Here is a 57,671-nt window from a genome sequence, read left to right as displayed (position 1 = left end):
TGAAACGCCAAGGTTGATCATTAAAACAGGAAGGTGACCAGCGAGCGGCTTCTAATAAGGCAATCAGATCTGTATTGCTAATAGGCTGGTCGGCTGCAAAGGCGCGCGGGCTCCAACGGCTTGCAATAAGCTTATCAATTTGCACTTGGGTGGTAGCTAGTTTATGTTGCATAGGGATTCCTGTTGTTGAAACACTGATAAAGAATGGTGTGGTGGTGCGGAACTAAATATGTCTGCAAAATAATAATGAAAGGCCCTTTAAGTCGGTTATTTACAAAAAAGTTAGCGTGTCCTATCCAATTTTCGATAACTAATGGCTTCACTTAAATGTGTAATGGATATAGTTTCGGCGTTAGCTAGATCTGCAATGGTGCGTGCCAGTTTTAAAATGCGGTGATAAGCGCGATGTGATAAACCAAACTTTTCCAAAGCCTGTTCCAGTAATTGATGGCCAGCTTCTGGTAAATCGCAAAATACTTTAATATCGGCTGCATTTAATGCGGAATTGGTTTTACCTTGGCGGTTAAATGCTTTTTGCCGAGCAGCAATTACTCGTTGCCGTATTGTAGAACTGCGTTCTTCGCCTTCTGCCGAGCCTTTGCGTAACATGTTCAATGCCACTCGCGGCACGTCCAGATGCATATCCACCCGATCGAGTAGTGGGCCAGATACCCGGGCGCGATAGCGGGCGACCTGTTCGGATGAGCAGTGGCATCGACCAGATGCATCGCCCAAATAGCCACACGGGCAGGGATTCATAGCTGCAATTAATTGAAAGTTGGCCGGAAAGTCGGCCTGACGATTGGCGCGGGAAATAGTAATGTGTCCGGTTTCTAGAGGTTCTCGCAATACCTCCAGCACTTTGCGGTCAAACTCAGGTAGTTCGTCCAAAAATAAAGTGCCATTGTGCGATAAGGAAATTTCTCCGGGTTTAGGATTGCTGCCGCCACCAACCATAGCAGCGGCTGAAGCGGTATGGTGCGGTGCTCTGAATGGCGGTAAGCGCCAGCGTGACAGATCCAGTCCCTTGTCGCTAATGGAGGCAATCGCCGCAGTTTCCTGCGCTTGTTGTTCGCTAAGTTCTGGCAAAATAGTCGGTAAACGTGCTGCCAGCATGGATTTTCCCGTTCCTGGTGGGCCAAGCATCAGTAAGTTATGAGCACCGGCTGCTGCGATTTCCATTGCACGTTTAACGTGGTATTGGCCGTGTACATCGGCAAAATCGATTTCACAAATATCTTCAATTAATTCTGGTTGGGATACTTGCAACTCAATGAGTTGTTGGCCGCAAATATGCGCACATACTTCTAACAAGCTGTTAGCGGGTAATAATTGAGCGTCTTTGATTAAGGCGGCTTCATCGGCATTGCCTATGGGTAAAATTAATTGCCGGTTGGCATTGCGGGTTTGGATGGCTACTGGTAATGCACCTGGTATCATGCGTAATTCACCCCCCAAAGATAATTCACCAATACATTCGTATTCGTCTAAGCGATTTTTGGGAATTTGTTGAGAGGCGGCCAGTATGCCTAAGGCAATGGCCAGATCAAAGCGCCCGCCTTCTTTGGGTAGATCGGCAGGAGCAAGATTGATGGTAACCCTGCCAATAGGGAACTCGAAACGAGAGTTGATGATAGCACCCCGAACTCGGTCCCTGCTTTCTTTAACGGCGGTTTCAGGTAAGCCAACAATATTAAGCGCAGGCAAACCACTACTGACCTGCACTTCCACAGTTACTAGCGGAGCGGCTATACCGGATCGTCCGCGACTGTACACCACTGCCAAAGACATAAGGTTCACAATTAAGTTGGGGTTGTCGCTGTAAAAAACGCTTTGGCATTGTATTTAAACGTAATTGACAGCTAAAAAAGATTTTAGACCTGTATATGCTTGGTAACAAACAGGCTCTGCCAAAAATTCTAACACAAATCTTGTTTAGTCTTGGTATATGGCTGTATAGATTGTTCTATTCAGTGGGTATTACTCTGAAATACAGGGGGTTATCTATATAACAACGCGCGCACTTAAGGTAGTAGTGGGCTGCTAACTCAATTTTAGATGTGTTAATTGCATCAGTTTTAGGCAAAAGATAAGATCTGATTGCATTCGATAGTGATTTTCGGAAAGAGCCTTTGCTTTTCAACGCTGATTCAGCTACGTGTATTCTAATTGAAGGCGCGGTTAGTGCCATTGATAAAGCACAAATGCATTTATCGTAAGGTTGCTTTAATTCCTTGATGGATTAAGCTGAATATGCCGATACCAAAGCCCTAAGTAGTGATTTGAAACTCAATTGAAAAAAGCTCAAAACAACAGCTGTATAAGTATAGAAAGCATTGCTATCTCTCCGGTCATCCAGAGCTTGCCGAAATGTGAAGGCTTATCGGTTAGCGTGACCGGTAGGCCTTTCATGGCTCGACATGCTTATCTAAGCGATGCTGTGCATTTAATCGCTTAGTACGCGCTGTTCCAGATCGGCAAGCTGCTTTTCAAGCGCTTCCAGTCGACTACGGGTTTTAGCCAATACGGCTTTTTGCACTTCAAATTCTTCACGACTGACCAGGTCAAGTTTGGACAGTGTGCTTTGAAGTAGAGCGTGCAGATTTTTTTCCACATCATCTTTAAAGTGAGTGAAGCCAGGTGGGATGGCTTTGGATATTTGTTCGGCTATATTATCTAGGGATTTAGGATCAAACATATGTTTAGTACTCTTGGTCTATAAATGAATTTGGGGTCGGTGTATGTTCGCGGCAGATCTTTTCGGTATCACTGCGATCCAAGGCCTGCTGGGTTAAACCGCACAAGTAATGATGTTCCTCTACAGAAAAATATTGGCAGGAACGACACAAACCAAAGCTCTTGGAATGATTCACTTTTTGCAGTACGCCCAGAGTGGTTTGCAAGGCCTGTCCAATAGTATCAAACTCCTGTCGACTGATCTTGGTTTCAGCCTGTTTGAACATATCCAGAGGCTTTAGTTCATCAATAAGTCGTATTCCTGCTTCAGTCAGTTTGATATGAACTACGCGACCATCCAGGCTATCTGTTTCCTTTTCAAGATAGTGTTTACGTTCCAGAATTTGAATGGTTTGAGAAACGGTACCCTTAGTTAATCCAAGATATTCAGCAACTGCTGCATGAGTGTTGCTGTATTTATTACATTTTGCAAGGTATTCAAGTACTTGGCCATGAATTGGCTGTAAGCCAATAGCTGCGTATTTTTTTCGTTCCTCTGAACGTAATAATGAACTGATGCGCTCGATCAGCTTGAAAGTATCAAGTTCCTGCATTACCTAATTTTAACACAAGCTGAAGCAATGTGCCCGAAAACGGCAAAATCACGCAGTTTTCGGTATACTGTTTTCTACGTCTTAGCGGTTAGGAATACATTATGAGCAAAATATCGGTCAAAAATGCTATTGTCGAATTAGATGGTGATGAAATGACCCGCATAATCTGGCGATTTATTAAGGATAAATTAATCCTGCCTTATGTGGATGTTCAAATCGAATATTATGATCTGGGTATTGAACAGCGTGATCAAACAGATGATGAAGTGACCATTGCTGCCGCAAATGCCATTAAAAAGCACGGTGTTGGCATTAAATGTGCCACGATAACGCCTGATGAAGATAGGGTTAAAGAATTTGGTTTGAAAAAAATGTATAAATCGCCAAACGGAACTATCAGAAATATTTTGGATGGAACCGTGTTTCGTGAACCTATAGTGTGTGCCAATATACCTCGCCTAGTACCTAATTGGACCCAACCTATCTGTATTGGCCGACACGCTTTTGGCGATCAATATCGGGCTACTGATTTTTTGACTAAAGGTCCCGGTAAATTACATATTAGCTTTACACCCGATGATGGAAGTGCTGAACAGGTTTATGAGGTTTATCACTTCGAGGGTGATGGAGTGGCCTTAGCTATGTATAACACTGACGAATCTATAGCGGGTTTTGCACATAGTTGCTTTAATGTGGCCTTAGATAGAGGTTGGCCGCTGTATCTTTCTACCAAAAATACCATACTTAAAAAATACGATGGTCGTTTTAAAGATATTTTTGCTGCTATTTATCAGCAAGACTATCAACAGAAGTTTGAAAACAAAGGTATCAGCTACGAACATAAACTCATTGACGATATGGTGGCTTCTGCACTTAAGTGGAATGGCGCATTTGTGTGGGCATGCAAAAATTACGATGGTGATGTTCAGTCGGATACAGTCGCTCAAGGTTTCGGCTCTTTAGGCTTAATGACTTCTACCTTGATGACTCCCGATGGCAAAATCATGGAAGCTGAAGCTGCACATGGTACGGTTACTCGACATTTTCGCTTACATCAACAAGGTAAAAAAACCTCAACCAATCCAATTGCTTCAATTTTTGCCTGGACACGCGGCTTAGCGTTTCGCGGTAAATTGGATGACAATGCTCAGTTAATCCGTTTTTGTGAAACACTGGAAAAAGTTTGTATTGATAGTGTGGAAAGCGAGCATATGACCAAAGATTTAGCGCTTTGTATTTATGGTGATAACGTTCAAGAGAGTCATTACTTAACGACAGAAGATTTCTTGGAAGTATTACGTGCGAATCTTGAAAAAGTCTGGCATTAATTTCTATTTTTTATGTTTTATTTCAATGTCTTGTGTTTATTTGGTTGAAGGGTTGTATTTCACGGTGCAGTAAACTTTGATCTTTAATATATCAGGACAACTTTAGGAGCAGGCTAGTATTTCGACTATAATTCTGTCCGATTTTCATGGTTTTATAGCATTAACCTAATATGATGTTGTTTTTTGATTAAACAATTTTTTTCTTTTTCTGCTAGCAATGCTTCGGCAAGGAGTTTAACCCAGTGGATGTTGTTTTATTTTTTAAAGCTTTAATTCTAGGTATTGTAGAAGGATTAACAGAGTTTTTACCTGTTTCCAGTACCGGTCATTTGATATTAGCGGGTGATTTACTGGCGTTTAATGACGACAAAGCTAAATTGTTTTGCATTGTCATTCAGGTGGGAGCTATTCTGGCAATTTGCTGGGAATATCGACTAAAAATCACCCAAGTTTTATTGGGGGTTACGCATCAGCGACAAGCGCAAAAATTTGTTATAAATTTGGTGATTGCTTTTTTGCCAGCAGCGATTTTAGGCTTTTTGTTTAGCAAATATATCAAGGCCGTATTATTTAAACCATTACCCGTGGCTTTGGCATTTATTATTGGAGCACTCGTCATTATTTGGGCAGAAAAACGAGAGCATACTGTTCGAGTGCAGGAAGTTGACGATTTAAGTTTTTTGGATGCTTTTAAATTAGGTATTGCGCAAGCCTTTGCTCTGATACCCGGTACTTCACGTTCTGGTGCGACTATTATTGGTGGTTTATTATTTGGTTTGTCACGAAAAGCTGCTACGGAGTTTTCATTTTTTTTGGCGATTCCTACTTTAGTGGCTGCAAGTGCTTACGATTTATACAAACACCGTGATTTGGTTAATTTTTCTGATGATGCGGGTTTATTTGCCGTTGGGTTGGTAACTGCCTTTCTTAGCGCCTTATTGGCAGTTAAAGGTTTATTGCGTTATATCAGTCAGCATAATTTTATAATTTTCGCTTGGTATCGTATTGTATTTGGCTTGGTAGTGCTCGCTACGGCCTATAGTGGATTAGTGCAATGGAGTGTGGATTAAGTTCTGCATCTAATTTCTTCCGTTTTTTTAATTTTTTTAGTTACATAAGGGTAATCTATGGCTTTGCCGCTATTAATGATAGTTCTTGGCTTGATCTTGCTGGTTTGGAGTGCAGATTTGTTTGTGGATGGTGCTGCAGCCATCGCACAAATTTATGGTATGTCACCGTTATTGATAGGCATGGTTGTAATAGGTTTTGGCACTTCTGCCCCTGAATTAAGTGTATCGGCATTGTCAGCCTTGCAAGGTAATCCAGGCATTGCTTTGGGTAATGCCTATGGTTCTAACATCACTAATATCGCCTTAATTTTGGGTGTGGTGGCTTTGATAAATCCTATTGTCGTTCACTCGCAAGTCATCAAAAAAGAATTACCGGTATTGTTGTTGGTGACTTTCTTTGTTCTCGGTTTGCTTTTTGATGGTGAATTATCACGTTTGGATGCCGGATTACATTTGTTGCTATTTGTTGCAGTAATGGGCTGGATGATAAAGCAAAGTTTTAAGGGCAAAAACGATAGCCTTGAGCATGAAATTACAGAAGAATTAAACGAACATCCTATGTCGCGAGATCAGGCCATTATTTACCTATTGGCAGGTTTGGCATTTTTGATTATGAGTTCTCGCCTGTTGGTTTGGGGGGCTGTATCCGTTGCTCATGATTTAGGTGTGAGTGATTTGATTATTGGTTTAACCGTAGTGGCTATTGGTACTTCTCTGCCAGAGTTAGCTTCGTCCATATCAGCAGCCAGAAAGGGTGAAGATGAACTGGCAATTGGTAATATTATTGGTTCTAACTTGTTTAATACTTTAGGCGTGGTTGGGCTGGCCGGATTGATTCAGCCAATGAGTATTCCTGCGGAAATTTTGCATAGAGATTGGCCATTAATGGCCATTTTAACGGCTTCTTTGTTAGTTTTAGGCTATCACAAATCATCAGGTAGTGGTTGTATTAATCGTGTGGAAGGTGGCATTTTAGTGGCTATATATGGTGGATACACGGTTTACCTGATCAATACGATAGTGAGTGCTTAATATGTCTACAGAGAAACGTATAGGTATTCTTGCTTACCGCTGGGGTAACTGGCTACTCTATTCCCCAGGTTTATTGCTTTGCGGTATTTTAATATTGGCTTTTTTAGCTGTGCAATACACAAGCACTCATTTAAGTATCAATACTGATACGGCTGAGCTGATAGCCCCTGATGCACCTTTTCAGATAAATAGACGAAATTTTGAAAAGGAATTTGGTCAAGAATTACATACCCTATTGTTGGTGTTGGAGTCTTCAAGTCCAGAATTGACTAAAGCAGCGGCGCAACGCTTAGCACGAGAATTACGTGCGGATTCCCTGCATTTTACTAAAGTATATCGACCTGACGAAAATCCGTTTTTTCACCGTAATGGCTTATTATATTTGGAAAAAGATAAATTAGAGGATTTTTCCATCACTTTAGCCCAGGCTCAGCCTTTTATTGGTCGTATTTCTCAGGATCCCAGTCTTAACGGTTTTTTTTCTATCTTTGAAGATGCTCTGCACGCAGAAACAAAAACACAGGAAGTACCTATTGATTTGTTTTCATTGATAGACAAAGTTAGTTATTCATTGCATAACACGCTGAATGGAGAAACTGATTTGTTGTCTTGGCAAAAACTGATTGCTGAAAATAACATCACTAAACAGCAGTCCGATAAGGCATTTTTGATTATTTCGCCAAAATTTGATTTTAGCCAAATTTTACCAGTAGAACCGGCAATCAATGCAATTCATCAAGCGATTAAGAAAATACAGGATCCCAATTTACCAGAAGTTAAAGTCTGGATTACCGGTGAAGTAGGTTTAGAACACGATGAAATGGCGGGTATGAGTCAGGGAACTTTCACTGCCAGTGTGTTCTCATTGGTACTGGTGTTAGTCATTCTATTAGTTGCTTATCGTTCCTGGTGGTTAATGGTAGCCACATTGGTTACACTGGCTTTCGGGATGATTTTCTGTGGCTTGTTTGCTTCCATTGCAGTTAAACAATTAAATCTGATTTCGGTAGCCTTTGCAGTGTCAAATATTGGTTTGGGCGTTGAGTATGCCATTCATTTTTGTTTACGTTATCGCGATAATCTGGATTTGCATGGTCGAGATAAAACTAAAGCGATACAGGCGGCACTTTTATCCACCAGTCCATCGCTTATTTTATGTGCGGTGACCACTTCAATAGGTTTGTACGCCTTTATTCCAACAGATTATCAAGGTATTTCTGAGCTTGGTTTATTGGCAGGTACCAGTTTGTTTATTTGCTTGTTTGTTACTTTAACTGTGTTGCCAGTGATACTGAAAATTTTGCCTTTGCCACCCATTCATGATCTGCATGGTGAAATGCCTGGTGCATCCCGGTTTTCCAATATATTAGCGACCTTTACCCTACACTACGCAAAACTCATTACTTTCACAACCGTTGTGATTGCTGTGATTGCTGTGTATTTTGTATTTCAGGTGAAAACGGATTTTAATCCAGTAAATTTGCGAGATCCTCATACTGAATCAGTGATCGCATTTAAAGAGCTGATGCGGGATAAGGATGCTTCTCCCATGACGTTGACAGTTTTGGCTAAAAATGAAGCGGAAGCACGCGCAACTCAGAAAAAGTTATTGCAGTTAAAGACGGTAAACAAAACAATCAGTTTGTTTGATTTTGTTCCTGATCAACAAGAAGAAAAGTTGATGGTAATTGATGAAATGGCACTGACTTCGGGTTTAAGGAGTCAAATGTTTCCGCAATTAAAAGTCGGTTCAGATCCCTTGCCAAGCATTAAACGTATGATTGCTGCTATTGATGACAGTTTACCCAAAAAAACCAATGCAGTAGAAATCAAATCTTTATTGACGTTTAAACATGAATTACAGGATGTTTTGATTGAGCTTGATGCACGTTTACAGCCTGATCGTGGCGTGTTTATTGAAAAAATTCAAACCTCTTTGTTAGGTACTTTGCCGTCCGTGATGAACGAATTGCTCACCAGTTTTAATGCCGAAGAAATCAAGCCCGAAAATATACCTCAAGAAATAAAAGAGCGTTGGTTAAGTAGCAACGGTGCATATCGTATTCAGATTTATCCTAAATATGATTTAAACGATTTAGGAAATTTACAAGCATTTATAACTGATGTGCAATCGGTTTCTTCTGATACGACTGATTTACCAGTGATGTATTGGGAATCCATGAAGGCGGTGATTAGTTCATTTCAAGAAGCCATTATTATTGCTTTGGTTGCAATTGCCATTTTATTGTTATTTATCCGACGTTCTATTGTGGATACATTATTGGTAATGGCTCCTCTGGTTTTGGCCGGATTGTTTACTATGGCTAGTACTGTATTTACAGGGACTCCTATCAATTTTGCTAATATTATTGCTTTGCCCCTATTAATGGGTTTAGGCGTTGATAATGGAATACATATGGTGGAAAAATTGCATCATTCTTTAGCAGAAGATCAAAATATTTACCAATCAAGTACTGCCAGAGGCATGTTTTATGGTGCTTTGACCACTATTTCTAGTTTTGTTGGGTTGGCTTTTTCTCCTCATCAGGGAATTTCAAGCATGGGATTAGTCATTACAATTGGCATTTTCTGGATAATGACGTGTACTTTTGTAGTTCTTCCTGCATTAAGCAAATTGGTTCTTAAGCCAAAACTGAATAATCTGCTATCTTCATCTGAATGAGATTTCATTTTACCGCAACGATTCTTAAATTAACGCGGTTTAAATTTAGCAATTTACTTTATTAGAGGGAGCCATGTTTGTAATCATCGGTTATGTTGTCATCTTGGGTTGTGTGTTGGGTGGATTCATGATGGCGGGTGGGCATCTGGGTGTCTTGATGCAGCCAGTCGAAGTGTTGATTATTGTAGGTTCGGCTTTTGGAGCGTTTCTTGCCAGTAACTCATTAACCACTGTAAAGGCTGCTATAGCAGGTGGAACAGGCACGTTGAAAGGTAGTAGTTATACTAAGGAATATTATTTACAGTTGCTTATTAGTTTCAATGCACTTAGTCAGAAAGCACGTAAAGAAGGGCTATTGTCACTTGAAAAAGTGGTGGATGATCCAGAAGGTAGTTCTATTTTTGGAGAAAAGATTGTACACGATCATCATCTAATGGAATTTATCAGCGATAAATTACGGCTGATTTTGACGGGTGTTGATGTCCATCAGCTTGAAGACATTATGGATGCCGAAATTGAAGTTCACCACGAAGTAGGTCATGCACCTATTAAAGCTGTAGAACGTGTAGGTGATGGTATGCCTGCTTTTGGTATCGTCGCTGCGGTAATGGGGGTGGTTCATACTATGGAATCCGTTGGTATTCCGCCTGCTGAACTGGGTAAACTGATTGCAGCAGCTTTGGTTGGTACCTTTTTGGGGATTTTGGTTTCCTATGGGTTCATTGGTCCGGTCGCTGCAGTTATGTCAGATCGATTGGAAGAAGAAGCGAATGCCTATAAATGTGCGCAGAAAGGGTTACTCAATGTTGCAAAGGGAACCTCTCCGCCTATGACGGTAGAGTTTATGCGTACGGCTATTCCTCATCACACGCGCCCAGGATTTTCTGAGCTGGAAGAACAGTTGAAAGCGGCCAAAGGGTAAGCGACGATGGCTGAGCAACCCATAATATTCAAGAAAGTAATTAAAAAAGCTGGGCATGGTCATCATGGTGGGGCTTGGAAGATTGCCTATGCTGACTTTGTGACGGCAATGATGGCATTTTTCTTGTTGATGTGGCTCTTAGGGACAACCGATGAAAAAACTAAAAAGGGAATATCCGATTATTTTCAGAACCCATGGAGTGTTGCAATTAGTTCGGGTGGCGATGGTACAGGTGATAGAACCCATGTGATTCAAGCGGGTGGTTCGGATATGAAGTCTCAGGACGATGGACAGGTACAAAAGGCTGAAGAGGTACCTGCTCCTCCAGTAGAAGCTAAACCTGAAGATGTGGAAAAATTGGCAGAACAACAGGAAAAGCAAAAACTGGAAAAACTGCAGAGCAAAATCGAAGAAATGTTGGATGCCAATCCTGCTTTGGCTGCATTTCGAGATCAAATCAAACTTGAGTCTACGCCAGAAGGTTTGAAAATTCAGATTATTGATGCCAAAAATCGGCCTATGTTTAAATTGGCAAGTTCAGGCATAGAAGATTATGCGTCTGCAATTCTTAGGGCCTTAGCGCCGGTGATCAATGAATTGCCCAATAAAGTCAGTCTAAATGGGCATACTGATGACTTACCTTTTCCGACTAATAAATCGGGATATTCGAATTGGGAGCTTTCTACTGATCGTGCCAATGTGGCCAGACACGAATTGAATCTAGGTGGCTTGGCCGAAGAAAAAGTTTTAAGAGTAGTCGGGTTAGCTTCTAGCATTCCTTATAATATGCAAAACCCTTCTGATCCGATAAATAGAAGGATTTCAATTATCGTTATGAATAAAAAAACCGAGAATCAAGTATTGCATGATGGTGTTGGCGATCAAGCGACTGGGGTTGATCCATTACCGACAATAGCACCCCATATACAAGAAAATCTGAAAATTACCTCTCCTGGCGCAACGAAATAAGGTGATATTAGTTTGTAGACTTGTCCAATCAAAATACATAAACATTGCCTTACTTTAAATGTTTTTTATTAGACAAGGCTTTGATAAATAACTTGAGATAAGTGATTTTTATTTTATGTACCAGTTACGATTACTGATCTGTATAGGCTGAAAAGTGGCTAAATGTCTTTACTAAAAGCATTGCTTATCCAGATTGTTGCTGGGTTTGTCGTATTTGTTATTAATAGTTATCTGGTAAAGGGGTATCTTAATCTCTGGTTTCTGATTTTTTTTCAAGCGATAGTCTCCGCTAGTTTTTCATTCTTGCTTCGCCAGGCTAGCTGGTGGTGGTTAATCAATCTGCTGTTTTTACCTAGTTTATTGCTAATGATGGCAATAAATCTACCTGCTTGGCTATATTTTGTTGTTTTTGTATTGTTGGTTTTGGTATTTTGGGGAACAGTTAAAGGAGATGTGCCACTTTTTTTATCCTCTTCAGGTGTTGCAGATGAGATACTTGCTCTAGTTAAACGTGAAAATGCGGGTAATTTTGTAGATATAGGCGCTGGAGTAGGTACGGTTATTTTGCCTATAGCGCAACATCTGCCCTGTTTGCATGTTGTGGGGTTGGAGCGAGCCCCCATTCCCTGGCTAATTGCATTTTGTCGTTGTCGGCAGTATACAAATGTTGATGTGCGTCTGGGTAGTTTATGGGATGCGGATTTGACAGAATATGCGGTAGTTTTTGCTTTCTTATCGCCATTGGTGATGGTTAGGGTGGGTGAAAAGATTATTAGGGAAATGCAGGCGGGCCGTTTATTCATTTCTGCCGAATTTCCAGTACCACTCTGGTCGCCTGAGTTTGTGGTTGAAATTGCTGACAGCAGAAAAACGCGTCTGTATTGTTATCGCATTCCGAAAAGTCTTAACACTCTGACTACACAAAACTTTGTGCATAGCTAGTCATAACAATAAAGTTTATTTTGTTTTCTGTAGGTGAATGGATTTTTAGTGTAATTAAAGATATGCTAGGCCCGCCTGAAAACTTAAAAACAAAAGTGTTTTCAGAAAAAAGACTATGAAACAGAGATAGGCTATTTCAGTTAGTTATACACATTAACAATAATATTAAAAAGGTGCAAACATGAAAAAATTACTGAATTATACGTTGATCGGTATTCTCGCATTCATTCCAATTGTAGTGATAGTACAAATTGTGTTGTTTGTTAAGGATATGCTGACCGATTTGTTCCGATTTGTTTACGGTTATTCTGACAACTATTTTGTTACTTTTTTATTATTTGCTGCTAGTTTTGCCGTTATTACTTATGTTGGACATCGCGTTAGCCAGGGTCGGTTTTCAATTATTGCGGCATTTGAGAATTTGATTGAACGAATTCCGTTATTAAGTACTGTCTATAGAGTAACCAAAAAATTGGTCAATATGATTGCCGGTCATGAGCTTCATGAGCCGCGTGAAGTGGTCTATCTGGAATATCCTAAAGAAGGTATTTGGGTACCCGCTTACGTTACCAATAAACTCGAAAATCAGTATGTCTTATTTGTACCCACATCGCCAAACCCTACATCTGGTTTTGCGGTGATTGTTCATGAGTCAAAAGTTATTAAATCTGAAATGAGTATTGAACAGGTGACCAGTTTTATTATTAGTGTGGGCGCTGATTTTGAGAAAGTAAATGAAATAAACAAATTGCCCCATTAAGCTAGGATAGTTTCGTTTACGGTTAATAATGGCTCTGAAAATAATAAACAGGTCTGGGGGGGCTTTACCTTCCAGTAAGTTAAGCCAGAAGCTAAGAATGTGATGAAATTAAAACAATGAGCTAATTTCATCACATTCAGCGCGACTTAGATCAAAATTAAAAATAGCTAAATCTTCGCGCATATGCGTAGCTGATGAGGTTCCGGTTAAAGGTACTATATTGATTTGGTTCAGATAACGGAAAAATATTTGGGCACTGCTCATTTTATTTCTGGTTGCCAGTTTTTGTAGAATGCTATTTGCCAGAATATGAGGGTTTGCTGTTAGTGTCCAAAAGCTTTGATAAATAATATTGTGTTGATGACAAAAGTCACGAATGATTTTGTCATATTGTGATTCTTTATAAAACCGATTTTGAATGATGGCTGGTTTAATTTGTACAGTGTTATACAATAATTCAAGTTGTTTGGGATCGTAGCAATTACTAATGCCCAATTGTCTGACATGTCCATCCAATACCAGTCGTTCCATTGCTTGCCAAACCTCTTGTAATTGATTCTGAATCGGTAAAGGTGAATGCAGGACTAAGCAGTCTAGATAATGTGTTTGTAGGTTTTGTAGAGAGCTATGAAATGATTGCTGTACTTGTTCATGCAAAGGGGCGTGCTTATCATAAGGAATATGTAAAGGGTCTTGACCATTTAAAGGGGTAAATTTAGTTTGCAAATAAAGTTCGCTTCGCTGCAATCCGCTCTGTAGGCTGGCTGCTATTCCCTGGCCAACGCCTGCTTCTTGGTAGTGCTTTGGCTGACAAGCGGTATCGATGCCTCGAAAGCCTAAATTGATTGCCTGTTCCACAAGTGCTGCCGTACGTTCTTTTTTCCAGGCTGTACCATATATAATTTGTGGTACCTTTACAGCATAAGCAGATGTGAAGTAAATGTTTTTATGCATAAACATACCCGTATGAAAAATAATGATGTCGTATGAGCCGTAAATAGTATCTCATTATTTCTGCTAATGAGTATTGACCACAAAGTTAATTTATAGACCGAAAACCATTATGAAAAAACTATTACTGACATTGCTTGCTGTTATTCTGATTATTGAAGAATGGTTATGGGATATTTTATTAGCTGCTGGGCATTATCTGGTAGAGCTGTTAAGGCTACAAAATTTTGAGCGCTGGTTAAGTCAAGTTTCACCTAATATTGCGTTGTTTGCTTTTATGATTCCTATTTTGATTGTGACGCCTATCAATTTGGCTGCATTTTGGCTGTTGTTACATGGAATGCTATTAGAGGGTATTTTATTGGAGGTGTTAGCAAAATTATTAGGTACCTTGCTTGTTGCGCGGGTTTTTACCATAACAAAAACTCAGCTACTCACGTTTTCTGGCATAGCTCTGGTCTACACTACTATTAGTGGATGGTTGCATTGGGCGCATGCAAAAATTGTAGAGACTCCTATTTATATTTATTCAAAACAATTAAAGCTACGGGTAAAGGCTAGAGTCAGCGCCTTTTTGCGTAAAAGCTGATATTCGTCAATAGTCATCTTTTAATGATTGAATGTTGTTTTTTCCTGCCAGTTTTTATCATGCTGAAGAGTTAGTAGCTCTTATCAACTCTGCTTATCGCGGTGCGGTGAGTAAGCAGGGCTGGACATCGGAGGCTGATCTTCTTGATGGACGTCGAACCGATAAAAATGAAATACTGCGGCTTTTAACGGATGAAGACTCATTGTTGATCTGTGGACAGCTTGATGGTCAATTAGTGGCTTCAGTGCTCTTATTGCATGTTGATCAACAGGCACAAATCAGTATGCTTGCTGTTTCGCCACACTATCAGCGTCAAGGTATTGGCAAAAAGTTATTGCAACAGGCAGAATTAATTGCTCAGCAAACTTGGTCCGTAAATCGTTTCGTTATGTATGTGATTTCATCTAGAACGGAGCTGATTGCCTTTTATGAACGAAGATCTTACCAGCGTACTGGCGTTTTAATCGCATTTCCCGAAAAGCCGGATTTATGGGTGTCTAAAGTGCCGGATTTGCGCTTAGAGCGTTTAGAAAAACAGAGCGATACCCATAGTGCAAATAACTTCGCTCCATGACTGGATACAAGACAATATATTAAAGAGTAAAAACTACCAATCAAGCATGGCTTCGTCCCAATCGATATGTTTTGTAATTAGCCCGTCTTCACCAAAGAAATCTTCTTCTGTCATGAGAGTGTCTTTATGCTTTTGTTGGAATAATGCATAGTTGATGCCGCGTATAAAGGCCTCTTTAAAAAGATCTTCCATGTGTTTTGGTTTAAAGTGTTCAAGTATGGCATCTTTCAATTCTTCAGTTGTCGCGTTTAAAAAGTCAGATGCTGATGTATCACCTGTGCCCAGTAAGCTGGAATACACGTCGGTCAATGCTTTATGTTCGTTCATATCAATTGCTGTGTTGGTAGTTAAAAATAATTAGATCATCTAATCGCGGCGGTATGCTTAACTTCGATAGGACGATATAGCGGCTAAGCATGAAAAATGGAAATAAGAAGTGAATAACAACTTATGGTACACATTAAAATGTTGTTTTTTAGTTTTCTGCAATCTTTATGTGCGTAAATTTTATGCTACGCTATACTTAATCAGGCTATAGTATTTTCGTTGTATTGGAACTTAAGCCCGTAGCTAGGATTTAGGTCATAAACCAACAAATACCCAAAACTTAGACGACTAAAATTATTAACAGGTGTCTTGCGTCAAGTTCTTCTGGCATACATCGAATTAAACCTGAAAGCGATAGCTATAAGCTATGTTTTATTAAAAGCTAAACTGGCCGTGCTATGTGTATTATTAGCTCTGTACAAATACTTTTAAGATGTAACTAATCTAAATAGTACACTAAAAAATAGTGTTTTGATAACTTCTGTTTCAAGCTAAATTGTTAGCACTAACTTACAAATATGGTCTTTGGTTTTTTAAAACGGCTGTTTTTTTCTTCTCAGTCTAAGAGTCAGGTGCAGGAAAGTGTATCTGAATTTAATCCTATTTATCAAGAAAAGCCACAGCAAAAGCCACAGCCATTTGTTCACGCTAGTAAGGATATAAAGATACAAGCCGATTGCGATTATTTATCTTTGGCAACTAGTTTTAACGATTTTTTGCTGGGAGAACATTCTGAAAATAATCAACCTCCAAATGAAATAGAAATTTATATTATCAAAAGTCTTGAGGCAATGTTGGCGGGAGATATTCCAGACTCCGTAGTTCCGCGCTTACCTGATGTTGCTATGTCATTGTTGAAAGAATTAACCGATATTAATATTTCCTCAAGCACGATTATGTCTTATATTAATCGCGATCCGGCTCTTGCATCAGAAGTTTTGAATATGGCGAATAGTTCTTTATTTAGGCACAGTACTGATGAAAAGATAGTTAATCTGAATAAGGCTCTAATTTTGTTAGGCCTGGATAATTTAAAAACTATAGTCAGTTCGGTTTTAATGAAGCGACTTGTGCTGATTGCGCCTATCTATTTTCGTATGTTTGGACAGCATTTATGGCAGCATTCACAAGACTGTGCTGAAGCTTGTCGTGCGCTAGCAAAGTTTTATGGTCAATGTGATCCAAATAATGCTTACTTGGTAGGTTTGATGCATGATATTGGAAAATTGGCAATTTTTGGCTTATTAACCAAAGCCTTAGGTCAGCATCTCGATTATCAGCCAAGAGGTTCAGTATTTTCAGCAATTGTTAGGGATCATTCGCAGTTGTTGTCGGCTAAAATAGCCCGAAAATGGAGTTTGCCGGAGTATTTGTTAATTGCGCTTGCAGAGCAATCTGGAGAGCCCCAAGACAGTACTATGTATGGATTTATTTTAAATCAAGCTAATATTCTGTCAGAGTTTAAGGCGGTGGCTGAAAAAGGAGTAAAAATGGGTGAAAGTTTTGATTCACTGTTGGTAAAATACAGTATTCCTTTGCCTTTGTTTAAAGAAGTGTTTCCTATTGAGTATAAGGCATTGGCCGAAGTCGACTGAGGCTTGGGAGTTTTTAAAGCTTAACCTTTAAATGAGAGCTTCCCAAAAAGCTATTGTAAAACTGTTTGGCAGTTCTGCCATTTTTAGAGGCGTTTTGATGAGCAAAATCTAGAGCAGCTTTGTGAAGATGTTCACGATTTTCCTGGTAATCGGGAAAGTAACTATCCACAATTTCCAGATAGGTGTCAGTATTTTGTGGGTAAAATGAAAGGCGTAAGCCGAATCGATCTGAAAGCGAGATTTTTTCTTCGATACTGTCAGAATAATGTATTTCACCGTCAATCAATTGGGTCTCAAGATTATCCCTCATATGTTCTGGCAGTAAATGTCTACGATTAGATGTGGCGTAAAACAGCACATTTTCTGGAGGTAGTTCGATTGAACCTTCTAATACGCTTTTAAGTGGTTTATATAGACTGTCGCCAGCTTCAAAAGATAGATCATCACAGTAAATAATAAATCTCTGTGGTTGTTCTCTAATTTCGTCAACAATTTCAGGTAGATAAATTAGGTCTTGTTTGTCGACTTCAACAAGGCGCAAATCTCTATCTTTATATTCATTTAATAGAGCCTTTACTAGCGATGATTTGCCTGTGCCTCTTGCGCCCCAAAGCAATGCGTTATTAGCGGGTAAGGCAGATAAGAATCGCTCTGTGTTGCTTGCTAATAACTTTTTTTGTGCGTCTATACCTAATAGTTGTTCTAGGCGTATTGTGTCCAGATGTTTAACTGGGCGCAGATATTGTTTGTTCTGTCGCCAGATCGCCGCATAGGTATAATTCCAATTGATCATAAAAGTACTTAATTATTGAGTAAGTTGATCATTCAATTCAGAAGCTGTTTAAAAACTGCTGCGTCTGTTACTGTTCGGTGCAGACATGTGAAGTTTTTAAAAAGTTTCTATGCTTCGCCAAGGCGAAGAATGGTAATGGCGATTTTGGTAGTCCCTGCTTGGATGAAGCCGAGTTGTTTGGCTGCTTGTCTGGATAAGTCCAGTAAGCGTTTATTTGCATGATGAACTCTGGAGTTAATGCGTACATCAACACTGTGATTGTTGCGCAGATTAACAACATGCAGTAATGTGCCGAATGGGAGCGATGCATGCGCTGCAGTTAAAGCAAATTTATTGTAAGGTTCTCCGCTGGCAGTGCGTTGACCGTGGTACTTGTCGTTAAAATAAGAAGCTATCCCCGTTTGGCTATCTGCTAGCTGGTATTTTTTAGTTTCGGCTTTAGCCAGTACGCAAAAAGATACTAGAGAAATCGCTAGAAAAGTGTTAGTTAAGTATTTGTTTTTTCTCATCATTTAGTCCCCTCATTAATGTAATGTTTTGGTCGATGAGTTTTCAGGTTAACCCACATAATTTTAATTGGCAAGAAAAAAATATTTCAAACATAGAATAATAAATATGTCAACTTTTTATTTTAAGCCGCCACAGGCCACGGAATTCGGGGGCTTTACGCAATTAACGTACCAATTTTTTCAAGTTTAACTCACTAATTTTTTTTCACATATGTGGAAAATTTATCCATTTTTTGATAAAAAACGGCAATATTATGAAACTACTCACTTTTAGCCATGAAAATCGCGTCAAAATAGGCGCGATTCTGAATGAAAATGTAGTCACTGCCACTGGCAATATCGACTGTGGTGATAATATGCTGCAATTTTTAGCAGCAGGGCAACGTGGGATGCTTGCTATGCAGAATTTGATCGATTCTGGTCGACATCAATTGGCGTTGGCCGATGTCAAGATACTTTCTCCAGTGCTTCGTCCCGGTAAGTTTTTAGGCTTGGGATTAAATTATCCTGATCACATTAGCGAAACTGGTTTTCAAAAACCAGAATATCCGACTATTTTTACCAAACAAAGTACTTGCGTCATTGGTACTGAGGAGGCGATACATTGTCCGTCAGTGTCCGAAAAACTCGATTATGAAGGTGAGCTAGCCGTTGTAATTGGCCAACGATGTCGGCATGTTAATGTGGAAGATGCGCATCAAGTTATTGCTGGTTACACCATCTGTAATGATGTAACCGTACGTGACTGGCAGCAACGTTCGCCCACTTGGACTTTAGGTAAGTCATTTGATACTCATGGACCACTAGGCCCATACTTGGTGACGGTAGATGAAATAGTTGATCCGCATAACCTTACCCTTAAAACCTGGGTCGACGGCGAGTTACGGCAAAATGCAAATACCAGTGAAATGATTTTCAATTGTTATGAAACGATCGCTTATCTTACTCAAGTGATGACTTTGGAGCCTGGAGACGTAATCAGCACAGGCACCCCAAGTGGAGTGGGAGTTAAAATGAAACCACGTGGCTATTTAAGGCCTGGTCAGGTCGTACGAATTGAGATTGAGGGTATTGGCGTGCTAACTAATCCGGTAATTGCTGAGCCGGATAACTTTGTAGCAATGAGCAATTGAGAACGAAATGCAAAAAATTATCTTGTAGAAGTAATCGATCAAATTGCTGCGCTTTATAGCTTGGGTAATTAATTGAGGGTGTTATGAAATAAGAGCCAATTGAAAACAAGTTTTCGATCAGTTGAGTATAAATTTTTTTATAGGCATTGATTGCTAATGCTATAGAACTTGAAAAATACTGATCAGACTTGTTTTTTTCATGATTGTAAAGAAGCTTATAGTTCAACGCGAATACCCAGTTCAATAACGCGTTCAACAGGAATTTTGAAGTACTCTATTGCGCTGCTGGAATTATGGGTGAGAAATCTGAATAGCGGACGACGCCATTTTGGCATTGGGCTTTGGCGACGGAAAGAAAGCCGTTCACTGCCGATAAAAAACGAAACGGTTTTTTGGTCTATAGTCAAACCTTCATGGCTGCATAATTGCAATGCTCGACGTACATCTTGTTCTTCCTGAAAGCCAAAATAGAGTTTTACTCGATAAAAGTTACGCTTTTCCCCAAAAGCGCGAACTTTCACGCGATGTGCTTCGTCCACATAAGGCTCTTCTTTGGTGACAATAGTGAGCACAATGACTTTTTCGTGCAAAACATGATTGTGTTCAAGATTGTGTAGTAAGACTAAAGGTACACCATGTAAGCTTCTGGCTAAATAAATAGCAGTGCCTTGTACGGATACTAAGGGATGTCCATTCAGCTTTTCGTCCAATTCCTCGAATAGCACTCGTTTTTCTTCTAGATGCCTTGCTAGCAGTTCTCGGCCTTTAATCCATGTGGTCATCACCAAAAATAATACAGCACCTACAACTAATGGTAGCCAGCCGCCAGTGGGGATTTTTAGGCAATTAGGTAGTAGAAATGTCAGGTCAATTATTAGAAAAAAGGATAAAAAACCGATGCTGGTGATTTTATTCCATTGCCACAGAGCCTGAATGACTATAAATGCTAAAATGGTTGTCGTCATCATGGTGCCTGTAACAGCTATGCCGTATGCTGAAGCCAGTGCAGAAGACGATTGAAAGGTTAATACCAGAATAAAGACGGCCACCATCAATATCCAATTGACAGCGGGAACATAAACTTGTCCCATTTCATCGCCAGAGGTATGTCTAATATTCATGCGCGGACAATAGCTTAATTGTATGGCTTGTCGAGTAATGGAAAATGCACCCGAAATTACAGCCTGAGAAGCAATAACCGTTGCCATGGTGGATAAAATTAATAGAGGATAAAGTGCCCAGTCTGGAGCGAGTAGGTAAAATGGGTTTTCTATTGCAGCTGGGTTGTTAATTAACAATGCTCCTTGTCCAAAATAATTAAGTAACAATGCTGGAAAAACAAAACTGAACCATGCTGCGCGTATTGGTTTTAGGCCAAAATGCCCCATATCTGCATATAAAGCTTCGGCACCTGTAATCGACAGCACCACAGCACCCATGATTATCATCCCTTTCCAGCCTAATTGGAGTAGCATTTCTACACCATAAAATGGGTTAATGGCTTGCAAAACTTCTGGAGCTTTATAGATGTTGATTACGCCCAGCACGGCTAGCGTAGCAAACCAAAATACCATGACAGGTGAAAATATACGCCCTACTTTACTGGTGCCTTTAGCTTGCATGACAAATAAGCCAAACAAAACCAGAATGGTAAACGGCAAGATATATTTATCCAGATTGGGTGCCATGATTTCCAGGCCTTCCACGGCGCTCAAGACCGAAATGGCCGGAGTGATGATACTGTCACCATAGAATAGTGACGCTCCGAGCAAACCTATAAAAATAATAAATTTTTGTTTATGTTTATTGTTTCGGGAACCATTTAATGCTAATGCCATCAAAGCCATAATTCCACCCTCACCTTTATTATCGGCACGCATGATGAAAATTGCATATTTTGTGGTAACCACTAGAGTTAAAGACCAGAAAATCAGCGATAAAACGCCGATGACATGTGGTGCTGTTGTAGTTAGTCCGTCATGAAACACTTCTTTAACAGCATAAAGTGGGCTGGTGCCTATGTCTCCAAATACAACGCCAATGGCACCTAAGGTAAGTGAGGTAAATTGTTCCTTGGAGTAACTGGTTAGTTTTTGGTTCATGGAAAGATAAGCCTGAGTGTGCCAATTTAAGCTGTAATTATGCCACAAATAATCATTACAACACTTTATCGAATTGTGAATAGTAATAGGACTTAGTTTAAGTCTATGGTGGTATTGAATTCTATGTATTGGATGATAGGGGGGGGTGTTAATAATGGTGAATATATTAAGTTTTATTTGTAAGTACTGACATATGAGAGTAATTATTCTACAATGCTTAATTTTAAGCATAGTAAATTCACATAAATTCAAGCTGAAGCCGTAATGATAAATGTGTTCATGGTTGTTATGTGCGCACCAATATTGGCCGGTGTTGTTCCTTCCTAGGCAAAAGCGCCGCGCGAAAAAATCAGAGCTGAAATGTCCATTTTATTAAGTCTTTACCTAAAATCTAGTTAAGACTGGTGCGAGAATTGCCAGATTTTATGCTGTTTGGTTATCTACTTATATGTAAAACTTTAGAGAAACTTATTGGATCTCTGTGGCATCCTTTTTATGGAGGAATATTGTCGAGGTTAAGCGGGGCAAGTGTTGGGTTAGTGAACGCAACAGGGCATAGAAAAAGTTGAGGTTAAATCGTGGTTTTGCTCATAAATTATTGACACAGCAGTAATAGCTGCTTTTAAAAAGGCGATTTTATCAAAATAAACCAGGTGAAATTGCCGTGGATAGTTCGGTGACAGTACCGATTAATTTTCAGTTTGATGACTAGAGTCAGGAGAGATGAATGCCTTCCTTTGTTGCCCAAGATGTTGTTATTGATATTACTTTATATACCTTGTTGTTTTTTTCACTGATAACATGGACTTTAATTTTTTTTAAAATGTGGCAGTTTGCCAAGAACAATTATTACAATAAGCAATTCAATGCAGCTTTTTGGGATGCACCTGATTTAAATGCTGCTGAAGCCTTACCGGCAGACAAAGCCAAAGGCCCCAAAGCACGAATCGCCGCTTGCGGCTTCACTTGGTTGGCAGCTATGCGTCAACCAGAATCTTCTGTTCGTTTGAAGTTTCGCGGTTCTCCGGCAGAATTATTGGAGCAGGCGTTACGCAAGCAAACACAGGAAGAGCAACGAAAAATGGAAAGTGGCTTAACTATGTTAGCCAGTATAGGGAGTACTGCTCCATTTGTAGGTTTGTTTGGTACTGTGGTCGGGATTATGCATGCCATGCACCATATTAGTGAAAGTGGTTCTGCAAGTTTGGATGTGGTGGCCGGGCCGATAGGTGACGCATTGATTGCAACAGCAATTGGTATTGCTGTTGCTGTGCCTGCTGTATTAGCCTATAACTTTTTTCTGCGTAGAGCTAAGCATTTGAGAGCCTCGCTGGAAAATTTTGTGGCAGGATTTTTGCATGTTGCTTTTGGTGATGTCACAAATAAGGAGTAGGAAATATGGGATTTAAAACCAATAGCGATGATGATGAAGCCGTTAGCGAAATTAATGTCACACCGCTTGTCGATGTAATGTTGGTTTTGGTGATTATTCTATTAGTAACCGCACCTTTGTTAACACAATCAGTGAATGTGGCCTTACCTAAAACAGCCACCACTACCCCTGATACCCAAAAGCAGCCATTTCAGTTAGGTATTGATGCGCAAGGCGGAATTACGCTAAATAAAAATCCAATTCCTGATTTAAATAGCTTGGAAGAAAGGCTGAAAATTGAACTGGCTAAAAATCCAGAGATGGTGGTCCATATTTATGCTGATCAAGCCATCAATTACGGTAAAGTAGCGGAGTTAATGGCTACAGTACAACATGCTGGAATTTCCAAGCTAGCATTTGTGTCAGTGGAAAAATGAAAAAGCGGTTAATATTGGTAGCTTTTAATATTTAGAAAAATTGCTTGGATGGGTATCTAGGCTCTGTATTTGACTTGTACATTTTGCGATGACAGAAGTCGCCTTAATCTGATTAAAAGTTCATCAGTTGGGTGTACTCGCCACTCATCGCCCAGTTGTAGAGTCGTTTTTGCTTGTCTGCCCTGATACTCAATGCTAATTGGACATTGTCCACCACAATAGGGTTTGAGAATAGTGGCTAATTCTGTGGTAAATGGTCGTTCTTGTGCCCATTTGTCATCATTTAATTCTAGTACTATGCTTCTGGCAAAAAGGTCTCGGGCTTGTTCCATGCTGTAGAGTTTTTCCGCCGTCATGCGTAAATTATTGCTAAAATCATCAATACTGAGAGAACCTTCGGCAATCAATATACTATCTTTGCTGAGCAAGTTTCGATACTTTTCATAGATACCACTAAAAGCTGCGACTTCTAAACGGCCGGTGCGATCATCAAGAGTGGCAAAGCCCATCATTTTGCCCTGTTTGGTTTGGCGGGTACGCATTTCAACAATCAAACCTGCAACCCTGCCTTCCATTTTGTTTTTTGAGCGTTCGGCATCCGCTAATAGACTGGCGAGATTACCGTTGGTAATATGTTTTAGTTCCGGTAGGTATTCAGCAATCGGATGTCCTGTTAGAAATAAGCCCAAGGTTTGTTTTTCAGCGTCCAGTTTTTCTTTTTCTGTCCATGGGTCAACCGGGTTTGTGTAGGCGTTCGTTTCGTTATAGCTACTTTCTATTTGCTCAGTGAGACCGAATAGATCATTCTGCCCAGCTAGAGCCATTTTGCCATGCTGTTCGGCTACTTTAAGTGCAGTGGTTAGCTCAGCCATATGAGCTGCACGATTAGGATTGATAGAGTCCAGCGCTCCTGCCTTAATTAAGGCCTCTAATACTCGGCGATTGACTTTGCGTAGATCAACGCGTTTGCATAAGTCGTATAAACCAGAGTAAGAGCCGTTGTTGTTACGTTCTTTTAGTAGATCCTCAATAGCTGATTCACCAACTCCTTTTATTGCTCCTATGCCATATACAATCTGATTTTTGTCGTTAATGGTAAATCGATAATCAGAACTATTGATGTCAGGAGGACAGATGTCTAATTTCATTTCCCGGCATTCGTCTATCAGTACCACTACTTTGTCGGTGTTGTCCAGATCAGAGGACATTACTGCGGCCATAAAAGCAGCTGGGTAATGTGCTTTTAGCCATGCAGTTTGGTAGGCGACTAAAGCATAGGCGGCGGAATGGGATTTATTGAAACCATAGCCAGCAAACTTTTCCATTAAATCAAATATATAGGTTGCGATCGATTCATCAATATTATTTTTGATAGCGCCTTCGGTAAAAATTTCCCGTTGTTTTGCCATTTCTTCGGGTTTTTTCTTACCCATGGCTCTTCGTAGCATATCCGCGCCACCTAGAGTGTATCCTGCCATCTCCCTGGCAATTTGCATTACTTGTTCTTGATAGAGAATGACACCATTAGTGGGTTTAAGGATGGGGATTAGTAGCGGGTGAGCATATTCTGCTTTAGCGCCGTGTTTAACATTTATATAATCGTCCACCATGCCGGATTCTAGTGGGCCTGGGCGAAACAGAGCAACTAATGCAATAATGTCGTCAAAACAATCTGGTTTTAACTTTTTGATCAGCTCTTTCATGCCTCGCGATTCGAGCTGAAAAACAGCGGTGGTCTGTGCGTGTTTTAAAAGCTCATAACTAGGCAGGTCATCTCGCGGAATTTGACTAATATCGATAGCTGTTTCGCCACGCAGCTGTCTTAGCTTGTTAATGGTTTGTAGCGCCCAATCAATGATGGTGAGGGTACGTAAACCTAGAAAGTCGAATTTAACCAGACCTACTGCTTCAACATCGTCTTTATCAAATTGAGTGACTAAATTTCCACCGCCCTGTTCGCAATACAGAGGGCTAAAATCGGTCAGTTTGGTGGGAGAGATAACTACGCCGCCTGCATGTTTACCTGCATTTCGGGAAATGCCTTCCAGGGAACGTGCCATGTCGATCAAAGTTTTGACTTCTTCTTCGCTATCGTAGAGTGCTTTTAGTTCGGCGCTGTCATTTAGGGCTTTTTCCAGTGTCATGCCAATTTCAAAAGGAATCAGTTTAGCCAGTCGGTCAACAAATCCATAAGCAAACGATAATACCCTGCCAACGTCGCGAATGACGGCTTTTGCGGCCATAGATCCGTAAGTAATGATTTGGGATACTCGGTCGCGACCATAATGATTAGCAACATATTCGATCACTTCATCGCGTCGTTCCATGCAAAAGTCGATATCAAAATCCGGCATGGATACACGTTCAGGATTCAGAAAGCGCTCAAATAACAAATCGAATTCAATGGGGTCTAAGTCGGTTATTTTTAGAGCATAAGCAACCAGCGATCCCGCGCCAGAGCCTCGACCTGGACCCACTGGAATGGCATTGTTTTTTGCCCACTGGATAAAATCGGCTACGATCATGAAATATCCAGGAAAACCCATTTGCGTGATGACGTTTAATTCTATTTCCAAGCGTTCATCATAAACCGTGCGACGTTCTAAAAAGCTGCCAGTACCAATAGGTGGGTATTGTTTTAGACGTTCTTCCAAACCTTGTCGAGAGACTTCCTTAAAATAACTATCCAAGGTTTTGCCAGAAGGAACCGGGAAATCAGGTAGGTAGTTTTCGCCTAGTATAAGTTCCACGTTACAGCGTTTGGCAATTTCTACGGTATTGGTAAGTGCTTCTGGAATGTCGGCAAATAATTCAGCCATTTCCTCAGCACTACGTAAGTATTGTTGCTTGGTATAGTTTTTAGGGCGACGACTATCATCTAAAACTCGACCTTGATGAATACAGACTCTGACTTCATGCGCTTCAAAATCACTCTTTTTGATAAAGCGAACATCATTAGTCGCTACAACAGGCAAATCAAGTTCTGAAGCCAAGTCTACTACTTGTTTAATATAGCGTTCTTCATTGGATTTACCGACTCTTTGTAGCTCAAGGTAAAAACTATTTTTAAACAATGTTGCCCAATATTTCGCGTAGTCTTTTGCAAGTTCATCATTTTCGGCAATTAACGCTTTACCAATGTCTCCTTCTAGTGCTCCTGATAATGCGATTAAGCCATCATGATTATTTTCTATCCAGCTTTTTTGCAGCATCGGTATCCCTTGATGCTGACCGTTTTGATAACCTTGTGAAATTAATTCAGTGAGTGTGACATAGCCTTTTTTATTTCGAGCAAGTAATGTCAGTTTGTGCGGTACGCTGGGTTCATCTTCGTTAAAAATTAATACATCTGCGCCAACGATAGGTTTAATGCCAGAGTTTTGTGCAGATTTATAAAACTTGACCAAAGAGAACATATTACTCTGTTCAGTGATCGCAGCAGCGGGCATAGCAAAATCAGCCAGCTTTTTAACTAGAGGTTTTATTTTGACAATCCCATCAATCAAAGAAAATTCAGTATGGATTCTAAGATGAATAAATGTCGGTAGCATGGGTGATTTTAGGTGAGGTATTTTTTTACCGGGGCAAAAGATTTTCGATGTTGCGCGGTTACGCCCAGTTGCTGAAGTTTTAAAATGTGCATTGGGGTGGGATAGCCTTTATGCACCGAAAAATCATAATTTGCATAAAGTCTGTCCAGCGTTTGCATTTCTGCATCTCGAGCAACTTTAGCCAAAATGGATGCCGCAGAAATTTCAGGCACTAATAAATCACCTTGCACAATAGCTTGGCCTGGGCAATTCAATTTTGGTAATCGATTACCATCAACCAAGACATAATCTGGCGGATATTCCAGTTGCGAAACAGCTCGTTGCATGGCTAAAAGTGTTGCTTGTAGAATATTGATGTTATCAATTTCGCTAGCTTCAGCACGCGCTATGCTCCAGCAAAGAGCAGACTCCTGAATTTGCTTAGCCAGTTGCTCGCGTTTTTTTTCGCTGAGTTTCTTTGAATCAGTTAGACCATTAATTGGCTTTTGTGGGTTAAGAATCACAGCGGCAGCAAATACAGGACCCACTATGCATCCTCTGCCAACCTCGTCAATGCCAGCAATACGTTGTGTTGCTATCGGAGGATACCTCGGGTGACATTACGCAGAAAACTGACCATGTTGGACAATTCGTTACTTTCGCCCGCCATGTCTTCCATTTCTTCAATGGCATCCTCAAGACGTAAATTGTTTTTGTAAAGAATTTTGTATGCTTTACGAATTTGTCGGATAACTTCCGGTGGCACACCATTTCGTTCCATTCCTACAGAATTGATGCCATGAGGTCGGGTGGGCCTGCCTCCTACCATCACAAACGGTGGAATATCTTGGGTAATTGCGCTACCCATGGCCGAAAAGCTATATTCACCAATTTGGGTAAATTGGTGCACCAAGGTAAAGCCACCGAGGATGGCGTGATCACCAACATGCACATGTCCCGCAATCGATGCACCATTAGCCATAATAACATGATCGCCAATTTCGCAATCATGTGCGACATGTGTATATGCCATGAATAGATTATCGTTACCGATAAAAGTTAATCCTTTATCTTGCTGAGTACCTCGATGCATAGTGCAAAATTCTCGGATAACATTACGGTCACCGATTTCCAGGCGGGTGATTTCGTCAGCATATTTTTTGTCTTGAGGGTCTTCACCAATGGAAGTGAATTGATAAATACTATTTTCTTTGCCAATAATGGTTGGACCTTTAATGACTACATGAGGGCCAATTTCGGTTCCAGAATCGATTTGCACATCGGGACCAATAATTGAAAAAGGTCCGACCTTTACGTCATCGGCCAAATCTGCATTAATGTGTACCACTGCTCTAGGGTCTATCATTTAATCCACCGCTGCAGCGCACATGATTTGAGCGCTGGCTGCCAATTCACCTTCGACTTCCGCTCGGCAGTCGAAAGACCAAATATTACGTTTGTTTTTCAGGTAGGTAATATTCAGCATTAATCGATCACCCGGTACAACTGGTTTTTTAAAACGGGCGTTATCAATGCCTGCCAAATAATAAGTCATGCCTTTGCCTAATGAATCGTCACTCATTGCTGCAAGCAAGCCTGTAGCCTGTGCTAAAGCTTCTAAAATTAAAACACCTGGAAAAATAGGCAAGTGTGGAAAGTGGCCTTGGAAAAAAGGTTCGTTAAAGGTGACATTTTTTACGGCTAACAAACGAACGCGAGGTTCATATTCAATTACCTTATCCACCAATAAAAATGGGTAGCGGTGTGGCAGGAATTCCTGGATTTGTAATATATCGAGTGTTCCGGTCATAGTGCTAGGAAGAAATGTAATGGAGGAAAACAGAGCGTTTTCCTCGTATTTAATGCAATTTATACATTTCTTGAGGTAAGCCGCTCAAGAAATTTTGTTCGAAGATCATACCTTATTCCAACTGAATTGCTTCATAAAGTCATCGGCAATGCTGATGATTAATACGTGAATAAACTCTGGTTGTCGAAAGGATAAACTGTATTACTGAGGAATGGTTTCCAGTTTTTGCAGCACCCGATTGGTAACATCAATTTGCTCATTAGCATAAAGAACATCGGTAATTAATAAGTCAAAAGATTCTTCTTTAGCCAGTGATTTTACGACTTCAAAAAGGTGTTTTTGCAGATTGCCCATTTCTTCATTTCTACGCAAATTGACGTCTTCACTGTATTCTTGTTGAGCTCTTGCTGCGTCACGTCTTTTCTCCAGTACATCTTTTTCGAGTTTGCGACGTTCCTCTTCACTCATGATGGCTGAATCTTTGCTAAGTTTATCTTCTAAAGTTTGCAGTTCCTTAGCCTGAGATTTCAGAGTTTTTACGCGTGAGGAAAATTCGTTTTCCAAGCGAGTTTTAGCTTTTGCCGCTTGCGGTGACTTTTCCATAACCTTGCCAAGGTCAACATAACCAATCTTTAATTCTGCATGGCTAAAGCCAGCCATTAACATCAGCATAAAAAACAACGAAATTCTAATTTTCATGGTTATAACCATCTCCGGCTAAGTTTTTTGGGGGAATTGATAAAATACAATAATAAATTATAAGGTAAAAAACATTTAAACTAAACTAAAATCCTGAGCCAAAGGTAAATTGGAAGGCTTGTGTCAAGTCATTGGCCTGTGGATTTAAGGGATGTGCAATACTGACTGCAAGGGCTCCGAATGGAGATAACCATTCACCAGACAAGCCAGCTGAATAGCGGAAGTTGTTGTTTAATCCACCCAAGCTCAAACTGTTGGCCAATGTACCGCCATCTAAAAAGGTTCCCACTCGGACCGATTTTAGCTCACTTAAAAACGGCAGAGGGAAGAATAATTCCGCTTTACCTATGGCTTTGGTTGAACCACCAAAAGGTCTGTTGTTTGAGTCTCTGGTACCCAGAGTGTTTTGCATAAAGCCTCGAACATCATTGGTTCCACCTGCGTAATAGTTTTCAAAGAAGGGTAGTTCTGAGGTTTTACCATAGCCGCCACCATGATCCACTTCGCCCAACAAGCGGAAAGTGAAGTCGTTGGATAAAGGGAAAAAATGCTGGTGTTTATAAGTGACTTTGAAGTATTCCAGCCCGCTGCCAGGTACTGTTGCAAGTCCTGAGATACGTTGCTGACCACCACGATGTGAGAAAGTGGGCCGATCCAGAGTGTCGTGAGTCCAACCTGCTGAGACATCTAAAACGGCAAAATGGTTACCATTTTTAGCAATATAGTTAAGAATTTGGGTCGAGGATATAGATGTTGATGATATGTTTGTGTTTTTAACTTCCACATCAAAGCCTAACCGATTAAACTCGTTTAGCGGAATACCAAAGTTCATACTGGCATTTTCAACTCGAGTATTGTAACTAGCCAAGTTGGCGGCATAAGCATTACGCGTGGTGTAACCCAGGTTATAACCCAGAGATACACCATCTAGAGTGTAATAAGGATCACTAAAGCCCAAGTTGTAACGCGTCATGATTGAACTATTATTAAAGGCTAAATCGACCCTTTTGCCGGTACCAAAAATATTATCCTGAGAAATATTGGCATTGAAAATAATGCCTTGCACCTGTGAATAACCAACACCCGCTTGTAAGTTGCCAGATGCTTTTTCCTTGACAGTGTAATTGACATCAATCTGGTCTGCGGCACCCGCAACAGGGGGCGTTTCTACGCCAACTTCTTCAAAATAACCTAATCTTTCCAGACGGGTTTTCGAACGCTCAATTTTATTACTGGCTGCCCAGCTGGATTCCATTTGCCGCATTTCTCTGCGTACCACTTCATCACGGGTTTTAGTATTGCCTTTGACGTTTATACGTCTTACATAAACACGCTTCCCTGGATCAACAAAAAATGTCATGGTTACGGTTTTTTGTTGTTCATTAATGTCGGGTACCATGTTGACATTAGCAAAAGTATATCCTTCGTTTCCGAGTCTATCAGAAATGGCTTTTGATGTTTCTGTCGCGTTTTTACGTGAAAAAATCTCGCCAGGCCCTACTTTCACTAGTTTTGTCAATTCTTCTGGAGCAACAATCAATTCGCCATTTAGTTTCACTTTATCCAAAGTGTAAACCTCGCCTTCTTTGACGTTGATGGTTATATAGATTTCTTTTTTATCCGCAGTGATATCCACCTGTGTTGATTCAATGGAAAAATTAATATAACCACGATCCAAATAATAGGAGCGTAACTTTTCAAGGTCTGCAGATAGTTTTTGTTTGGAGTATTGGTCGTCTTTACTATAAAAAGATAAAAAATTGGTTGGACTTTGTTCAAAGTCTTTTTTAAGTTTGTCGTTAGGAAAGGCGTTATTGCCAACTATATTGATCTGTTTAATTTTTGCGACTTTTCCTTCGGAAATATCAATACGAATGGCGACACGATTGCGGGACAATTCGGTGACTTCTGTTTTGATCTTAAGGCCATATTTTCCATGGCTAAAATATTGACGCCGTAACTCTTGTTCAACTTTATCAAGAACCTGTTTGTTGTAGACTTTGCCTTCTGTTAAGCCAATTTTTTTCAAGGCTTCGGTGAGGTCTTCCTTTTTAATGTCCTTATTGCCCTCTATAGCAATTTTAGCTACAGAAGGGCGCTCTACAACATTAACCACTAAGACATTACCTTCTTTTTCAAGGCTGATATCTTTAAAAAAGCCAGTATTGAATAGAGCTCTAATTGCAACTGCCTGCTTCTCTTCTGGAAATTCGTCGCCAATATTTACTGGCAAATAGTTGTAAACAGTACCTGCAGAAATTCTTTGTAACCCTCTGACTTGAATGTCTTCAACGACAAAACTGTCTGCGGCAAATGCAGTTTTGGCTATCAGGTAACTCAACAATAAAATATGAAAAACCGTATTTCTTTTCACGCGGTCAACCAACAAAGGCAATAAATAACTAAATTGTATCATGTGGTGGGCGTTCAGATGAGGTTACGTTTTATTTGGCTGTTAGATTTTTGACAACTCAATGCTATTTTGAATAAAAATTACGTCTAATATCAAATCACTTCTATGTAAGGGTAATTAAATAAAATCAGTTTTCGTCAACCATAGCATTGCTTAATCTCAGTCCTTACAACATTTTACAGATAATTTATGGCTTGATGCTTGTATGTTTTTGTGATTATATTCATAGAAAAATCAACTGATAAAGCACATGCATCTCCTTATTTTTCTGCTACTGATTTCATTTACGCCCATTTGTTGGGCTGAAAATGATATTGCTGAAAGAAAATTATGTCCTGCTGAAATTGCAGCAAAATTGGTTTCATTACAAGGTAATTTGTTTTTTGATTTAGAGGGTCAGGGGCATTGGCAACCCGCAAAGTTGAATGACGATCTTTGCGAAGGGTGGCGGGTGCGATTAGATAATAGCCGAGCCTCAATACTATTACCTGACAATATACTATTGCGTTTGGATGCAGGTACAGTGTTGACATTAAACGGCATAGCAGCTGATAAACCCACCCTGTTAAATTTGTTAAAAGGCTTTGTGCATTTTATCAGCCGCACACCTAGGCATATGCAGATTACTACGCCAGTTGCCAATGCTGGCCCCGAAGGCACAGAATTCGCATTAAGCGCGGAACAGGATGCTACCTCGCTATGGGTATTTGAAGGTGCAGTCAGATTTTTTAATACCCTAGGAAGTGTTCGGCTTAAGCCAGGAGAAGCGGCTATTGCCGAATTAGGACAAATGCCCAGAGCGCAAATTGACATTAAACCATTAGATGCTGTCAATTGGGCACTCTATTATCCGTCCTTGTTGCCTGTTAGCAATGAGGAACAAACCGGTATAAAACAGGAAATACAGTTTGCTATAGCCGATTTTCGGCATGGCAAAACTGACAATGCGCTAACGCGCTTAAATGCAGTATTGCCTGAACAACGCGAGACTTACTTTTTCAAAGTACGTGGAGCCATGCTACTGAGTTTGGGTAGAGTTGAGCCAGCACTAGACGATATCAAGAAAGTACAGAGCAAAAATCCAAATGATGCGGAAGCCTTAGCTTTACTTTCGGTGTTAGCATTAACTCAAAACCATAAAGAGCAAGCTTATGTTCTTGCAAATCAAGCTACTAATATAGATCCAGATTCTGCGGCAGCATTTTCTGCCTTGTCCTATGCTGAGCAAAGCCGATTTGAGTTGGAAAATGCTTTGCATGCAGCTGATCAAGCGGTAAAAAGTGCTCCACAAGATGCCTTGGTCTGGGCGCGCAAAGCGGAATTAGAACTTTCTTTAGGATTGACGGCTAATACGAACCAGGCGGCAGAGCAGGCATATAAACTTGATCCTGATTTAGAGCGTACCCAAACCGTACAAGGTTTCGCATATTTGTTACATAGCAATACGGCCGCTGCATTACAGGCTTTTGGTAAAGCTGTAAATCTAGATTCCGCCTCGCCGTTGGCGCGTTTGGGTTTAGGTTTGGCACGAATTCGTAATGGAGAGCTTGCCACAGGTCGTCAGGATTTGGAAATTGCCGCTGGCCTTGATCCGGCTAATGCCATGATACGCAGCTATTTGGGTAAAGCCTATTATGAAGAAAAACGCAACGAGCTGGCACAAGATCAACTGGATTTAGCCAAGCAACGTGATCCAAAAGATCCCACCGCTTTTCTATATGATGCTATTCTGAAATTAACCACTAATCGACCTGTTGCTGCGTTAAGCGATATATCGGAAGCCATTGATTTGAATGATAATAGGGCTGTTTACCGTTCAAGTTTGTCTCTCGATAAGGATTTGGCGGCACGTAGCGCTGCGCAAGGGCGTATTTACGACGAATTAGGTTATCAGCAGTTAGGTTTGTTACAGGGATGGAAATCGCTCAATGTAGATTCAAACAATTATTCGGCACATCGCTTATTGGCCGATGATTATGCCGCCTTACCCAGGCACGAGATTGCAAAAGTCAGCGAGTTGCTACAATCGCAGTTACTGCAGCCGGTCAACATCACTCCCATTCAGCCAAATTTGGCAGAAAGCAGTTTGTTTGTATTAAACAGTTTAGGCCCAGGTTCTATGGGCTTTAATGAGTTTAATCCGTTGTTTGAATATAACCGGATGTCCTTACAAGCTTCAGGTATTTACGGGGGTAATAACACGCTGGGTGATAATGTGCAGTTGTCGGGTATTCATGACAATCTATCTTATAGTTTTGGGCAGTTTAATTACGGTACCGATGGGTTTAGGGAAAACAATTTTTTTAAGCGGAATCTGTATAATGCATTTTTGCAAGATAAAATCAGTGATAAATTAAATTTGCAGTTTGAGTATCGGCATGAGGTAACAACAAATGGAGATTTGGCCTTAAATTTTGATAAAAGTAATTTCGATAATACCTTAAATCAAAGCAAAAATATCGACAGCTATCGGCTGGGAGGGCGCTATGAGTTTAGCCCTAATTCTTCATTGATAGGGTCAGCTATTTATCAGAAAATTGATTTAATAAACAACAATACAAGCACTATTAGCGCACTACCTTTTTTTCTGGAACAAACTTTTAATACTAATGCACTCAGTAGAAATGGGTTTATTACTGAATTGCAGCATAACTATAGCAATTCAAAAGTAAGTATCTTGAGTGGATTTGGTCATATCGATCATCAAGCAATTAATACACTAAATCAACCAGGATTTATTAGTATACCTTTTCAAGAGCAACTTCTAAGTACACCCCAATCATCAATTTATGGCTTACGAAGAACCAATTTTTACAATTATTCGAAATTTTATTTATCTGACAATTTATCAACTACTTTAGGTTTAAGTGCTGATTTTTATAAAAATGATGTTGTACAGCTAAAACCGCTCAATCCGAAATTTGGCATTGTCTGGAATCCAACATCTTCTACCACTTTACGTACGGCTATTTTTCGAGTGCTAAGTGTTACCAATTCTTTTAATCAAACTATAGAACCTACGCAGGTTGCTGGCTTTAACCAGTTTTTTGATGATGCAATTGGTACGGTGTCATGGCGCTATGGTGTCGGCATAGATCACAAGTTTTCTAACCAGTTGGCTTCAGGTGTTGAATACTCACAACGCAATCTTTATGTTTCAGATGGGGGAGTTTATAGGGCTGAACATACCGGTAGAGCTTATTTAAATTATATGCCTAAAGATTGGGTGGCTCTTGGATTGGAATATTTTTATGAAAAAATTGATCAGCCAGGATTGGGTTACAGTAGAGATAATGCTTATATCTATGGTTTGTTTAATGATGTTGAAACGCATAGAATTCCGTTGACAATAAGTTTATTTGATTCGTCAGGATTAACGTTAAAGTTTAAAAACTCTTTAGTGTTTCAATCTGGGTTTTTTCAAAATCCAACTGCTCTGACTTCATTGTCTAGCAATTCCAGTTTCGTTGTTTCAGATATGAATATTAACTATCGATTGCCAGCAAGATATGGAATGTTAAGTCTAGGTGCTAACAATATATTTAATGAAACTTCTAATTATCAGAATACCGACTATAATAACGTAACTATAGTGCCAGGCCGGGTATTATATTCGAGAGTTACCTTAGCTTTTTAATGTAGGTATACATGGGTATGTGTGTTAGTAATATTTAAAGGTAGTATTAACTATGTTTTTAAGTATTCTAATGTTAACAAGTTAAGATATATATTTTTACAGCTAAATTTAGCAAGGTATTGATTATTATGAATTTAACAACATTAAAAAGTCTCATGACTAATAATAAATTGTTAGCATATGGTATAGGTATTGTAGTTTTTTTGAGCATTATTCTTTTTGCAGAGAATTCCTCCACGCCAACTGAAACTATATGTTCAACGTATTCAATTGACGGTGGATATTCTTGTATGCAAACATTTGTTTATCCACCTCCTGGCGGTACTTCCAGCATATGTTATGTCAATGCATGCCCACCAGCACAACCTCCAGTTGTGCATCCCGGACAATATATTTGCAGCACAAGCGCTAAAAAGACTTGTCCCTAATTTAAAGAAATAGTAGTAGATAAAAAAGGATAAATTTTCTCTTCTACTATTTAAAACGGTAAGTAGCTTTTTGGGTCAATCTTCTTAGCATAAGCTAAACATCACTAATTTTTTTGATTTATGTCTTGATGAGAGTATGTTTTTGTGATTAGATTCACAGAAAAAATAACTCAAAAGCGTATGTATCTCCTTGTTGTTTTGCTGCTGGTTTTGTTTTCGTCCATTTGTTCGGCGGGAGATGATATTGCCGAAAGAAAATTATGCTCAGAACAGAATGCAGCAAAAGTGGTTTCCTTACAAGGCGATTTATTTTTTGATGGGAATGGCCAGGGCCAATGGCAGCCCGCACAATTGAATGACATCCTCTGCGAGGGCGGGCGTGTGCGATTAGATAGCCATAGTCGTGCGTCGATTCTATTGCCTGATAAGATACTACTACGTCTGGATGCAGGTACCGTGTTGTCATTAAATGGCATAGCCGTCAATAAACCCACAGCGCTGGATTTGCTAAAAGGTTTTGTGCATTTTATTAGCCGCACACCTAGGCATATGTTGATTACTACGCCAATTGCCAGCGCAGGGCCTGAAGGCACAGAATTTGCATTACATGCAGATCAGGGCGCAACTTCATTATGGGTGTATGAAGGTGCAGTCAGATTGTTTAATAACTTAGGTGATCTCCAGCTTAAAGCTGGAGAAACAGCTATTGCAGAATTAGGCCAAATTCCAAGAGTACAAATCGATATCAAGCCTAATGATGCTGTTAACTGGGCACTCTATTACCCGTCTTTGTTGCCATATAACGCTGCTGCGGATATAGACGGAGGCAATAATCAGGATTTACAGTTAGCGTTAGCTGATTTTCGGCATGGCAAAATTGATAAGGCTCTTGCTCGCTTAAATGCGGTATCACCTGAGCAGCGAGAATTTTATTATTTCAAAGTACGTGGAGCTATGCTACTCAGTTTGGGGAGGATTGAACTGGCGTTAGAGGATATCAAGCTGGTTCAGAGCAAAAAACCTAATGATGCTGAAGCTTTGGCCTTACTCTCCGTATTGGCATTAACACAAAATCATAAAGAGCAAGCCTATGATTTGGCGAATCAAGCCATTTCTGCCGATCCAAGCTCTGCGGCTGCATTTTCTGCATTGTCCTATGCCGAGCAAAGTCGATTCGAGTTGGAAAATGCTTTGCATGCAGCTGATCAAGCGGTAAAAAATGCTCCACGCGATGCCTTGGTCTGGGCACGTAAAGCAGAGTTGGAGCTTTCGCTAGGATTGACAGTTGATACAGATCAGGCTGCAGAACAGGCATTTAAACTAGATCCTGATTTGGAACGTACCCAAACCGTACTAGGTTTCTCATATCTTTTACATGGCAATACGGCTCCTGCATTCCAAGCTTTTAGTAAAGCTGTAAACCTGGATTCTGCCTCGCCGTTAGCGCGTTTGGGTTTGGGTTTAGCGCGAATTCGTAATGGTGAGCTTGCAGAAGGTCGTCAGGATTTGGAAATTGCCGCTGGCCTTGATCCAGCAAATGCCATGATACGCAGTTATCTAGGCAAAGCCTATTATGAAGAAAAACGCAACGAACTGGCGCAAAACGAACTGGATTTAGCCAAGCAACGTGATCCCAAGGACCCCACCGCTTTTCTATATAACGCTATTCTAAAATTAACCACTAATCGACCTGTTTCTGCGTTAAGCGATATATCAAAAGCTATTGATTTGAATGATAATCGTGCTGTTTACCGTTCAAGCTTGTCTCTTGATAAGGATTTGGCCGCACGTAGCGCTGCGCAAGGGCGTATTTACGACGAATTAGGCTATCAGCAATTAGGTTTGTTACAGGGTTGGAAATCGCTTAATGCCGATTCTAATAATTATTCGGCGCATCGTTTGCTGGCGGATGATTATGCGGCCTTGCCTAGACACGAAATTGCCAGAGTTAGTGAGTTATTGCAATCGCAGTTGCTGCAACCAATCAATATTACCCCCATACAGCCCAATTTGGCAGAAAGTAGTTTGTTTGTGTTAAACAGCTTAGGACCGGGTTCTTTGGGTTTTAATGAATTTAATCCTTTGTTTGAATATAATCGCATGTCGCTACAGGCTTCGGGTATTTACGGGGGTAATAACACGATTGGTGATAATGCCCAGTTGTCGGGTATTCATGACAATCTGTCATTTAGTTTGGGACAGTTTAATTATGGTACTGATGGCTTTCGGGAAAATAACTTTTTTAAGCGTAATATGTATAACGCATTTTTGCAAAATAAAGTGAGTGATAAATTAAATCTGCAGTTTGAGTATCGGCATGAAGTGACCGGTAATGGTGATTTAGGTCTTAATTTTGATCGAAGTAATTTTGATAAAAATTATAGTCAGAATACAAGTGTCGATAGTTACAGAGTAGGCGGTCATTATGAGTTTAATCCTAAATCTTCGTTAATTACATCAGCAATTTATCAATCTGTCGATGTTCATCAAAGTGATCTCAGTACAAAAATGACATTAAACACAGACCCTGATACTGGAATTATTGATAGCAATGCAACAACAAAAACAAATTTAAATAATTACAATCGTAGAGGGTTTATTTCAGAATTACAACACAATTTCATTGATTCTAAATTTAACATTATTAATGGAGTTGGGTATCTTGACCAAGATTCTATTAAATACAATTCTTCATTAACTTCATCGGTAGATTTTTTTACTTTTGATGGTATATCTATTGGTGATAGTAGTTCAGTTACATCTTCATTTAAGGTCCACGAAAGTCGTCTAAAAAGAGCTAATTTTTATAATTACTCAAAAATTTATTTACCTGAAAAATTTACGTTAACTCTGGGTTTTAGTGTAGATTGGTATAACAATTTACCTACGGATCAAACCGAAGATAAGCTTTCACTGTTAAATCCAAAGTTTGGTTTAATGTGGTCACCTAATAATGCAACCACTTTTCGTACTGCATTCTTTCGAGCATCAAGTATCGCACGAAATTTTAGTCAGACTATTGAACCAACTCAAGTTGCTGGGTTTAATCAATTTTTCGATGATATTCTTGGAACTATTTCTTGGCGTTCTGGATTTGGAGTTGATCATAAGTTTTCGAATAATTTTTCATCAGGTTTAGAATTTTCTAAAAGAAACCTTGATATACCGCAACTATTTTATGGTTTATATAGGTCTGAACAGATTGGTAGAGCCTATTTTAATTTTATACCACATGATCAATTTTCGCTTGGGCTTGAATATTTTTATGAGAAAATTAATCAGACAGGATTAAGTATTTCAAGTACCAATGCCTATGCTAATCTTGGTATGTTCAATAGCGTTGAAACACATAGAATACCTTTAACAGTAAGTTTTTTTGATACATCTGGATTTTCTATTAAAATTAAAAACTCCTTTGTACATCAATCTGGTGAGTTTCAAAACCAGAGCACTAATAATACAACTAATGGTGTTTCGGATTTTTTTGTTTCTGATTTGAATTTAAGTTACAGAATTCCTAAAAGACATGGCATGATTAGCATTGGTGTTAATAATTTATTTAGTGATAAATTTAACTACCAGAATACCGATTATAATGATGTTACTATAGCACCGGGTCGAGTCATTTTCTCTAGGATAACCTTGGCATTTTAATATTTTTTTAAAAAATACTGTCGAAATTGAATGTTGTATTTTTTTATAAAACTGTATTATGAAAATCGAAAATAATTTGATTGTATTTGGAAAAAAATTGATATTTAAATATAAAATACGTTTATCCTAAAATTGTGATATAAATATGATGTTCATATTTTGTTGTGTTTTATAATATAAGTTGCGTTTAAAATATGTAAGGGTTTAGTGTTTATATGTGGTTGAAAAGAGGTGCAATGAGTTAGATTGTTGGCTTTGCTATTTCACGGGGCTACTATTATTTAACAGCTGTAGATTATTCATTAATTATAATAATAATTCAGCTGTGTGTTTTTTCTTCAATTAAAGTGAAAATTATGATCTTAAAAAAATTACAATATCTAATACAAAATTTAATACATAATCATCCTTACTCTATAAATACCATTACTATAATGATTAGCATTTTTAGTACTTATTATTTTATTTTAGGGAATCCGCTCAATCCAGAAAACACAAAAGTAGTTTTAAGTCTAAAGGCTCCGTCAAAATTTACGATTTGTGATCAATATTCTAATTTTATTGATGGTTCAACGTCTTATACTTGTGATATGACTATAAATACTATAACTTGGCCAACACCACAAATACCAGTCGTTAGTAGTGTTAAAACTAGTATTAATGGACATTGCCCACCTTCACCAACGTGTACCATAACGCATAAGTACTAGTTATTGGTAAAACATTAAGAAACAAAAATATAATTCTGATCTTACCTGATTACGTACAAAATTCAGCAACATTAATTACCTAAGATAAGCAGAGAGACTTAAAGTGATAACAAACCTGAATGTACTACGAAGCTTGCCATGCAAGAGCTATACGGGCCTATCGGCGCCCTTTGCCGTAAGGCTCCGCAGAAAATCTTAATGGCTGATAACCCTTGTACTTTGATGGGCTGAAGTTTATGGGCCATCATATAAGCTTATGATGTTTAGAGGTATTAAAAATTGCAAATCGACATATGCTTAGTATATATCCAATATACATTAGCACCTATCTCTAAGGTTGAATTGCAAGGTTTTTGAGGTTCCCATGTGTTTTGTCCACAAAATATTTACATGACACTCTTTTTCCAACGTACCATTCTCATTAGTCTAATCACGGGTATTTTAGGTATTGGCATTTTTGATTTTACCAGCCTAGAATCTACTTTAGGTTTAGATACTCTATTCAAAATTCGTGGTGCACGCCCCTCTCCAACCGAAGTCGTTATTGTAGCGATGGATGATGTTGAGTCCGAAAATGCTTTAAACGTTAATGATCACTATGTAAATTGGCGTAGTTTTCATGGCAAACTAATTCAAGAGTTACAGCGTCAGCAAGTAGCGTTAATTGTCTTCGATTTGCATTTTATAGTCTCCGCACCTACAACTGATCCAGCACTTGCAACGGCTATTCAAGAAGCGGGTAACGTTCTGTTAGGCGATTGTGTTCAGAAACTTTGGCTTGGCGGCAAGGATGACTTTGACGGCAGAAAATGTTCTGATAATAGTGAATTTAGAAAACCTTTTGCGCAGATGTTGGGTGAAACAGGTCAACATGTTTCTGATCAGTTGTTTGCCATGCGTATTATTCCACCTACTTCAATGCTGGCTGATTCAGCATTAGCTCATGCACCCTATTATGTGGACAACGATGCTGGAAATCCCGTTATTCGTAATGTCTGGAACATTTATGATAATCTTGCAGAGGCACCTAGTTTACCGGTGCTTACTTGGCTCTATTATCTAAATCATAACGCTGCATTATCAGCTTTAATACCGTCTGATAAACCTTATGCCACTTGGTTAAGTGAGCGTATCAGAAATTGTGGATATTATTTAGATAATGTTATAAATATTGCGACTGATAAAAATAAGCTAGAGTCTCATATTGATCGCGTGCTTTGTCAGCACAATAATATGTATCTTGATTTTTATGGGCCTGCACGCACTTTACGCATGGAATCGTATCTTGATGTATACAATAGTAATGTAAACAATTTGCAAGGCAAAGTTGTCTTTGTTGGCAAGGCGAAACGCTTTGCGGCGGCCAATAATGATGACCTTGATTATTTCCAGACACCTTACTCTGATACCACTAACGGCAATATGTCTGGAGTAGAAATTATGGCAACTCAGTTTGCTAATTTATACACAGATCGTTTTATTCGACCGTTGCCTGGCATGTGGCATTATGTTTTGCTGGTTGGTTATGGTTTTTTGCTGACAGCCTTGTTTACGCAATTAGGCTGGTTTAGAGGTGTGATAATCAGCCTGTCACTGATTGGTATTTATGTGGGTGTTGCTATTTGGTGTTTCAGTCGTTATGGCTGGTGGTTGCCAATAATAGTGCCATTTTTGCAATTAGTGTTTATTTCAGCATGGGATTTATTGGCTTGGCTACCGTTTTCAACGGCGAAAAAGACGGTACGTAGCGTATGTTTAATCACGGATATTGAGCGTTATACCGATATTGCTGAACAACTAAGCACAGAACGCATGCATGACTTACGCGCTACTTTTTTTAACACGCTGGGTGAATCGGTCATTGCTCATTCTGGAAAAATTAATGATATTACCGGTGATGCGATGATGGCAGTATGGTTTGATATGCCTATTCAAAAGTTACGCTTATCCGCTTGTTTAGCTGCATTGGAAATCCTTCGAGCAGTTGAGAGGTTCAATGCTACCAGTAATGTATGTTTACCTGTTCGTATTGGATTGTTTGAGGGTGATATCAAATTGGGACCGATATATGCGGGTGGACACAGGTTTTTCGGCGCGGTTGGTAACACACCAAACATTACCTCTCGTATAGAAAGTGTTAATAAGGTTTTGGGGACGCGAATTTTAGCAACCAAAGCTATTGTGTCCAATACAGACACTATTTATTATCGTACGGTCGGAAAGTTTTGTGTGGTGGGGCGCGAACAACCACTTGATTTAGTCGAGATAATCACTATGCAACAAGAGGTTAGTGATATTCAGAGCGCAATATGCCAGCAATTTTCTAAAGGTTTGATTGCTTTTCAAGCGGGTAATTGGCAAGATGCCGTTTTCTGCTTCCAAAACTTGTTGGATAAGTTCGGTGAAGATGGGCCAAGCAGATTTTATTTAAAATTGGCACTCAGTTATCTTAAACATCCCCCCCTGGAATGGGGATATGTGAAATTAGATGAAAAATAGTTCCCCTGTTAAAACGCTATTCAATTTAATAGGGCAACTTAGTTACGTTGTAAGATAGACTAAAACTTTATAGGTAGTTTTTTCTTAATTTGGAGAGCTTTACCTTGTTTACAGATATAACCGCCTTCGATTAAGCCGCTCATAAATTTATTGATGGTTTCTCTTTGTGAGCCCACCATTCTGGCTAGCTCTTCGTCAGTTGGTTTATTATGAATAATAAAAATATCGTCTTCTTTAATGGCAAGATCCTGTAAAACTCTTATAGTTCGTTCATATGCACTTTCCAATGCCATTTGTTTTACTTTTTCAGTTAAAAATCGGATTTTTTCTGAAAAGACGCTTAGCATAGAAATAGCCACGTCGGGATGTGTGTTTAGCCAATTAATAAAATCCGACTTTGAAATCATGGCGCATATGGATTGCTCCAATGCTTGTACTGTAGCTGAGCGGAATGGTTCGTTGGCGAGTAAGGCTAATTCGCCAAAATGTGATCCGGCTTCCTGAATGAGTAGTGTCAGTTCTTTACTTTTATCATCACTACTAAAAACCCTTACTCTGCCAGAAAGAATTATATAAAGCGAGGTGGTTTCGTCGCCTTCGGTAATAATGATGGCCTGTTTTCGAAATTTTACTTCTTTAGCTTTTGATGCTAAAGACAGTAGAGCCTCTTCGGAACTATTAGACAGAAAAGAGATTTTTTTTAGGATTGAAAATAATTCTTGATGCATTGTCGATGCTTTCCCAATTGATAATACGTTTGTTTATCTGAGTTGTTTTAGGTTAAAACATATCATTCGAGAATGATTATTTAAAAAATATACACACTTGTTAAGCTTAACTGTTGTATCAATTCACTAAATGTAATGATACGACGATAATGTATATATAGATAGTGTGGTTTTTTAATTTCGATTGGAATTATGTAAATCAGCTAAGTAACGATGTTTCAGATCACATATCATACACAACATAGTGAATAGTTTAGATGAAAAATCACGATAGAACGAGGTGTCGAAAAGTATTTTGCAATCGTAAAATACAATTATCCTTGAATTGGCAGTTGTATGCTTCCTGAGTGAGTAAAAACTTTAATTAAGTCGTAACCCATTGTCTAAAGGATAAGGCTCTCTACACACGATGAAACCGTTTTGCGCGTGATCACCGTGGACATGTGAGTATAGCGCTTGGTAAATAAGCTGAAACGGCTTTATCGGACACATCAAACTACTAATTTTAGGATTATAACTGTGAGTCTATTATGTTGGAGAATGAGTTTTGAACGAGAGTCTTGAGGTACGAATTGATAAATGGTTATGGGCTGCCCGGTTTTTTAAAACTCGTCAGCTAGCTGCAGAAGCAGTTAGTGGCGGAAAGGTAAATATCAACGGACAGCGTTGTAAGCCTGGAAAAGAGATTAAAATTGGCGATTTAGTAAAAGTGGGTAAAGATCAATACATTTGGGAAATACGCGTCCTTGCTGTAACTAAACAACGGCGAACCTCTAAGGAAGCGGTGTTGCTATATAATGAAGAACAAGATAGTGTCAGAAAACGAATGCAATTAATAGAACTTCATAAACAACAGCAGGCCTTATTGCCTCCTGGTGAACGGGAACATAAACCCAATAAAAAACAGCGTCGTCAAATTCATCGATTTAAACAGGATACTTTATGACGGCAAAAAAATCGTAAATCAGGTTGCTTGCAAGGAGTTTATCAAGTGTGTGTGGTGTATATCGCACTAGACTGGTATATTTAATAGTATTAATACGGGCGGAAATTAGAAGGTGGTAGGGCAATGGTAATCACAAAAAAACAAAAAATTGTTGCCACTATAGTAGTTACTACGTTTGTCTTTTATGCTGGTCTGGGGTTTTATTTTCTGCCACTACTCGTAGTCAAAAAATTACCAGAAATACTATTGGAACAAACTGGACAAACAGCAGAGTTGCAAGCATTTAAATTTAATCCATTTAGTTTTGAACTGGAAATGGATGGCTTTTCCTTAGCCAGCCCAGCAGGAAATAGCCTAGTTAGCTTTGAAGTATTTGCCATTAATTTTAATGTTTTGGATACGCTTTGGCATCAGGCTGCAACATTCGATAGTATTATTTTAAGTAAGCCAATTATTAATATAAAACGAGAAGCAGATAGGCGCTTTAATTTTAGCGGTATGTTTCCCAAATCAGAATCGCAACCTGAATCAAATGAAAAATCAGTTCCCCCTTCGTTAAACATACATCATTTAGCTATAGAAACTGCTGAAATTAGCTGGATGGATGTCTCCAAGGGATTTCCTCAAAACGCTGAATTAAAACCCATTAATTTTGAAGTTAACGAATTAACAACCGAGATTAATGGAAAAGGCAATTTTGACTTGGGATTTGAGCTGGCTTCTGGCGGTCGTTTGCAGTGGCACGGAGACTTAAGTTTAGAGCCCTTGTCATCAACTGGTTTGATTAGTTTGGAACAATTGAAACTAGAGCCCATCTGGAAAGGGTTTTTGCAAGACTTAATACCTATTGTCATATCTGAAGGTAGTTTAACTGCGCACGTTGATTATCAAACCAAACAGGTTGATGGTAAACCCGAACTGCTAATCAGTAACGGTGTCATTGATGTCAATAAATTGGTAGTTACCGAAAAAAATGGTAATGCACCTTTGTTGACTATACCTACTTTAGCTGTGCGTGAAATCACGTTGGATTTAGATAAGAAAAAAATCAGAGCCGCTGTCTTGGAAAGTAAAGATGCGCAAATTAAAGCCGCCTTAGAGGCTGATGGCAGACTTAATTATCAGCGTTTGTTTGTTAATGATCAGTCTTCCGTTACTAGTCCGCCAACTGCAAAAACGGCTAGTACACAAGTGACTACTCGACAACCAGAATGGCAAATTAGTTTAGACGAAGTGGCGCTAAATAATTACCAGTTTTTGTTTACCGATCTGACACGTAAAACTCCGCAATTGACGCAATTGAGTAACACTAATTTCAAATTACAGAAATTGACTGTTCCTCAGATTGAAAAATTGCCCATGCAGTTCAGCGCATTATTGAACAATGACGGAAAATTAAAATTAGATGGGGATTTACAGCTATCCCCATTTAATGCAGTTTTGTCAGTTGATGTTCAAAATATTAAACTGCCTTTTCTACAGACATATGTGGATGATTATTTAAATTTGGAACTAGTGGATGGCGAATTTAATACGAGTGGGAATTTGCAAATAAATGCAGATGATGCGTTTCAACTATTGTTTAAAGGGGATGCAGATATTGCAAATCTGTTAACTCGGGATAAATTAAATCATAAGGATTTTCTAAAATGGTCAGATTTAAGTTTGCAACAAATTGATATCGATCTGGCACAGCAAACATTTTCTTTGGGAAAAGTGTTATTTGATCATCCCTATTTACGCGTTACCATTCAAAAAGATAGAACGACCAATTTCAATGACATTGTGGTTACGCAGCCTGTTGCAAAATCAACCCCCACCAAGCCCAAGTCATCCGACACTCCTAAAACCAATACAATACAAACTAGCCCTATCATCAATATTGGAAAAATTGAACTTGAGGCCGGTTATTCGGATTTTTCAGATTATTCGTTGATTATGCCATTTGTGACTGAAATGGATGAGCTGAATGGAGTGGTCGATGGTTTTGCTTCGAATCAGAATAAGCCCTTAAGTATTAACCTAAAAGGTAAGGTTTATCATTTAGCCTTAGTAAATATAAAGGGTAAATATCAGTTACAAAGTGGAGATTCCAATATAACCCTTAAATTTGATCATATGCCTTTGCCATTAATTACACCTTATATGGCCGATTTTGCGGGATACAAAATCGAGAAAGGTCAGATGGCGTTGGATTTGCAATATACAATTAATCAAGGGCAATTGGATGCGAAAAATAAAATTTTTATTGACCAGCTTACTCTGGGCGATCAGGTCGAAAATCCACACGCAACCTCGCTGCCTTTGAATTTGGCAATTGCTTTGTTAAAAGATGCCGATGGCAAAATTAATCTCGATTTTCCTGTGACTGGCAGTTTAAATGATCCGCAGTTTAGTATCGGTTCTTTAATAGCAGATGTGTTTAGTAATCTGATCACTAAGTTAGTGAGTTCACCTTTTAGAGCGTTGGGTGGGTTGTTAAGCGAGGATCAGGATTATAGTAGCGTCAAATTCCCTGCAGGCAGTGCCGAAATTCAGGCTGCAGAAATGCAGAAACTTGATCAATTGAGTAAAGCTTTACAAAATAAACCCGGGTTGTCATTAGATATTAAAGGGAAGTCCTATCCGTCTTTGGATTGGCCTGTGATACGTTCAGATGCATTAAAAGAAATTTTGAAAAAAATGAAGTCTGGAGAATTGCGTGATAAAGGCACAAATATTCGTTCAGAGTATATTGAATTATCTGATGAAGAATATAAGCGATTGTTGGAGAAGTTTTTTCATGAAGTGTATCCGCAAGAGCTTGATCATTCCTTGTTTGGTAAGCCGCGCATTAAAACACTGCCAGATGTCGATTTTTATGAAGTAGCCAAACAAAAACTGGAAGATAAGTTACAGCCTGAACCGGAAAGGCTTAACAATTTGGCCATTGCCAGAGCGAATGCAATTTCTAAATATTTATTGGACAAAGACGGTATTGATTTAAATCGTCAATATATTCTGGCTCCTGAAATTAATGCTGCAGATACTACTGACATTGTTTCAGTTTTATCATTAAACGTAGCCCATTGATGGGTGCATAAGGCTATACTATAGGCTAGAAAAATATCACAACTTTTCGTAAAGTTGTTAGAGTAACCACTTTTAATGGGATATGTTGGCAGCATTTGCAATTATTTCTTTTTGATGTGGTCCAATTTCTTAATAATGTTTTTCCAGAACTCAATTAAATGGAGCTAAAAATGTATAACAAGTTTTATCGGTTTCTGACTATCTTAAGTGTATTTGGTCTCGGTTTAGTTTGGGCTAGTCCAAGTCTGGCGGATGCTATGACTTCCTGTACCATGACCTATAAGTTAAGTGGTTTCTCATTAGCTTATAAGCAATATGATGGGACCGGTAATGTTAGATGTAGCAATGGTCAACAGGCGCAAGTGATTTTAGCATCCAAGAGTATAGGTTTTACTATTGGTAAATCTGAAATTGAAGGTACGGGTGTGTTCTCTGATGTTAAAAACCTTAATGAAATCTATGGTAGCTTTCTTGCTTTGGAAGGACATGCGGGTGCAACCACATCAGTAGACGGACAAGTCTTGACACGCGGTGAGATTTCGTTAGTTTTATCAGGAAAGGGTCGTGGTATTGATATTGGAGTAAGCTTGGGTGCATTGACCATATCGCCCAAATAACTTTAATGGGTTTTAATGTACCTAATTTAAGTGAAACTGTATAACAAACGTTCACATTTGGAAAACTGGCTTTTATATGATTTTACCTAACTCAAGCCGAAGTCGGCTAAAACTATTCAAAAATATTCAATGACATCCAACAAAAGTCAGGATTCTGATTTCAAAACTCTACAAGACCCTTTTGCTCAGCGCGAAGCTGAAAAATACGAACATCCTATCCCAAGCCGGGAATTAATTTTGTTACTTATCGAACAGTTTGGGAAGCCTTTAAGACGCCAACAAATTGCGCAACAATTTTCGCTTGAGTCTGCAGACGAACTTGAAGCATTGCGCCGACGGCTTAGAGCCATGGAGAGAGACGGTCAGTTGGTATTTAACAGTCGGCAAAAGTATTGTTTGGGCGATGGTCATAAAACAATTGCAGGTCGAGTTCTTGGGCATCCTGATGGTTTCGGTTTTTTAAAGCCTGATGATGGTTCTGACGATTTGTTTATTTCTCCTCGGGAAATGAAATCGTTGATGCACAATGATAGAGTAAAAGTTAGAGTGTCTGGGATAGATCGTAAAGGTCGTCGTGAAGCAGTGCTGGATGAAGTGTTGGAACGCAACACGCATCAGGTTGTTGGGCGTTTTTATTTAGAAGGTCGTGTGGCTTATGTAGTGCCCGATAACAAAAAAATTAACCACGAAGTTTTGATCGCCAAAGAAGATATTGGTGGCGCAAAAAATGGTCAAATAGTAGTGGTAGAAATTATTCAGCAAGCTACTTCTCATTGTCAACCTTTGGGCAAAGTGACAGAGGTGTTGGGTTTGCATATGGCACCAGGCATGGAAATTGAGATGGCTATCCGCTCCCATGAGTTGCCCAATAGTTGGCCTGACGCTTTGTTAGCCGAAATAAAGGGCTTAAAACCCGAAGTACCTGAAACCGCCAAGCAAAATCGTCAAGATATTCGAAATTTGCCACTGGTAACCATAGACGGTGAAGATGCTCGGGATTTTGACGATGCGGTTTATGCACAAAAAACCGAAAAAGGCTGGAAATTGTTAGTCGCTATAGCCGATGTTTCCCATTATGTACAAGTCGGTAGCGCGCTAGATACCGAAGCAAAAAGCCGCAGCACTTCGGTTTATTTTCCTGAAAAAGTAATTCCGATGTTACCGGAAATATTGTCAAATGGATTATGTTCTCTGAATCCGGCTGTTGATCGTTTATGTATGGTTTGTGAATTATTGATAAACGAAGACGGTATAGTTATTCGATCGCGTTTTTTTGAGGCAGTTATGCGCTCCCATGCACGATTGACTTACACTCATGTCGCGCAGATGGTGGTAGATGGTGATCAAGAGCTGACAAAAAAGCATGCAGCGTTAATGCCGCATTTGCAAAACCTCTATGATTTGTACAAATCCATGCGCTATCAGCGCGAATTACGTGGTGCGATGGATTTTGATACTCAGGAAACTCGCATTGTGTTTGGTGCAAACAGAAAGATCGAGCAAATTGTTCCGGTTGTCCGCAATGATGCGCACAAATTGATTGAAGAGTTCATGATTACTGCAAATACAGCGGCAGCTAAATTTTTGAATCGTAAAAAAATGCCACGTTTATTGCGTATTCACGATGGTCCTGGAACTGAAAAATTGTTGACGCTTAAAACTTTTTTGGGTGAACTGGGTCTGCATTTAGGCGGTGGCAATAACCCTAGACCGTTGGACTATATGCATTTATTAGAGTCTGTTAAACAGCGTAAAGATGCGCATTTAATTCAGACAGTCTTGTTGCGCTCAATGTCGCAGGCGGTTTATAGTCCAGATAATAAGGGGCATTTTGGTTTGGCTTTGGATGCTTATGCTCACTTTACGTCTCCAATCCGCCGTTATCCAGATTTATTAGTGCATCGCGCCATACGCCATTGTTTAGCAGATAAGTCTGTAGAAAGCTTTCAGTATAATTTTAACGACATGGTCATACTGGGTGAACATTGTTCAGCTAACGAGCGTCGGGCTGATGAAGCCACGCGTGACGTGGTAAATTGGTTGAAATGTGAATACATGATGGATAAGATCGGCCAGGAATTTGCCGGTATTATTTCTGCAGTAACCGGGTTTGGTTTTTTTGTCGAGTTGCAGTCGATTTTTGTTGAAGGCTTAGTACATATTGCCTCCTTGCATCAAGATTACTTCAATTTTGATGCGACTAGTCACCAGCTATTTGGGGAGCGTACCGGTGTCCGCTATCGTTTAGGAGATACGGTACGTGTAAAAGTAGTGCGGGTAAATCTCGATGATAAAAAAATTGATTTTGAGTTGCTGCAAGCTGCCAAAAAGACGACTAAATCAAAAATTGTTGAAAAAAAACCTGATAAAGCAGTAGGGAAAGCACCTAGAAAAAATAAGTCATCCAAGTCCACATCCCCCGCAGTTAGCAAGCCCAAGCCTAAGAGACGTCGTAAAATATGAGTACACAGTTATTTGGTATCCATGCCGTACAGGCGGCTTTAGACTATTCACCACAAAAAATTCAACGTGCTTTATTTGACGAACAACGGCAGGATGCGCGCTTAAAGGAAGTGATAGACTCACTAAAAGCTTTAGGTATCAGCCTTGAGAAAACAGATCGTAAAAAATTGGATAAGCTGGCAGACGGTAAAAATCATCAAGGTATCGTTATTAGCGTGGAATTACCTGCCATGCGCAGTGAAGAGCAATTGAAATCCGATGTGGAAGCCTTAACCACTACACCTTTCTATCTGATACTCGATCAAGTACAGGATCCACATAATTTAGGTGCGTGTTTGCGAACGGCTGATGCAGTGGGGGTGCAAGGTATTATTGTAACTAAAGATAATGCGGCAAGTATTACGCCCACAGTGTGTAAAGTTGCCAGTGGTGCGGCAGAAACGGTACCTGTGTATCAGGTAACTAATTTAGCCAGAGTATTACGTTGGTTAAAAGAACAAAATATTTGGATTTTAGGCACAGCTGGTGATGCCTCACAAACTTTGTATGAGATGAAATTGGATATGCCACTGGCTATTGTGATGGGCGCTGAGGGAACAGGTATGCGCCATTTAACCCGCCAGCATTGTGATTTTCTGGTAAAAATACCTATGGCTGGACAAGTGGAAAGTCTTAATGTTTCTGTGGCGGCTGGCGTATTGCTTTATGAAGTATTCAGGCAAAAAGCCAGTTAGCTTCAAAACGCTTCATATTAGCTTACTATTTGCTGGATGGGGAGTGATTACAACGAGCTACGCTGATATAAATGCACCCCTAATGGCCTATATGTGCCGTAATTGTCACGATCCTGCTGGAATGTCAACACCTGTTGTTCCGGCGTTGGATAAATTAACTGCACAGCAATTTCAGAAAATGCTGATGGACTTTAAATACGATAAGCAGACTGCGGCGACAATTATGCCTCGTATTGCCAAAGGATATACTGATCAAGAATTGCAGGCTTTAGCAGACTATTTGAGCAAGCATTAATATGGATTTTCGTTCACGAAGACGCTTTTTGCAATTGACCGGAATTGCCGGCGCGGGATTCTTGAATGGATGTCGATTGCTGAGTAAAAATAATATCAATGCGCAAGTCGTAGTGGTAGGGGGTGGTTTTGCAGGAGCAACTGCCGCTAAATATATACGTCTGTTAGATGCTAATATTAAGGTGATCTTGATAGAGCCAAAAGCGCAATATATCACTTGTCCGGGTAGTAACTGGTTATTTGCAGATCTGCTGAAAATTGAAAATCTGACGGTTAATTATCAGGCTTTAAGTCAGCAATACGGCATCACCGTGATATGTGACGCTGTTGCTCGTATCGATTGTGAGCAGAAACGGTTGCTATTGGAAAATCAACAAAGTTTAGCTTATGATCGGCTGGTATTAGCTCCGGGTATTGATTTTCGTTGGGATACCTTAGAAGGCTATGATCAGGCAACTGCCCAGGTTTTTCCACACGCTTGGCAGGCTGGACCGCAAACTTTGCAGTTACAACAACAAATGCAAGCCATGCGTAATGGTGATGTGGCGCTGATTTGTGTGCCTGCAGAACCTTATCGTTGTCCACCCGGACCATATGAACGAGCCAGTATGATGGCCTATTGGTTACAGCAGCATAAACCCAAATCCAAATTGCTGATTCTGGATGCCAAAACCGGATTCTCAAAGCAAAAACTGTTTGAAGCGGGCTGGGCAAAATCATTTGGTTACGGTACCAGTAATAGTATTATCGAATGGCATTCACTTGCCGATAATCCCCTCCAGCACCTGGATGTTAAAACTAAAACGCTATCAACTTATTTTGGGGATAAAATTCAGGCACAAGTGCTCAATATTATTCCGCCCCAACAAGCGGGCAGTATTGCCCGGCAAACAGGCTTAACTGATGCCAGTGGTTGGTGTCCGGTCAACCCCTTGACCAGTCAATCACGAATTCAAGAGCACATCCATATCATTGGTGATGCTGCCAATTATGCGCCGATTCCAAAATCTGCATTTGCGGCTAATTCAGAGGCAAAAACCTGTGCCATGACAGTGGTAAGTTTACTAAACCAGCAACCCTTGCCCGATGCACATTGGTTGAATACCTGTTATAGCCTGATTACACCTCAATATGGAATTTCTGTGGCAGGTGTCTATAAGCTTAATGCTGAGCATACCATTGAGGCTGTTAAAGGAGCAGGCGGTCTGAGTAGTCTAAAAGACCCAGAATCCTCCCGCCTGGAAGCTGCTTATGCGCAAAGTGTCTATCAAACCTTGCTAAAAGATAGTTTTAGTTAAAACGCAATGCAAAATCAGCAGAACTGAGTAAAGAAAATTGCTTAGAAATTCGATTTTAAAATAGGTATCAGACATAAAAAAGCCCCGACACCAAATGTGCCGAGGCTTTTCTCATAGCAAAAACAGCTAATGGATAGCTATTACATCATGCCGCCCATACCACCCATGCCGCCCATATCCGGCATAGCAGGTGCTTTACTATCAGCAGGTGAATCAGCGATCATCACTTCAGTAGTAATCATCAAGCCAGCAATAGATGCCGCGTTTTGCAGTGCAGAACGTGTCACTTTGGCTGGATCAAGAATACCCATTGCAATCATGTCGCCATATTCGCCAGTGGCAGCATTGTAACCATAGTTGCCAGTGCCTTTTTTCACTTCGTTTAATACTACAGAAGCTTCTTCGCCAGCGTTGGTGACGATTTGACGTAAAGGCTCTTCCATGGCACGACGCAGGATATTGATGCCTACAGACTGGTCATGGTTTTTGCCTTCGATGCCTTCCAGAGCGGACAGTGCACGAATTAAAGCGGTACCTCCGCCGGCAACCACGCCTTCTTCAACCGCAGCGCGAGTTGAATGTAATGCATCTTCAACGCGGGCTTTTTTCTCTTTCATTTCAACTTCAGTTGCCGCGCCTACTTTAATAACCGCTACGCCACCAGCCAATTTAGCCAAGCGTTCTTGCAATTTTTCGCGGTCATAATCAGAAGTTGCATCTTCGGCTTGAGCACGAATTTGAGCAACACGACCTTTAATTTGATCTTCGTTGCCAGCACCATCAATGATGGTGGTGTTTTCTTTGTTAATTTGTACGCGTTTAGCAGTACCCAATTGGTCCAGCTCTGCTTTTTCCAAAGATAAGCCCACTTCTTCAGAAATAACAACGCCGCCAGTCAGGATAGCGATGTCTTCCAACATGGCTTTACGACGATCACCAAAACCAGGTGCTTTAACCGCAGCAACTTTAACGATACCGCGCATATTGTTAACAACCAATGTTGCTAAGGCTTCGCCTTCTACATCTTCAGCAACAATCAGTAAAGAACGACCAGATTTTGCAACGCCTTCCAAAATGGGTAACAATTCACGAATATTAGAGATTTTTTTGTCGTACAACAGAACAAAAGGATCGTCCAGTTCTACGCTCATACTTTCTTGTTTGTTGATAAAGTAAGGAGACAGGTAGCCACGGTCAAACTGCATGCCTTCTACTACATCCAGATCATTTTCCAGGCCAGTGCCTTCTTCAACTGTAATAACACCTTCTTTACCGACTTTTTCCATTGCTTCAGCAATGATGGCGCCGACTGAATTATCAGAGTTTGCAGAGATTGTGCCTACTTGAGCAATTGCATTAGTGTCTACACAAGGAGTTGCTGCTTTTTCAATGGCTGCTACTACTAATGTTACAGCTTGGTCGATGCCGCGTTTCAGATCCATAGGATTCATGCCGGCAGCAACAGATTTTAAACCTTCATTCACGATAGATTGAGCCAGAACGGTTGCAGTAGTGGTACCATCCCCGGCTACGTCAGAAGTTTTAGATGCAACTTCTTTAACCATTTGTGCACCCATGTTTTCGAATTTGTCTTTTAATTCGATTTCTTTAGCAACGGAAACACCGTCTTTAGTAATGGTAGGTGCGCCAAAGCTTTTGTCCAGTACTGCATTACGACCTTTAGGGCCCAAAGTTACTTTTACGGCATTGGCCAGAATGTTAACGCCTTGAGCCATTAGTGCGCGGGCTTCGCCGCCGAATTTTACGTCTTTTGCTGCCATTTCTTATATCCTGAAAATTTAGATTTGTGAAAAAGAGAATTTGAATAAAGCCTTGGATTAACCCAAAATGCCAATAATGTCTTCTTCGCGCATGACGATGTATTGTTCGCCATCGACTTTTACTTCACTGCCTGAGTATTTACCGAATAACACTTTGTCACCGACTTTAACTTCTAAAGCACGTACTTGGCCATTGTCCAAAAGTTTACCTGAACCTACTGCTTGTACTACGCCTTCGCTAGGCTTTTCTGCAGCAGAACCTGGCAGTACAATGCCGCCAGCTGTTTTGGTTTCTTCTTCAACACGTTTTACGACAACGCGGTCATGTAACGGACGAATATTCATGAATGTCTCCTTTATGTTCAGTTGTAAATCAAAAGTTAAAAATTTTATTAGCACTCTCTGCTATAGAGTGCTAATAATATCCCGCTTTTGCACTCTGTCAAGCTCTTTGGCATTATCTATGTCTCTAAGCTGCCAATATTAAAAAATATGAACGATCAACAGTTACTCCGGTATAGCCGACAAATAATGCTGCCGCAAATTGATATTGCTGGGCAGCAAAAATTACTTACGACTAAGGTGCTAATCATAGGTGCTGGCGGTCTAGGTTGCCCAGCAGCCATGTATTTAGCAGCTTCCGGAATAGGACAAATAAGCGTTTATGATGACGATCAGGTTGATTTAAGTAATTTACAACGCCAAATTGCTCACCACACTCCCGATATAGGGCTTGATAAAGTCATTTCAACCCTTAACACGTTGAAAAAAATAAATCCTGAGGTCAGAGTACTGGCACACAAGATGAGATTAGAGGGTGAGCGCTTGTTGGCAGAAGTTACTCAAGCAGATGTGGTACTGGATTGTAGTGATAATTTTACCACTCGATTTGCTGTCAATAAGGCTTGCGTAGCGACTAAAACACCGCTGGTTTCCGGAGCAGCTATTCGTTTTGAAGGGCAGATCAGTGTTTTTACCCCCGGCATGAATAATAGTCCTTGTTACCATTGTTTGTACCAGAGTGAAGGCGAAGAGTTACAAAACTGTGCGCATAATGGTGTGGTTGCGCCAATTACTGGCATTGTTGGTAGTATTCAGGCTTTGGAGGCAATGAAGCTTATTATCGGTATCGGTGAGTCATTAACCGGACGTCTATTATTACTAGATGGTTTGAGAATGGAATGGCAAACGATGCGGTTTAAGAAAAACCCATTGTGCCCTTGTTGCGGTGACGGTGAATTATTTGCAGAGTAGAGCTAAGGCTTAACAAGCCGGATTTCCGGCTTGTTAAGTCGCTGACTATTTTTTAGAAATTTGTGCTTTAATTTTGGAAATCACTTTTTCAGCTAAAGCTAAAACAGGCGATTCACTGTCACCGTGTGGTTCTATATCGCCAAAGGGTTCACCATTTTTTGCGACATACCTGTAAATGAAATAGCCTAGTGGTGCAAAAGCTATAGTTGCAATGACGAGCATCCAGAATCCGAGTATCAAGATTTCACTCATTTTACCCCCTCCAATTATATTATTATTATTTGAAATATAAGGTTATAGACCTTATGTGCTGACTATAACCTTATATTTATTATGGAACAAGTCTAAAGTTTTTTCATTTAGAAATGGTTGGTGCAACGTTCAATGTTTGAAGCAGTAATCTTCGGTACTATTGAGACAGAGTTCGCAGCAGATTTTTATAATCCTCAGCCATTTTGACATCTTCATCCTTCAATTCCGCAATGCGTTTACAGGCATTTATGACGGTGGTGTGGTCTCTTCCACCAAAAGCATCGCCAATTTCTGGATAGCTATGTGATGTTAATTCTCGCGCTAAACACATGGCAACTTGGCGTGGTCGGGTAATAGACTGTTTGCGATTTTTTGCTGACAAATCAGCTATGCGAATTTTAAAATATTCAGCTACAGTTTTTTGAATATTATCAATGCTGACTAATTTATCCTGCAAACTGATTAAATCATGCAATGCTTCCTTGGTAAACTCCAGAGTAATTTCTCGGCCGGTAAATTGAGAATTGGCGATTACCCTACGTAACGCACCTTCCAGATCTCTAACATTGGAGGGAATGCGTTTAGCGATAAAAAAAGCAATATCCTGATTCAGGTTAACACCTACATGCTGGGCTTTTTTGATAAGAATTGCGGTTCGAGTCTCTAGGTCAGGTGGTTCAATGGCGACAGGTAAACCCCAACCAAAACGGGACTTTAGTCGGTCTTCCAATCCGTTAATTTCTTTTGGATATTTGTCGCAGGTCAAAACCACTTGATGTTTTTGATCTAGCAGATTGTTAAAGGTATGGAAAAACTCTTCTTGAGATCGCTCTTTTCCCGCTAAAAACTGGATATCGTCCATTAATAGTATGTCGATACTGCGATAATATTCTTTAAAGTTATTAATGCTGTTTTGCTGTAAAGCTTTAACCATATCTTGTACAAACTTTTCAGAATGTAGATATACGATGTTGGCGTCAGGATTTTTAAGTAATACTGCATTGCCAATCGCGTGCATTAAATGGGTTTTGCCTAAACCGGAACTACCATAAATAAATAGCGGGTTGTATACCTTGCCAATGTTATCAGAAACGGTAACTGATGCTGCACGTGCCAATTGATTGGATTTTCCTTCTACAAAGCTTTCGAACGTAAATGCCTTATTTAAAAAATTAGGTTGATTCTTTTTTTGTGTCGCGCTTTTTATCAAGGTGGGGGTTTTTAAAACCGCTGTTTTTTTGCTGCCTATTTCAAATTGTACCGACAGGGTGGCATTTGAAAACTCATTGACGGCATCTTCGATGATGGCAAAAAAATGTTGTTTAATATGATCAATTATAAAGCGGTTTGGTGCAAGCAACTTCAATTGACTGCCCGATTCCACTGCTTGTAGTGGTCGTATCCAGGTGCTGAAATCGTTACTCGGGATTTCATGTTCAAGTTTCGACAGGCAGTTATTCCAAATACTACTCAT

General features: G+C 39.8%; 45 protein-coding genes (1 of these 45 running past the window's edge). 25 read left to right on the top strand and 20 right to left on the bottom strand.

What is annotated here, in order from left to right; genetic code table 11:
- The 4 genes from ABH008_RS00225 to ABH008_RS00210 form a co-directional block, all read right to left on the bottom strand.
- Positions 1 to 172, bottom strand: the 5' portion of a protein-coding gene (locus ABH008_RS00225) for a nitroreductase family protein (RefSeq protein WP_347987865.1). Its footprint begins 437 nt before the window's first position; only the first 172 of its 609 coding nucleotides appear in the window; its start codon is at positions 170 to 172; its stop codon lies off the left edge, out of view.
- Between the two features lie 110 nt (positions 173 to 282).
- Positions 283 to 1,791 (bottom strand): YifB family Mg chelatase-like AAA ATPase, encoded by a 1,509-nt coding sequence (locus ABH008_RS00220; protein WP_347987864.1) that lies wholly within the window; start codon positions 1,789 to 1,791, stop codon positions 283 to 285.
- A gap of 655 nt (positions 1,792 to 2,446) precedes the next feature.
- Entirely contained in the window at positions 2,447 to 2,698 is a 252-nt protein-coding gene (locus ABH008_RS00215; protein WP_347987863.1) for an accessory factor UbiK family protein, read from the bottom strand.
- A gap of 4 nt (positions 2,699 to 2,702) precedes the next feature.
- Positions 2,703 to 3,290, bottom strand: coding sequence for a MarR family winged helix-turn-helix transcriptional regulator (locus ABH008_RS00210; protein ID WP_347987862.1), 588 nt, complete (start codon positions 3,288 to 3,290; stop codon positions 2,703 to 2,705).
- 101 nt (positions 3,291 to 3,391) lie between these two features.
- On the opposite strand from ABH008_RS00210, the gene ABH008_RS00205 reads away from it, so the two are divergent.
- From ABH008_RS00205 to ABH008_RS00170, 8 genes are all read left to right on the top strand, one after another.
- Positions 3,392 to 4,618, top strand: a complete 1,227-nt coding sequence (locus tag ABH008_RS00205; protein ID WP_347987861.1) for an isocitrate dehydrogenase (NADP(+)) — start codon at positions 3,392 to 3,394, stop codon at positions 4,616 to 4,618.
- A 242-nt stretch (positions 4,619 to 4,860) separates the two neighbouring features.
- The gene (locus ABH008_RS00200; RefSeq protein WP_347987860.1) at positions 4,861 to 5,688 is read left to right on the top strand and encodes an undecaprenyl-diphosphate phosphatase; all 828 of its coding nucleotides are present in this window, start codon (positions 4,861 to 4,863) and stop codon (positions 5,686 to 5,688) included.
- Positions 5,689 to 5,745: 57 nt separating this feature from the next.
- Positions 5,746 to 6,720 (top strand): calcium/sodium antiporter, encoded by a 975-nt coding sequence (locus ABH008_RS00195; RefSeq protein ID WP_347987859.1) that lies wholly within the window; start codon positions 5,746 to 5,748, stop codon positions 6,718 to 6,720.
- A gap of 1 nt (position 6,721) precedes the next feature.
- Positions 6,722 to 9,403: an MMPL family transporter gene (locus ABH008_RS00190; RefSeq protein ID WP_347987858.1), complete on the top strand. Its 2,682-nt coding sequence runs from the start codon at positions 6,722 to 6,724 to the stop codon at positions 9,401 to 9,403.
- A 73-nt stretch (positions 9,404 to 9,476) separates the two neighbouring features.
- Positions 9,477 to 10,325 (top strand): flagellar motor stator protein MotA, encoded by an 849-nt coding sequence (gene motA, locus ABH008_RS00185; protein ID WP_347987857.1) that lies wholly within the window; start codon positions 9,477 to 9,479, stop codon positions 10,323 to 10,325.
- Between the two features lie 6 nt (positions 10,326 to 10,331).
- Positions 10,332 to 11,294, top strand: coding sequence for a flagellar motor protein MotB (gene motB / locus ABH008_RS00180; RefSeq protein WP_347987856.1), 963 nt, complete (start codon positions 10,332 to 10,334; stop codon positions 11,292 to 11,294).
- 162 nt (positions 11,295 to 11,456) lie between these two features.
- Complete coding sequence (locus ABH008_RS00175) at positions 11,457 to 12,236, top strand: class I SAM-dependent methyltransferase (protein WP_347987855.1); 780 nt, start codon at positions 11,457 to 11,459, stop codon at positions 12,234 to 12,236.
- A 181-nt stretch (positions 12,237 to 12,417) separates the two neighbouring features.
- The gene (locus ABH008_RS00170; protein WP_347987854.1) at positions 12,418 to 12,996 is read left to right on the top strand and encodes a DUF502 domain-containing protein; all 579 of its coding nucleotides are present in this window, start codon (positions 12,418 to 12,420) and stop codon (positions 12,994 to 12,996) included.
- 108 nt (positions 12,997 to 13,104) lie between these two features.
- Here the strand turns inward: ABH008_RS00170 and ABH008_RS00165 are convergent, their stop codons facing one another.
- Positions 13,105 to 13,950, bottom strand: a complete 846-nt coding sequence (locus tag ABH008_RS00165; RefSeq protein ID WP_347987853.1) for an aldo/keto reductase — start codon at positions 13,948 to 13,950, stop codon at positions 13,105 to 13,107.
- A 109-nt stretch (positions 13,951 to 14,059) separates the two neighbouring features.
- Between ABH008_RS00165 and ABH008_RS00160 the strand changes: the two genes are divergently transcribed.
- The gene (locus ABH008_RS00160) at positions 14,060 to 14,536 is read left to right on the top strand and encodes a hypothetical protein (protein ID WP_347987852.1); all 477 of its coding nucleotides are present in this window, start codon (positions 14,060 to 14,062) and stop codon (positions 14,534 to 14,536) included.
- Positions 14,537 to 14,567: 31 nt separating this feature from the next.
- Positions 14,568 to 15,110 carry an N-acetyltransferase gene (locus ABH008_RS00155; RefSeq protein ID WP_347987851.1) on the top strand — a complete coding sequence of 181 codons (543 nt, stop codon included), beginning with the start codon at positions 14,568 to 14,570 and terminating at the stop codon, positions 15,108 to 15,110.
- Positions 15,111 to 15,143: 33 nt separating this feature from the next.
- Here the strand turns inward: ABH008_RS00155 and ABH008_RS00150 are convergent, their stop codons facing one another.
- Entirely contained in the window at positions 15,144 to 15,437 is a 294-nt protein-coding gene (locus ABH008_RS00150; RefSeq protein WP_347987850.1) for a hypothetical protein, read from the bottom strand.
- Between the two features lie 572 nt (positions 15,438 to 16,009).
- Between ABH008_RS00150 and ABH008_RS00145 the strand changes: the two genes are divergently transcribed.
- Entirely contained in the window at positions 16,010 to 17,032 is a 1,023-nt protein-coding gene (locus tag ABH008_RS00145) for an HDOD domain-containing protein (RefSeq protein WP_347987849.1), read from the top strand.
- A gap of 13 nt (positions 17,033 to 17,045) precedes the next feature.
- Here the strand turns inward: ABH008_RS00145 and ABH008_RS00140 are convergent, their stop codons facing one another.
- Both ABH008_RS00140 and ABH008_RS00135 read right to left on the bottom strand, forming a co-directional pair.
- Entirely contained in the window at positions 17,046 to 17,825 is a 780-nt protein-coding gene (locus tag ABH008_RS00140) for an ATP-binding protein (protein WP_347987848.1), read from the bottom strand.
- Between the two features lie 107 nt (positions 17,826 to 17,932).
- Entirely contained in the window at positions 17,933 to 18,337 is a 405-nt protein-coding gene (locus ABH008_RS00135) for a septal ring lytic transglycosylase RlpA family protein (protein ID WP_347987847.1), read from the bottom strand.
- Positions 18,338 to 18,588: 251 nt separating this feature from the next.
- Between ABH008_RS00135 and ABH008_RS00130 the strand changes: the two genes are divergently transcribed.
- Entirely contained in the window at positions 18,589 to 19,467 is an 879-nt protein-coding gene (locus ABH008_RS00130) for a fumarylacetoacetate hydrolase family protein (protein ID WP_347987846.1), read from the top strand.
- A 215-nt stretch (positions 19,468 to 19,682) separates the two neighbouring features.
- Here ABH008_RS00130 and ABH008_RS00125 read toward each other — a convergent pair whose 3' ends face one another.
- Positions 19,683 to 21,569, bottom strand: a complete 1,887-nt coding sequence (locus ABH008_RS00125; RefSeq protein WP_347987845.1) for a potassium transporter Kup — start codon at positions 21,567 to 21,569, stop codon at positions 19,683 to 19,685.
- Positions 21,570 to 22,296: 727 nt separating this feature from the next.
- On the opposite strand from ABH008_RS00125, the gene ABH008_RS00120 reads away from it, so the two are divergent.
- Together ABH008_RS00120 and ABH008_RS00115 are read left to right on the top strand one after the other, a co-directional pair.
- Positions 22,297 to 22,962, top strand: coding sequence for a MotA/TolQ/ExbB proton channel family protein (locus ABH008_RS00120; RefSeq protein ID WP_347987844.1), 666 nt, complete (start codon positions 22,297 to 22,299; stop codon positions 22,960 to 22,962).
- A gap of 5 nt (positions 22,963 to 22,967) precedes the next feature.
- A complete protein-coding gene (locus ABH008_RS00115) occupies positions 22,968 to 23,378 on the top strand; it encodes a biopolymer transporter ExbD (RefSeq protein ID WP_347987843.1) in 411 nt (136 codons plus the stop codon).
- Positions 23,379 to 23,434: 56 nt separating this feature from the next.
- Here ABH008_RS00115 and dnaE read toward each other — a convergent pair whose 3' ends face one another.
- The 6 genes from dnaE to bamA all read right to left on the bottom strand — a co-directional run bounded on the left by dnaE (position 23,435) and on the right by bamA (position 31,791).
- Entirely contained in the window at positions 23,435 to 26,929 is a 3,495-nt protein-coding gene (gene dnaE / locus ABH008_RS00110; protein WP_347987842.1) for a DNA polymerase III subunit alpha, read from the bottom strand.
- An 8-nt stretch (positions 26,930 to 26,937) separates the two neighbouring features.
- On the bottom strand, positions 26,938 to 27,507 hold the full coding sequence (rnhB, locus tag ABH008_RS00105; protein ID WP_347990009.1) for a ribonuclease HII: 570 nt from the start codon (positions 27,505 to 27,507) through the stop codon (positions 26,938 to 26,940).
- Positions 27,504 to 28,274, bottom strand: a complete 771-nt coding sequence (lpxA, locus tag ABH008_RS00100; RefSeq protein WP_347987841.1) for an acyl-ACP--UDP-N-acetylglucosamine O-acyltransferase — start codon at positions 28,272 to 28,274, stop codon at positions 27,504 to 27,506. The genes rnhB and lpxA overlap by 4 nt, the downstream gene beginning before the upstream one ends.
- Positions 28,275 to 28,718, bottom strand: coding sequence for a 3-hydroxyacyl-ACP dehydratase FabZ (fabZ, locus tag ABH008_RS00095; protein WP_347987840.1), 444 nt, complete (start codon positions 28,716 to 28,718; stop codon positions 28,275 to 28,277).
- Between the two features lie 201 nt (positions 28,719 to 28,919).
- Positions 28,920 to 29,417: an OmpH family outer membrane protein gene (locus ABH008_RS00090; RefSeq protein WP_347987839.1), complete on the bottom strand. Its 498-nt coding sequence runs from the start codon at positions 29,415 to 29,417 to the stop codon at positions 28,920 to 28,922.
- A gap of 85 nt (positions 29,418 to 29,502) precedes the next feature.
- Complete coding sequence (gene bamA, locus ABH008_RS00085; RefSeq protein ID WP_347987838.1) at positions 29,503 to 31,791, bottom strand: outer membrane protein assembly factor BamA; 2,289 nt, start codon at positions 31,789 to 31,791, stop codon at positions 29,503 to 29,505.
- Positions 31,792 to 32,080: 289 nt separating this feature from the next.
- On the opposite strand from bamA, the gene ABH008_RS00080 reads away from it, so the two are divergent.
- The 3 genes from ABH008_RS00080 (at position 32,081) to ABH008_RS00070 (ending at position 42,758) form a co-directional block, all read left to right on the top strand.
- Positions 32,081 to 35,467: a FecR domain-containing protein gene (locus tag ABH008_RS00080; protein ID WP_347987837.1), complete on the top strand. Its 3,387-nt coding sequence runs from the start codon at positions 32,081 to 32,083 to the stop codon at positions 35,465 to 35,467.
- Positions 35,468 to 36,075: 608 nt separating this feature from the next.
- A complete protein-coding gene (locus tag ABH008_RS00075) occupies positions 36,076 to 39,549 on the top strand; it encodes a FecR domain-containing protein (RefSeq protein ID WP_347987836.1) in 3,474 nt (1,157 codons plus the stop codon).
- Between the two features lie 1,100 nt (positions 39,550 to 40,649).
- Complete coding sequence (locus tag ABH008_RS00070; RefSeq protein WP_347987835.1) at positions 40,650 to 42,758, top strand: adenylate/guanylate cyclase domain-containing protein; 2,109 nt, start codon at positions 40,650 to 40,652, stop codon at positions 42,756 to 42,758.
- Positions 42,759 to 42,817: 59 nt separating this feature from the next.
- Here the strand turns inward: ABH008_RS00070 and ABH008_RS00065 are convergent, their stop codons facing one another.
- Positions 42,818 to 43,486 carry a Crp/Fnr family transcriptional regulator gene (locus ABH008_RS00065; RefSeq protein ID WP_347987834.1) on the bottom strand — a complete coding sequence of 223 codons (669 nt, stop codon included), beginning with the start codon at positions 43,484 to 43,486 and terminating at the stop codon, positions 42,818 to 42,820.
- A 547-nt stretch (positions 43,487 to 44,033) separates the two neighbouring features.
- Here ABH008_RS00065 and ABH008_RS00060 point away from each other — a divergent pair.
- From ABH008_RS00060 to ABH008_RS00030, 7 genes are all read left to right on the top strand, one after another.
- The gene (locus ABH008_RS00060; RefSeq protein ID WP_347987833.1) at positions 44,034 to 44,432 is read left to right on the top strand and encodes a S4 domain-containing protein; all 399 of its coding nucleotides are present in this window, start codon (positions 44,034 to 44,036) and stop codon (positions 44,430 to 44,432) included.
- A 123-nt stretch (positions 44,433 to 44,555) separates the two neighbouring features.
- Positions 44,556 to 47,504, top strand: a complete 2,949-nt coding sequence (locus ABH008_RS00055) for a DUF748 domain-containing protein (RefSeq protein ID WP_347987832.1) — start codon at positions 44,556 to 44,558, stop codon at positions 47,502 to 47,504.
- 170 nt (positions 47,505 to 47,674) lie between these two features.
- The gene (locus tag ABH008_RS00050) at positions 47,675 to 48,121 is read left to right on the top strand and encodes a hypothetical protein (RefSeq protein ID WP_347987831.1); all 447 of its coding nucleotides are present in this window, start codon (positions 47,675 to 47,677) and stop codon (positions 48,119 to 48,121) included.
- Positions 48,122 to 48,250: 129 nt separating this feature from the next.
- Positions 48,251 to 50,584, top strand: coding sequence for a ribonuclease R (gene rnr, locus ABH008_RS00045; protein ID WP_347987830.1), 2,334 nt, complete (start codon positions 48,251 to 48,253; stop codon positions 50,582 to 50,584).
- The gene (gene rlmB / locus ABH008_RS00040; protein ID WP_347987829.1) at positions 50,581 to 51,318 is read left to right on the top strand and encodes a 23S rRNA (guanosine(2251)-2'-O)-methyltransferase RlmB; all 738 of its coding nucleotides are present in this window, start codon (positions 50,581 to 50,583) and stop codon (positions 51,316 to 51,318) included. The genes rnr and rlmB overlap by 4 nt, the downstream gene beginning before the upstream one ends.
- Entirely contained in the window at positions 51,290 to 51,613 is a 324-nt protein-coding gene (locus tag ABH008_RS00035; RefSeq protein ID WP_347987828.1) for a c-type cytochrome, read from the top strand. The genes rlmB and ABH008_RS00035 overlap by 29 nt, the downstream gene beginning before the upstream one ends.
- A 1-nt stretch (position 51,614) precedes the next feature.
- Positions 51,615 to 52,910, top strand: a complete 1,296-nt coding sequence (locus tag ABH008_RS00030) for an NAD(P)/FAD-dependent oxidoreductase (protein ID WP_347987827.1) — start codon at positions 51,615 to 51,617, stop codon at positions 52,908 to 52,910.
- A 140-nt stretch (positions 52,911 to 53,050) separates the two neighbouring features.
- Here the strand turns inward: ABH008_RS00030 and groL are convergent, their stop codons facing one another.
- Together groL and groES are read right to left on the bottom strand one after the other, a co-directional pair.
- Positions 53,051 to 54,691, bottom strand: a complete 1,641-nt coding sequence (gene groL / locus ABH008_RS00025) for a chaperonin GroEL (RefSeq protein ID WP_347987826.1) — start codon at positions 54,689 to 54,691, stop codon at positions 53,051 to 53,053.
- Positions 54,692 to 54,748: 57 nt separating this feature from the next.
- Positions 54,749 to 55,036, bottom strand: a complete 288-nt coding sequence (gene groES, locus ABH008_RS00020) for a co-chaperone GroES (RefSeq protein WP_347987825.1) — start codon at positions 55,034 to 55,036, stop codon at positions 54,749 to 54,751.
- A 147-nt stretch (positions 55,037 to 55,183) separates the two neighbouring features.
- On the opposite strand from groES, the gene moeB reads away from it, so the two are divergent.
- The gene (moeB, locus tag ABH008_RS00015; RefSeq protein ID WP_347987824.1) at positions 55,184 to 55,945 is read left to right on the top strand and encodes a molybdopterin-synthase adenylyltransferase MoeB; all 762 of its coding nucleotides are present in this window, start codon (positions 55,184 to 55,186) and stop codon (positions 55,943 to 55,945) included.
- A 45-nt stretch (positions 55,946 to 55,990) separates the two neighbouring features.
- On the opposite strand, the gene ABH008_RS00010 is transcribed toward moeB, so the two are convergent.
- Complete coding sequence (locus ABH008_RS00010) at positions 55,991 to 56,197, bottom strand: hypothetical protein (protein ID WP_347987823.1); 207 nt, start codon at positions 56,195 to 56,197, stop codon at positions 55,991 to 55,993.
- A gap of 157 nt (positions 56,198 to 56,354) precedes the next feature.
- Entirely contained in the window at positions 56,355 to 57,671 is a 1,317-nt protein-coding gene (dnaA, locus tag ABH008_RS00005) for a chromosomal replication initiator protein DnaA (protein ID WP_347987822.1), read from the bottom strand.

Origin of the sequence: Methylomonas sp. AM2-LC (assembly GCF_039904985.1) — a bacterium.
Classification (GTDB): Bacteria; Pseudomonadota; Gammaproteobacteria; order Methylococcales; family Methylomonadaceae; genus Methylomonas.
This window is presented reverse-complemented; position numbering and strand designations above follow the sequence as displayed.

Bases quoted from the DNA above. Each gene is read 5' to 3' on its own strand.
- groES (WP_347987825.1), bottom strand. From the start codon at position 55,036: ATGAATATTCGTCCGTTACATGACCGCGTTGTCGTAAAACGTGTTGAA.
- ABH008_RS00220 (WP_347987864.1), bottom strand. From the start codon at position 1,791: ATGTCTTTGGCAGTGGTGTACAGTCGCGGACGATCCGGTATAGCCGCT.
- ABH008_RS00195 (WP_347987859.1), top strand. From the start codon at position 5,746: ATGGCTTTGCCGCTATTAATGATAGTTCTTGGCTTGATCTTGCTGGTT.
- ABH008_RS00125 (WP_347987845.1), bottom strand. From the start codon at position 21,569: ATGAACCAAAAACTAACCAGTTACTCCAAGGAACAATTTACCTCACTT.
- dnaE (WP_347987842.1), bottom strand. From the start codon at position 26,929: ATGCTACCGACATTTATTCATCTTAGAATCCATACTGAATTTTCTTTG.
- rnr (WP_347987830.1), top strand. From the start codon at position 48,251: ATGACATCCAACAAAAGTCAGGATTCTGATTTCAAAACTCTACAAGAC.
- ABH008_RS00030 (WP_347987827.1), top strand. From the start codon at position 51,615: ATGGATTTTCGTTCACGAAGACGCTTTTTGCAATTGACCGGAATTGCC.
- ABH008_RS00150 (WP_347987850.1), bottom strand. From the start codon at position 15,437: ATGAACGAACATAAAGCATTGACCGACGTGTATTCCAGCTTACTGGGC.
- ABH008_RS00080 (WP_347987837.1), top strand. From the start codon at position 32,081: ATGCATCTCCTTATTTTTCTGCTACTGATTTCATTTACGCCCATTTGT.
- ABH008_RS00070 (WP_347987835.1), top strand. From the start codon at position 40,650: ATGACACTCTTTTTCCAACGTACCATTCTCATTAGTCTAATCACGGGT.
- ABH008_RS00010 (WP_347987823.1), bottom strand. From the start codon at position 56,197: ATGAGTGAAATCTTGATACTCGGATTCTGGATGCTCGTCATTGCAACT.
- ABH008_RS00035 (WP_347987828.1), top strand. From the start codon at position 51,290: ATGAAGTATTCAGGCAAAAAGCCAGTTAGCTTCAAAACGCTTCATATT.
- ABH008_RS00175 (WP_347987855.1), top strand. From the start codon at position 11,457: ATGTCTTTACTAAAAGCATTGCTTATCCAGATTGTTGCTGGGTTTGTC.
- ABH008_RS00215 (WP_347987863.1), bottom strand. From the start codon at position 2,698: ATGTTTGATCCTAAATCCCTAGATAATATAGCCGAACAAATATCCAAA.
- moeB (WP_347987824.1), top strand. From the start codon at position 55,184: ATGAACGATCAACAGTTACTCCGGTATAGCCGACAAATAATGCTGCCG.
- ABH008_RS00165 (WP_347987853.1), bottom strand. From the start codon at position 13,950: ATGCATAAAAACATTTACTTCACATCTGCTTATGCTGTAAAGGTACCA.
- ABH008_RS00130 (WP_347987846.1), top strand. From the start codon at position 18,589: ATGAAACTACTCACTTTTAGCCATGAAAATCGCGTCAAAATAGGCGCG.
- ABH008_RS00170 (WP_347987854.1), top strand. From the start codon at position 12,418: ATGAAAAAATTACTGAATTATACGTTGATCGGTATTCTCGCATTCATT.
- ABH008_RS00055 (WP_347987832.1), top strand. From the start codon at position 44,556: ATGGTAATCACAAAAAAACAAAAAATTGTTGCCACTATAGTAGTTACT.
- motA (WP_347987857.1), top strand. From the start codon at position 9,477: ATGTTTGTAATCATCGGTTATGTTGTCATCTTGGGTTGTGTGTTGGGT.
- dnaA (WP_347987822.1), bottom strand. From the start codon at position 57,671: ATGAGTAGTATTTGGAATAACTGCCTGTCGAAACTTGAACATGAAATC.
- ABH008_RS00160 (WP_347987852.1), top strand. From the start codon at position 14,060: ATGAAAAAACTATTACTGACATTGCTTGCTGTTATTCTGATTATTGAA.
- ABH008_RS00190 (WP_347987858.1), top strand. From the start codon at position 6,722: ATGTCTACAGAGAAACGTATAGGTATTCTTGCTTACCGCTGGGGTAAC.
- groL (WP_347987826.1), bottom strand. From the start codon at position 54,691: ATGGCAGCAAAAGACGTAAAATTCGGCGGCGAAGCCCGCGCACTAATG.
- motB (WP_347987856.1), top strand. From the start codon at position 10,332: ATGGCTGAGCAACCCATAATATTCAAGAAAGTAATTAAAAAAGCTGGG.
- rlmB (WP_347987829.1), top strand. From the start codon at position 50,581: ATGAGTACACAGTTATTTGGTATCCATGCCGTACAGGCGGCTTTAGAC.
- ABH008_RS00065 (WP_347987834.1), bottom strand. From the start codon at position 43,486: ATGCATCAAGAATTATTTTCAATCCTAAAAAAAATCTCTTTTCTGTCT.
- lpxA (WP_347987841.1), bottom strand. From the start codon at position 28,274: ATGATAGACCCTAGAGCAGTGGTACACATTAATGCAGATTTGGCCGAT.
- ABH008_RS00050 (WP_347987831.1), top strand. From the start codon at position 47,675: ATGTATAACAAGTTTTATCGGTTTCTGACTATCTTAAGTGTATTTGGT.
- ABH008_RS00205 (WP_347987861.1), top strand. From the start codon at position 3,392: ATGAGCAAAATATCGGTCAAAAATGCTATTGTCGAATTAGATGGTGAT.
- fabZ (WP_347987840.1), bottom strand. From the start codon at position 28,718: ATGACCGGAACACTCGATATATTACAAATCCAGGAATTCCTGCCACAC.
- ABH008_RS00090 (WP_347987839.1), bottom strand. From the start codon at position 29,417: ATGAAAATTAGAATTTCGTTGTTTTTTATGCTGATGTTAATGGCTGGC.
- ABH008_RS00210 (WP_347987862.1), bottom strand. From the start codon at position 3,290: ATGCAGGAACTTGATACTTTCAAGCTGATCGAGCGCATCAGTTCATTA.
- ABH008_RS00075 (WP_347987836.1), top strand. From the start codon at position 36,076: ATGTATCTCCTTGTTGTTTTGCTGCTGGTTTTGTTTTCGTCCATTTGT.
- ABH008_RS00120 (WP_347987844.1), top strand. From the start codon at position 22,297: ATGCCTTCCTTTGTTGCCCAAGATGTTGTTATTGATATTACTTTATAT.
- ABH008_RS00140 (WP_347987848.1), bottom strand. From the start codon at position 17,825: ATGATCAATTGGAATTATACCTATGCGGCGATCTGGCGACAGAACAAA.
- ABH008_RS00155 (WP_347987851.1), top strand. From the start codon at position 14,568: ATGTTGTTTTTTCCTGCCAGTTTTTATCATGCTGAAGAGTTAGTAGCT.
- ABH008_RS00115 (WP_347987843.1), top strand. From the start codon at position 22,968: ATGGGATTTAAAACCAATAGCGATGATGATGAAGCCGTTAGCGAAATT.
- ABH008_RS00135 (WP_347987847.1), bottom strand. From the start codon at position 18,337: ATGATGAGAAAAAACAAATACTTAACTAACACTTTTCTAGCGATTTCT.